This is a genomic window from Paenarthrobacter sp. UW852, from assembly GCF_024608385.1.
Taxonomy (GTDB): Bacteria; Actinomycetota; Actinomycetes; order Actinomycetales; family Micrococcaceae; genus Arthrobacter.
The window spans coordinates 111511-167450 of sequence record NZ_JAMSGY010000009.1; the positions used below are offsets into that span (position 1 = coordinate 111511).

A 55940-nucleotide genomic window follows, 5' to 3' on the forward strand; every position below is an offset into this window, starting at 1 on the left:
CAAGGTGTGGGCCAGGTTCATCACGCCGCGCTGGCTGAACAGGAAGTCGTACTCCAGCTCTTCCGGAAGGATCTCCCACAGCTTGAGCGCGTGCTCATAAATGGCGGCGCTCTCGTCCCAGAGGTAGTTGGAACGGATGATCGTGGTGTTGCGGGCCATGTTGCCACCGGCCAGCCAGCCCTTTTCCAGGATGGCGATGTTGGTCATGCCGTGATTCTTGGCCAGGTAATACGCCGTGGCCAGGCCGTGGCCGCCGCCGCCGACAATGACGGCGTCGTAGCTCTTCTTAGGGTCCGGGTTGCGCCAGAGGAAGTCCGGGTGTTCGGGGAGGTGGTCTGCACTCACTGGGCTGCTCCAATCAGTTCTGCTTCGAGGTTGGCCTTGGCGCCATTGCCGAGGTGTGGGTAAAGGGGAAACTTGTCGGCCAGCGCGGTGACGCGGTTGCGGAGTTCGACGGCGGTGGCATCGTCCAGGGCGACGTCACCTTCGGTGCCTGCTTCGGTTCCTGCGGATGTGCCGCTCTTTGCCGCGGCGATCAACGCCGTCGCAATGATGTCCGAGACTTCAGTGAAGTCTTCGGCGCCGAATCCGCGTGCGGCGAGGGCCGGGGTGCCGATGCGCAGGCCGGAGGAAACCATGGGCGGGCGGGGGTCGAACGGGACGGCGTTACGGTTGACCGTGATGCCGATCCGGTGCAGCGTGTCTTCGGCCTGCTGGCCGTTCAGTACTGAGTGGCGGAGGTCTGCGAGCACCAGGTGGACGTCAGTTCCGCCGCTGACAACGGAGATGCCGGCTGCTGCAACGTCGTCCTGGAGGAGGCGCTGGGCAAGGATCTTGGAGCCTTCCAATACGCGGACCTGTCGCTCCTGGAACTCGGGCTCGGCGGCCATCTTGAAAGCGACGGCCTTGGCGGCGATGACGTGCTCCAGCGGGCCGCCCTGCTGACCGGGGAACACTGCCGAGTTAACCTTCTTGGCGATGTCTGCGTCGTTGGTCAGAATCACGCCACCGCGGGGTCCGCCCAGGGTCTTGTGGGTGGTGCTGGTGACAATGTGGGCGTGCGGAACGGGGCTGGGGTGCAGTCCCGCTGCCACCAGTCCGGCGAAGTGGGCCATATCAACCATGAGGTAAGCGCCCACCAGATCGGCAATGCGGCGGAATTCAGCGAAATCCAGCTGCCGGGCGTAGGCGGACCAGCCGGCGACGATCAGCTGCGGCTTGTTTTCAAGAGCCAGGCGTTCAACTTCGGCCATGTCCACGGTGTGGGTGTCCTCGCGGACGCCGTAGGGAACAACGTTGTACAACTTGCCGGAGAAGTTGATGCGCATGCCGTGCGTCAGGTGGCCACCGTGAGCCAGGTTCAGGCCCATGATGGTGTCGCCCGGGGTAATGAGTGCGTGCATGGCGGAGGCATTGGCCTGGGCACCGGAGTGCGGCTGGACGTTCGCGTACTCGGCGCCGAACAAGGACTTCAAGCGGTCAATGGCCAGCTGCTCGATCACATCAACGTGCTCGCAGCCGCCGTAGTAGCGCTTGCCCGGGTAGCCCTCGGCGTACTTGTTGGTCAGCACCGATCCCTGCGCCTGCATGACGGCGGTGGGAGCGAAGTTCTCGGAAGCAATCATTTCCAGCGTGGACTGCTGGCGGATGAGTTCCTGGGCGATCGCCTGATCGACCTCCGGGTCCGCCTGGGACAGCGGGCGGATCAAGGGTTCAACCATGGTGTTCTCCTTCAAAGCTTGTCTGGGTGCCGACTGTTAGGCAACTGATATATTAGAACTGTTGCCATAGTATGTTGGAGATCACATAGTCGTCAACAGGTCAGTGGTAATCCATCCGGCAGACTGGGAATGCGACTAACGGGAGAGAGCAATGAGCGCAGCACTGGAAGCACTGGAGTCCGTTCCGCAGGGCACATCCCTCGCGGAGAACGCCTACCTGCTGCTGCGTGATCGACTCATCATGCTGGACATCAAGCCCGGTGACCCCATCAACGACGGGCAAGTCGCCGCCGAACTCGGCATCGGGCGCACCCCCGTCCGCGAAGCCATCAAGCGACTGGAAAGCGATCACCTGGTGGTGTCCTACCCCCGGCGTGGCACCTTTGCCACCGGAGTGGACATCACCCAGCTCGCCGAGGTTTCCGAGATCCGCGAGCTCCTGGAGCCCCTGGCCTCCCGGAAAGCCGCACGCATGGCTGGTCCTGCGATGCGGGAAGAGCTGCGCGCGGTTGCCGCTGCAATCAGCGCGCTGGACGGTCAGGACAATTCCTCGCAGGAGCTCATGCGCTACGACATCCAAGTGCACCGGCTGATCTACAAAGCCTCGGCCAACGCGCACCTGGAAGACGTCCTGATCCGCTACGACAACCTCGCCACCCGCATCTGGTGCCACATGCTGGAAAAAATGCCGTCCGTTTCGGGGCACATCTCCGAGCACGCCGAGCTCCTCACGGCCATTGCCGACGGCGATGAAGAACGCGCCGCCGAGCTCGCCCTGCACCACGTCGTCAGCTTCGAAGAGACCATCCGCAAGGTCCTCTAAGGCCTTGAGCCGCTGAGTCGCCGCCCGCCGGCGGGCTCATCCTCTGCGCGCTCGGTCGTTCCTCCCTTAGACGCGCGCTGCCGGATACCCCCCTCCCGACGCTCTCTCACATCCCTCCCGCTTGGGGCGGACCCTCTCTCACGTCCCTCCCGTTTGGGGCGGACCCTCTCTCACATCCCTCCCGTTTGGGGCGGACCCTCTCTCACATCCCTCCCGTTTGGGGCGGACCCTCTCTCACGTTCCGGCGTTCTCCGCTGCTGCGCGCAGCCCTCTGAAGAGCAGGTGCCGACGGCGGGGAGACGGTAGGCGCCGTCATCGCGCCGTTGGGCCTCGGCGGTGAGTGAGGGTTGGGCTGAAGGGGGTGGGTTGTGAGTGAGGGTTGGGCTTGGAATTCCGTTGAATGCAACCCGACATCGCTGAGAGCAACTCTAATAACAACTCAACCGCGGACCTTCAAAAGCTCACCCTGCTCCGAAAGTGCCAAAAATCCGTTCAACAACCACCCTTGACCGTGACCGCCAACACACTTAGTCTGATGCAACAGTGTTGCGTTGAATGCAACCCCAAAGATTTTGGTGGACCATGAGCAATGAATCCTCAGTGGCAGCCGACCAAGGCAGCCCTTCCCCCAGCCTCAACCGGACAACCAATTCCAACCATGGAGTCAGCAAAGACACTCGACGACGAGTAGTCACCGCAAGCTTCATCGGCAACTTCGTCGAATGGTTCGACTACGCGGTCTACGGTTACCTGGCCGGCATCATTTCTTCTGTTTTCTTCCCCGAGACGGACCGTCAGACGGCCCTGCTCGCAACCTTCGGCGTGTTTGCCATCAGCTTCTTTGTCCGGCCCCTGGGTGGTTTCATCTGGGGCCACATCGGGGACAAGCTGGGCCGCAAGCAAGCGCTGAGCCTGTCAATCGTCCTCATGTCCGTGGCGACTTTCTGCATAGCCCTGATTCCCGGGTACGCCACCATTGGCGTGATGGCGCCGATCCTGCTCCTCCTGGTGCGCGTCGTTCAGGGCTTCTCCGCAGCCGGGGAGTACGCCGGGGCGTCGGCTTTCCTGGTGGAGTACGCGCCGGCGAATCGACGCGGACTCTATGCCGCCGTCGTGCCTGCCAGTACCGCAGCGGGACTGCTGCTGGGCTCTTTGCTGGCCGCCCTGCTCAGTTCAGCGATGACCCCGGAGCAGCTCAGCGAGTGGGGATGGCGGCTGCCGTTCCTGTTGGCTGCGCCGATGGGTTTGATCGGCCGGTATATCCGGACCAAGCTCGAGGACACACCGGCGTTCCGGGAGCTCGCGGCCAAGGACAACGCAGTCAAGGCCCCCGCATTCGCCATGTTCAGGACCTACCGGAAGCAACTCATCATTGCCACCGGCGCAGTGTTGCTGAACGCGGTGGGCTTCTACGTGATCCTCAGCTACATGCCCACGTACCTGTCGGAGGAACTGGGCTTTGGCGCAACGGAGTCGTTCCTGGCCACGACCATCGCCCTGGCCAGCTACATCGGCTTCATCTTCCTGACCGGAATGGCGTCGGACAAGTTCGGCCGCAAGCGGATGCTCATCACGGCGTCGGTCCTGTTCGTGCTGCTGACGGTGCCGGCGTTCATGCTCCTGGATACGGGCAATTTCCTGGTGATCGTCCTGGTGCAGATACTGCTGGGCGGCATGCTCACCCTGAACGATGGAACGCTGCCGAGCTTCCTCGCCGAGCTCTTCCCCACGAAGGTCCGCTACACCGGATTCGCCGTCAGCTTCAACCTCTCCAACGCCTTGTTCGGCGGCACCGCGCCGTTCATGGCCACCCTTCTTATCGGCATGACCCACAACCAACTGGCTCCCGGTTGGTACCTCGTGGCTGCCGCCCTGGTTTCCCTCATCGCGGTCCTGTTTGCCGCGGAGTCTTCCAAGAAGCCTCTGCTGCAGGACTAGAACAACCAACCCATTGAAAGGAAAGATCATGACCATCACGCAGAACGAGGCCGTCAACGATGTCGCCAAGCTCGAGCGCACCAAAGTCCTCAACAACGGCGAAAAGGTCTCGCTGACCTTCTCCGACGCGGAATTCGAACGCCGCCTAGCCGGACTCCGGAGCATCATGGCGGAGAAGGAACTCGACGCCGTCATCCTCACCAGCTACCACTCCATCAAGTACTACTCCGATTTCCTCTTCACGTACTTCGGCCGGTCTTACGGGATGGTGGTCACCAAGGATGACGCCGTCACCGTTACGGCAAATATCGACGCCGGTATGCCTTGGCGCCGCAGCTACGGCGAGAACCTCGTGTACACGGACTGGCGCCGTGACAACTACATCCACGCAATCCAGGAGGTCCTTCGGACCCGGGGCATCAACCCGCGGCGCATCGGCGTCGAAGACGATTCCCTGCCGCTGGACAACCGCAACAAGATCCAGGCCGCTTTCTCCGGTGCAACTCTGGTGGACGTGGCGCAGGATGCGATGCGTCAGCGCATGATCAAGTCCGCCGAGGAGATCGCCGTCATTAAGCACGGCGCCCGCATTGGTGACCTCGGCGGCGAGGCCATCCGCAACGCCATCACGGCCGGGATCTCCGAGTACGAGGTTGCACTGATCGGTACCGAGGCCATGGTCCACGAAATCGCCCGGACGTTCCCGGATTCTGAAATCCGCGACACCTGGGTGTGGTTCCAGTCCGGCATCAACACCGATGGTGCGCATAACTGGGCAACCACCCGCAAGATCCAGGAACACGACATCCTGTCCCTGAACTGCTTCCCCATGACCAGCGGCTACTACACCGCCCTGGAGCGCACCCTTTTCTATGGCGAACCGGACGCCCGCTCGCTGGAACTGTGGAACATCAACGTGGAGGTCCACAAGCGCGGACTGGAACTCATCAAGCCGGGTGCCGTGTGCAAGGACATCGCGGCAGAGCTCAACGAGATCTATATCAGCCACGGACTGTTGGCCAACCGGACCTTTGGCTATGGCCACTCCTTCGGTGTGCTGAGCCACTACTACGGACGCGAGGCCGGTCTTGAACTCCGCGAGGACATTGACACCGTCCTGGAGCCCGGAATGGTGGTGTCCATGGAGCCGATGATCACGGTGATGGACGGCCAGCCAGGTGCCGGCGGCTACCGTGAGCACGACATCCTGGTGGTCGGCGAAGACGGCGCCGAGAACATCACCAAGTTCCCGTTCGGCCCCGAGTACAACATCATCGGAGCCTAGTGACCAACCGGTGGGCGCAGTGCACGGCGCCCACCGGCTTCCCAGTGGAAGACCGGACCGAGACCCGAAATATAGTGAACCCATGACTCCCACGGAAACCAGCGAGACTTTTGACACCGGCAACAGCAACGGCGACGGCAAGGGAACCTCTGTCATCGTCAACGCCATCGCTGTGCTGAAAAGCTTCAGCGCGGATGAACCCCTGCTTGGAGTCACCGAGATCGCGGGCCGTGTGGGCCTGCACAAGAGCACCGTCTCCCGCATCCTTGCGACGCTGGAACAGGAGAACCTGGTGGAGCGCGACGTCGATTCGCGCAGGTTCCGCTTGGGGCTGGGAATGATCGCCATGGCGGGCCCGCTCCTGGCCGAACTCGAAGAGCGCCGCGTCGCCTACCCAGTCCTGCGCGAACTGACCGAGCGCACGGGGGAGACCAGCGCGCTCATGGTTTGGAACGGCGTCGAATCCATGTGTGTGGAGCAGATTCCCAGCAGGCATCAGGTGAAGCACCTTGCCCCTTTGGGTGCACGTTACAACGAGGCCCTGAGCTCTTCCGTGCAGGTGTTCCTGGCGGCCGAAAACAGCGACAGGGTGCGGAACCTGCTGCACAGCAACGCGATCACCTTGCCCGGCCTGGACGACGACTCGGTGGAGGCCTACATGGCCCGGCTGGCGGAAGCGGCGGAACGTGGCTGGTCCGTGAACTTCGGGGAGACGTCCATCGAGGAAGTCGGCGTGGCCTCGCCGGTCTACGACCACCGCGGCGACATCGTGGCAGCCGTTCTGATCCCTGCGCCAAAGTTCCGGGTCTCGCAGGACACTTTGACGAGCCTGGGCGAAGCCTGTGCTGCAGCGGCGGCCAAAGTGACCACCCGGCTGGGTGGGCGCGCCCCGCGCTAGGTGGGTGTGAGTGAGCGTTGGGCGGAAGCCGGTGGGATGTGAGTGAGCGTTGGGCGGAAGCCGGTGGGATGTGAGTGAGCGTTGGGGGGTAGCACAACGGTACGGCGACCGCCCCCTCAAAGGGAGCGGTCGCCGTCGTGGTTCAGGACGTGTGCGGAGGGCTTACATGCTCCTTCGCGCTGTGGTCCTTTCGTCCATGACATCCCGGCCGAGCCAAACGCCCAAACCGATCATGGCAACGCCAAGGATCAGGTGCAGCCAGTTGTCAGCCGTGTTGAACGGGATGAAGTTGGCGCCCGTTTCCTGGTTGATGACCAGGCCGTAGATCCAAAGAACGATGTATACGGCGCCGCCGCCCAGGAGGAACAGGCGGGCCATACGATCGTTCCTTGCCATGGCCAAGCCGGCCGCGCCAAACAGCAGATGGACGATGTTGTGGAGTATGGACACTTGGAAGACTCCAAGCAGCATGGCGCCGGAATCATGTCCCGCAAAGGTCATGGCGCCGTAATTGGTGGTGATTCCCGGGATGAAGCCCAGGACGCCAACCAGCAGAAATACAATGCCAACGCCCATGGCGGTGTTGCGAAGTGTCAACCCCATCATGTGGTGGTGTTCGGCGGGGTGCGAAGCGGTGGTCATCAGTCCTCCCTTTCACGCGGTTACCCGGCTCTTCTCATGGAGAGCCGACCTGCGGCAAGGGTGTGGCAAAACCTTGCCGACGCCGCCATAATACTCCTGAAATGCCTCCGATAGCAGGGGATGTGCCCAGTTCAGCGACGATTAGCATGGTCTTATGAGCCAAGCTCCCCACGGACGCGTGCACACGATCTTCCATGACACGCGGGATTTCACGCCTTTCCGCGGTGGCCATGTCCGCACCCCGGTCCGGGGGCTCACGGACGGTGTGGGCGGAGTGCTGTCCGGCGTGCTCACTGGCAGGGACCAGGCGAGGATTTCCGTCGTTGGCAGTGTGCCGCGGCTGAGGATGTTATCGTCCAAGCCCGCCAAGGCCATGCACGACGCTGTTTTCACCTCCACCGAGCCGGAGCGGCTCCTCGCGCTTGGCCGAATGTACCCGGGGTGGGCCGGGTTGTGCCTTGTGGTGTCGGGTCTGCTGACCTACAAGCATGGGGGCTACCTGCGGGCTTCGGAACTGCTGCAGCGCGGCTTAACAACAAGGATCGACGACGACGCCAGCCAGTTCTCGTCCATCTACCTTGGGCAGGTGGTCACCCGGGTGGAGGTTGCCGAGCGCATTGAAGTTCCGGTTCTGTTCAGCGAGGAGTCGGTGTTCCTGGCGTTGTCGCATTGCCTCCGGGAGATGGGGATGATGGAAGCCGCGCTGGAAGCGGTGGTGGGCCTGCCGCCGTCGTTGCCTTCTGCCTTGGCGCGTTGCACGGCTGCCTATTCGCTGGGCCGCCACCGGGATGTGGTGTTGTGGACCGAAGGCTTGCTCAACACAGACGACCTCTCGGCAGCGTTGCTCCTGATCCGCGCCCGGTCGCAGCGGGCTCGGGGTGACGTGGACTCCGCGCAGGCTGCACTGAAGGAAGTGCTTCGCCGCCGTAAGACCAGCCTGGTGTTGCGGAACGATGCCATGACCGACAGGGCTCTGTTGGCCTTGGACCAGGGGCGTAGGACATTGACGCCGTGGGTCAGGAAACCAGCCCCGGCTGAGGAACTCGAAACGCTGGAAGTCATCCGCAAGGACGCCGAGATGCGCCGGCTGTGGGAAAACGACTTCAGGCAGCTGGGCGGCGAGTAAAACCCATTGTGCACCTTCGGGTAGAGGCGTAATGTTGTAATCAACCTAGAGGTTGATAAAGCCATAGGTTGATTACGAAAGGTTGAGTGGGTATGGACCCGGCAGAACTGGGGCCCGACGCGTTGGACAGGGCCTTCATGGCCTTGGCCGATCCCGTGCGACGGGCAATCGTGGCCCGCCTTTCCCGCAATGACGCCACCGTCAATGAACTCGCAGAACCTTTCGCCATTACTAAACAAGCGGTTTCCAAGCACATCCAGGTCCTCGAGCATGCTGGGTTGGTGACGCGTTCACGCGACGCGCAGCGCCGCCCCGTTCACCTCGACGCCGCAGCCCTTGAGCGGTTGACGGCCTGGCTGGACCAGTACCGGCTGATCGCCGAGCGTCGCTACAGGCTGCTCGACGAACTCCTGGCCAGCGATGGTCCCGCGGGGCTGCGGAGAAATAGGGAAGAGGAACTGACATGAGCAATCCAACCACCATCACCGTTGACGACGGCGTCCCGTTCGTTGACACAGTCCGCGAATTTGATGCCCCGGTCAGCGCGGTCTTCAAGGCCCACGTGGACCCTGACCTCCTGGCGAAGTGGCTCGGCCCGCGAAGCACCACCATGAACGTCACGGAATACAACGCGGTGACAGGCGGCAGTTGGCGGTACGAGAGCGGCGACGGCAACAACCCGTTTTCCTTCCGGGGTGTCTTCCACAAGGTAGACCCTGACGCGCTGATCATCATGACCTTCGAATTCGACGGCGCCCCGGACCAGGTGGGCATCAGCACCACCACGTTCGAGGAAGTGGATGGGCGGACCCGGATAGTCGCCCACGAGGTCTACCCCTCAGTGGAAGCACGGGATATGGCGCTGGCGACCGGCATGAATTACGGCGTGATCGAGGGCTATGAGCGGCTCGACGAGTTGCTTTCTGCCTAGGCTGAAGCGCCGGCCAATGCCTGGACCAGCAGGGGAATGAGCTGCTCGGATAACAGCACTGCCCCCAGCCCGATCATGATGATCCCGCTGACCAGGGTGACCACCTTGGCTGCGCCAGGCCGTGATGCCAGCAGTTTCCGGGACGTCAAAGCAACCGCTGTGTAGACCACTGCTGCCAGGAACACGAAGGTCAGGCCGAGCAAGCCGGACTGGACGGGGACGGGAAGTGCTGCTTCGGGGCTCACGAACTGCGGCACCAGTGCCACGAAGAACAGCAGGCCTTTGGGGTTGATGCCGCTGGTGCCCATTCCCTGCAGGAACGTCCGGAGCGGGTTGGCGGAATGCACGACGCCGGCTTCCGCACTGAAGCTGGCACCTCGCCACGACCGGATGGTTGCGACGCCAAGCCACAGCAGGTAGGCGGCTCCGGCGACGGTGAGCCAGCCCAGCAGCCCCGGTACACCTGCCAGGAGTGCGGCCAACCCTGCCGCCATCAGCACGGTGTGGATGACGTACCCGCTGCACAACCCCGCGACTGCCGGGACAAAGCTGCGCTGGCGCAGGCCGGCGGAAATGGAGTATGCCCAGTCGACGCCCGGGGTGCAGGCCAGGGTGACCGCAACGAGGATGAAGGCGAGGAACAGCTGCGGATTCACGGTTTTCTCCAGAGGTTGTTGAGCTAGGAAAACTCTAGGCAAATTCGGGCCATAAGTGTTCGCCTATTTAGCTCAGATGGCCGCCTGATGAGTAAGATATTTGCGTGATTGACGGAATCGATAGAAGTATTTTGCGACACCTTCGTGAAGACGGAAGAATGACTGCGACGGCTCTCGCCTCGAAGGTGGGTTTGACCGTGGCACCATGCCACCGACGTCTCCGGGACCTGGAGTCCTCGGGGGTAATTCGTGGGTATCGTGCGGACATCGATCCCGCGGCGCTGGGGCTGGGGTTTGAGGCCATTGTCTTCGTCACCCTGCGCCAGGTTGAGCGCACCATCATGGCGGAGTTCGAAGAGCGCGTTGCGGCGAGCCCCAACATCGTTGAGGCCCAGCGCCTGTTCGGCTCGCCGGACTATCTGCTGAAAGTCATCGCCGCCGACCTGCCCGCCTACCAGCGCTTTTACGACGACGAACTTGCGGCACTGCCAGCGGTGGAACGGCTGACGTCAACGCTGGTCATGAAGAACCTGAAGACCAACATCGGGCCTCCCGTTTAGAACTATTCCGACAACAAGCCAGTTGTCCTGTACGGAATCACTTCCCTGAGGAACATGCTGGTGGAGGTGCGCACAATCCCTGGGCACAGCCGGATTTCCTCGGAAACGCGGTACAGATCGTCGGGGCTTTTGGCGACGACCCTGATGATGAGGTCGGTGTCGCCTGCGGGCGCATGGCATTCCAGGACTTCGGGGATCTTCCGGAGCGCGGCGATGGCTTCGTTCAGGTGGCTTTGGTCGAGTTCGGCACTGACCGCGGCGGCAACTCCGCGACCCAGCGCCGATGGAAGGACGCGGCTGCTGTTGGCTCGCAGGGCTCCGGACGCGCTCATCCTTTCCAGCCGGGATTGAACGGTCCCGCGGGCAAGGTGCAACTTTTGGGCAAGCACCATGATGGGGACCCTCGGGTCTTCGTCCAGGGCGGCGAGGATTCTGCGGTCCGTTGCATCCAGTTCCTGCAAAGTGACCACTTCCTGCCGTCTTGTTGTCCACCAACTGGTCAAATCGACCAGTTAAGTCACTGTCCGTTGCTCCAACTGTATGCCTTCTGCTGAAATGGTGGCAACGAAGCATGGAGAAGCTACCGCTGATCCCGGCACGGCACCAAGGCACCCGGAACACCACCCGGAGCCCTGTATAGGTTTCCCGCAAGGAAGCAGCCGCTGATTGACTCTTGTTCACAGCATTGTCATTCACCACTCGCCCGTTCGTTTGGGCAGCAAGTAAGAGCCCCTGAGCCACCGGATCGTTGCGGTAGCTGAGGGGCTCTTGCGATGCCTGGCCCGGGCGCCCCCCGCATAGGCTTGGAGCATGACTTCCGCTGGACGCTTCGCCCCGAGCCCTTCGGGCGAACTGCACGTCGGCAACCTTCGTACTGCGGTCCTTGCCTGGCTCTTCGCGAAATCCACTGCCCGGAAGTTCCTGCTGCGCGTCGAGGACCTTGACCGCGCGCGGTCCGGTGCGGAGGCTGAGCAGCTCCGCGATCTGGAGGCTATCGGCGTAAGGTGGGACGCCGCCGTCGTACGCCAGACTGAGCGTACGGCTCTCTACGATGACGCGATCGCCCGGCTGACTGCCGAAGGCCTCACCTATGAGTGCTTCTGCACCCGCCGCGAAATCCAGGAAGCTCCCTCGGCCCCGCATGCTCCGCAGGGCGCTTATCCGGGGACGTGCCGGGAGCTGTCGCACGCTGAACGGGAGATCCGCAGGGCCTCGCGTCCGGCGTCCATACGTCTGCGGTCGGACGTTGCGGAGTGGGCTGTTGAGGACCAGTTGAGCGGGAGATTCGTGGGCATGGTGGACGACTTCGTCCTCCGCCGGAACGATGGCGTCACCGCCTATAACCTGGCCGTTGTGGTGGACGACGCCGAGCAGGGAATCGACCAAGTAGTCCGCGGCGACGACCTCCTCCCGTCCACCCCGCGTCAGGCGTACCTGGCCACGCTGCTTGGCGCGCCGGTACCCGAATATGCCCACGTTCCGTTGGTGGTAAACCACGACGGCGTGAGGTTGGCCAAGCGCGACGGCGCGGTGACGCTGGGAGACCTCGCCGCCGTCGGAATTCCTGCCGAACGTGTCCGGAACCTGATCCTCGAATCACTCGGTCTCCCGGCGGGCCCGTTGGAGGACGCGCTCCCGTTTTTCGACCCGGAGCGGCTGCCCCGGGAGCCGTGGGTGTGGAAAACTCCCACAGACTGAAACGACGTCCCAGTAGGCTGTCTGGATGCACTCACAAGTGATCGCCCCCGGTTTCGAACCAGTTGCCGAGCTCTTCGCTCGTTTCCTCGACCAGGATCCCGAGTATTCCGCGCAGGTGGCGGCCTACCATCGGGGCGTTAAGGTGCTGGACCTCAGCGGCGGTCCGCACATCCGTCGTGATTCTGTCACCGGAGTCTTCTCCTGTTCAAAAGGCATGGCAGGATTGGTGATCGCGTTGCTGGTGCAGGATGGCGTGCTTGATCTCGACGCGGAGGTGGTCAAGTACTGGCCCGAGTTTGGTGCGCAAGGCAAGGGGTCCATCACCGTCGCGCAGCTGCTGTCCCACCAGGCCGGGCTCCTGGGGGTGGAAGGCGGACTGACTCTGGAGGAGGTTAACAACTCTGAACTCGCCGCGGCCAAGCTGGCAGCGCTTGCTCCGTTATGGAAGCCAGGGGCGGCCTTCGGCTACCACGCTCTCACCATCGGAATCTTCATGGAAGAGCTGTGCCGTCGCATCACCGGTTCCACGCTGCAACAGGTCTTCGAGCAGCGAATCCGGTCTCTTGCGGGTGCGGACTTCTACTTGGGCCTGCCCGAAGCCGACGACGCCAGGTTTGCGCGTTTCCGATGGGCCGCGGATCCGTCGTGGCCCTGGGTGGATCCCGCCAGCCACTTCGGCCTGGCGGCGAATTCTGCAGTGGGCGACATTCTGGACCTGCCGAATATCCCGGAAGTGCGGGCCGCGGGGCTGAGCTCCGCGGCGGGTGTCGCCAGCGCCGATGGTATGGCCAGAATTTATGCTGCCGCGCTGACCGGTTTGGCTGTGGACGGTGACGCCACAGCGGGTGGCGGCCAGCCCGCCGTCGGACCCTTCCTGACAGAGGAAACCATCCGTACGGTGACAGCTGAGCAGGTGTTCGGCATCGACCGCGTGTTTGGGGAGACCGGCTGCTTTGCCACTGTTTTCATGAAGTCGCACACCCGGATGCCCTTCGGCAGTTACCGCGCTTTCGGGCACGACGGCGCCAGCGCATCTCTCGGGTTCGCGGACCCTGTGTATGAACTCGGATTTGGATACGTGCCGCAGCAGGCCGAGCCTGGGGGAGTGGGCTGCCGCAACTTCCTGTTGAGTTCAGCCGTGCGCCAGGCGATCGAGGGACGCGCCGCGTAAAGCTACGGAGTGAGCTTCGCTGCGTGCACGCCGGCTGCCATTCCGGCCCAGAGGGTGTCCGTGGTGGCATTGACGATGTCATCCACGGTAGTGCCGTCGAGGTGATTCCCCGCGGCAAGAACGGCCGCTCCGTGCAGGCTGACGAAGCACACCATTGCCAACGTCCCGGGGTCGCCTTCGGCCAACTCTCCGGCGTTCTGGCCTTCGACGATCATGGCTTGAGCGACATGGATTCCCTGTTCGGCCGTGCTTCGCAGTTCGGCGCTGGAATCCGGATGGTGCTTGCTGGAGTACATGACGGTCAGGAGGGCCGGGTGGGCAACAGCGAACTCCACGTACGCCTTCCCGACGCCGACGAAACGGCTCCGAAGCCCGGCGCCCGACTCAGAGGCGTTACGGATGAGGCTGTTCATCAATTCAAAGCCGGCCAGGGCCAGGGCATCGATCAGGGCCTGTTTATCGCGGAAATGCTTGGCTGGCGCGCCGTGGCTGACGTTCATCTCCCGCGCCAACTGGCGCAGGGATAGGCCATCCACACCAACGTCCTCGATGGATTCCATGGCGCGCTCCAGCAGGGCCTCGCGGAGCTTTCCGTGATGATAGGGCTGCTGGGTCATGCTTCAAGTCTAAATGAAAGTAGTCATTGACAACAAAGTAGGCACTGCCTACCATGTAGACACCGACTACTTCAGTTGCCCATCCAATCGATCGGAACCCACCATGACCATGACCTACTCCGGCACCACGGCGCTCATCACGGGCGCAAGCTCAGGACTCGGCGCCGAGTTCGCCCGACAGTTTGCTGCCCGGGGTGCTGGCCTCGTCCTGGTCGCGCGACGTGCGGACCGGATGGAGGAGCTGGCAAAGGAGCTCCGCTCCCAGCACGGCGTCACCGTCACGGTGCTGCCCATGGACCTGGGCCGCCCCGGCGTTGGCAAAGAACTTTTCGAGGAAGTCAGCAGCCGTGGGATCACCGTGGACACGCTCATCAACAACGCAGGCTTCGGAACCCACTCGCCATTCGTCGAGGAAGAGCCGGATGTCATTGCCTCCGAAATAGCCCTCAACGTGGCTGCGCTTGTTGATATCACCCGGTCCTTCCTTCCCGGCTTGCTCACCTCCGGAACCGGGGCCTTGGTCAACGTGGCCAGCACGGCCGCGTTCCAGCCCATCCCCGGCATGGCAGTGTACGGAGCCACCAAAGCGTTCGTGCTCAGTTTCACGGAAGCCGTTGCCCATGAAACCAAGGATTCCGGGCTCAACGTGCTTGCCCTGTGCCCCGGGGCGACCAGCACGGAGTTCTTCGACGTCGTGGGAAGCCAGTCCGCAGCAGCAGGCCGCATGCAGTCCTCCGAACAGGTCGTTGGAACCGCCCTCAAGGCACTTGACCGCAAGGGCACACCCGGAAGCGTGGTTTCCGGCTGGGCCAACCGCATCGCGGCCGGTTTCGCGCAGCGCTTGCCCAGGGCCGTCACCGTTGCCATCGCGGCGCGGGCCGTGCAGGACTGACGCGGGCCCTCCGGTGTTGTCACTGCGGGGAAGCAGATAGCCTGAAGACAGGGCCGAGCCTCATCGGCGCCGCACCCATCCGAAGGCCAACATGACCGAATCACGCTTCACTGTAGAGACCGCCCAAGTCCTGGCAGAGGTGGCCCACAACCGGCAGAAGGACAAGCTCAAGCGCCCGTATCGCGAGCATGTCCTGGCCGTTGGCGACGCGCTCGCGGATTTTGACGAGGACATCCAGATCGCCGGCTACCTTCACGACATCGCCGAGGACACCCCCATCACCAGGCAAGCCCTGCTGGACATGGGGGTGTCCGAGCGTGCCGTGGACATCATCGAACGGGTCACGCGCCGTTTCCACGACGATCCGGACGATTACGACGCCGGCATACGCTTCGTAGCGGAGGACCACGACGCCACGTTGGTGAAAATCGCCGACAACGCACACAACTCGTTGCCTGAAAGGGTCAGGGCGCTCGCGGAAAAGTGGCCTGACAAACCGCCTACAACGCGGTACGCCGATGCCCGTCCGGTCCTGTACACGGCCGTTCCCCGGGAAGAAGTGGAGTTGATCCTGCAGCGGATCAACCCGCACCTGCTCCAGGAACTGGACGACATCGTTCCGGAATAGGCTTACTTGCCGTTGCGGGGCCCGCTCTGCACGCTATGAAGGCGATTTGGGGTGCAGAGCAGGCCCCGCAACGCGTCAGCCCGCGGCCGCTTCAAGCCGCCGAAGTGCAGCGGCCCGGCCCTTGTGCCCGCGTCGTTCGTCGAACGCGATGGACAGGCCCAGCACCGCCATCATTTCCAGCATGCACAGAGGCACGGAAGCCCCAGCTGCGGCCATGGCAATGCTTCCCGCCAAGGCAAGGACTACCACGGCCGTGCTCACAAGGAGGTCGCGGTCACGGCCAAGCATGATGCTGTAAAGCGTGGTGAGTGAAACCTTGAAAAGGATGATCGGGATGGCGATCGAGGCCACGGCTCCGGCCGCCGGGACCTGGGCTTCGTGGTCGATGAAGTAGGCCGCAATATGGAGCCCTGCGCCGGTGGCCGCGATGGCCGCGAAAATGATCATGTGCCCGTAGCCGAAGACCCAGGAGCGGTGCCGCTGCAGATGAAGGGCAGGGCCTGCGGGGAGGATGAAGTAAATCCACCACATGGCAAATGCCAACCCGGTGCCGCTGAAACCAACCAGTGCAGCATCCACCGACCAGCCGTGGGTGGCGACGATGGCGCGTAGGGTTTCGATGGCCCCGATCAAGCACTCTCCCAAGGCAATGATGGCCAGGAGCCCGTACCTTTCCGCGATGTGGTGTGCGTGCCAGGGCGTACGGATCCTGCGTTCGGCGAAGTAGGGCGTCGCCATCTCCAGAACAAAGAGGGGGGCAGCCATCAGGAACGTGGTGAGGACATCGGTCTCGATCACCAGGGCAAGGACCCAGCCGACCTGGACAACCGCCAAGTACTTCGCGTAACGGAGGCATGTCTCGCGGCGTTCCGGGTCTTGGCGGGCAGCTCGCAGCCATTGGAAGATCAAGGCCACGCGCATGATGATGTAGCCGATAAGGATGGCCACGTTGTCGACGTGATCCCCGTCGACAATCGAGTGGAACATCGGTTCGATACCCATGGCCAGGATCAAGACGCCCACCATTTGCACCATGGTGACCACGCGGAACACCCAGTCATCCGTGTCGTAGGCGCTGGCGAACCAGGTGAAGTTGATCCAGGCCCAAATCACGGCGAACATCGCGAAGCTGAAACCCAGCAGGCCAGCGCCGAAATGCGCCTCGGCGACGGCATGCGCGAACTGGTTGCCGGCAACACCGAAGGCGATCACAAAGGTCAGGTCGAAAAACAGCTCCAGCGGGGTGGCTGTGCGGTGTTTTTCGTGGGGATCGCGCCCGCCCATGGTGGACAGGGCATGGCGAAGTGGGTTTGTGGACATGGCTCAAAGATTACCGTTGCCGCGACCTCAGCGGGTGGCTCGGCCTAGACGCGGCCCAGGGCGTCGATGTCTTCGAGGAAGTCCTGGTGGACCTCGGCGCTGACGGTAGTGCGGGTGTCGGCGATTGCGTCGAGGTAGTCCTGCGTGACAGGTCCTTTCCGTCCGTTCGCCCCACCCGAAGCCGCACCGTCGTCGTACACGGCTTTTTCCAACGCGCGCTGGGAGGCGCTGCGGGCAGCGAACTCGATGTCCGCGGGCGAGAACCCCTCCGTCCTCGACACCAACAAAGAAATGTCCACCGAATCCACCACCGTGGCTGGGATGAAGCGCTGCCACATGGCTTCCCGGGCGTGCACGTCCGGCAGGCCGATAGGGATGACGTAGTCGAACCGGCCGTGGCGCAGGAACGCGGTGTCCAGGGCACGGATGAAGTTGGTGGCGCACACCAGGAGCCGGCCGGGTTGTTCGCGGAAGGCCGGGATGATTTTGAGGAGCTCGTTGGTGACGCCCTGCAGCGGCGACGGCGGATCGCCGGCACGCTGCGAGGCGATCTCTTCGACCTCGTCGATGAACACGACGGCGTGCTCGAGCTCGGCGATTTCCAGGAACGTTTCGCGCAGTGCCCCGGCCAGGCCTTTGGGGTCGGAGGCCAAACGGGAGGGGAAGACTTCAACGAACGGCCACTCCAGCCGGGAGGCGATGGCCTTGGCGAAGGTGGTCTTGCCGGTGCCTGGCGGACCGAACAGCACCACTGCGCGCGGCGGCACGACGCCGTATTCGTCGGCGAGGTCCGCTTCGGCCAACGGCAGCACCAGCCGACGTTCCAGCAGTTCCTTCTCGCGCCGCATGCCTGCGACGTTCTCCCAGAGATCACGGGCCAGGATGCGGCCGCCCAGCAGCCCGAGCGCGCCAAGTTCCTGGCGTTGCACCGGGATGGTCCGCTCGAAGTAGCGCAGGTTCTTCTTGACGACGAAGCCGCGGCCCAGGAACGCCTCGACCCGCGTTTCCGTCTCCGGCATCAGGGCGGATAGCTTGTTGAGCCCGTGCGGGGCCATGCGGTTTTCGACGGCGGACAGCAGCGAGGTGCCGATGCCACGGCCGCGGAATTCGGTGAGGGTGGCGAGGAATACGATCCAGCCTTGGTCGTGGGCGGCGCGTCCGACGGCGGCACCCACCACCTGCTCCCCCTGCACCGCAACCACTGCGTGGTCCTTCTCGCAGGAGGCGAGGACCTCCGACAGTGCGTACACGGGTTCAACACCGTCAGCTTTGAGCGACTCCCAGAGGTGCAGGATGCCGTCCAGATCGGACGAGTGGAAGTCCCTGATTCGCCAGTTCGTCATGCTCATAACTCCTCGGTGGATCGCCGTTGATTCCTTGGAGTTGAGCATAGGCGAATCACTGCTGCCGAAGGTTGCGCCCCCGTTGCGTTACGAAACGGGATGCAACCGCACTCCTGGGGTGCTGCCTGCGGTGGCCCGGAAGTACTCCTGGCGCTGGCGTCCCAGGCCCTCAATTTCCACCTCCACCACGTCACCGGGCTGGATGAAGGGGAACCGACCGGACATGGCTACTCCTTCGGGCGTTCCCGTGATGATGACGTCGCCGGGTTCAAGGACCATGTACTGGCTGAGGTGGTGGACGATCGTGGCGGGGTCGAAGATCATGTCCGAGGTGCTGGAGTCCTGGCGGGATTCGCCGTTGACCAGGGTCCGGAGGCGCAGGTTGTCCGGGTCGATGTCGGTGGCGGGTACCAGCCACGGGCCCAGGGGAGTGGAAGCAGGCAGGGATTTGCCCTTGGTCCATTGTCCGGCTGCGCCCGGGATTTGGTAGTCGCGCTCGGAGAGATCATTGGCTACGGCGTAGCCTGCGATGCAGTTGTCCGCCTCCTCAAGGGAGGAAAGGTATGACGCTTCCCGGCCGATCACGATTGCCAGTTCCACTTCGTAGTCGTACTTTTCCGACGACGGCGGGATGGGGGCGGCGTCGAAAGGGCCAACTATGGTGTTGCTCGGCTTGAGGAACACCACGGGAACCTCGGGCGGAGTTGCACCGGATTCGGCTGCGTGGGCGGTGTAGTTCAGGCCGATGGCCACCACGGCACCGGGCCGGGCCACGGGTGCGCCGACGCGAAGGCCCACCGCAGAGATTTCGGGGAGTTCGCCTTTGTTCAGGGCCTTACGGGTGCGTGCGATGCCGTCCGAGGCGAGGAAACCGCCGTCGATGTCCTTGGTCAGGGGCGTGAGGCTGAAGTATTTCTCGGTTCCGTCGGCGTCCTGGACGATGACTGCCGGTTGTTCGTTTCCGGCCGTACCCAGCCTGGCGAATTTCAAGGTCATGGCTTCCTCCGTGCGTTCGGGACTAACATCCGAACTCTAGTGTGGTGGGGTCGTCCCTGCTTCGGAAATGTGACCCGTTGACAAGTAATACATCAGATGTTTAGTGTCGATGGGAATCTGGACTTCAAGATCCAAATGAGCACCGTGATACTCAGCTTTCCGAACAGCCCTGCATGGAAGGAAACCCGTTGATCCAGCACGCACCATGGTTTGAAGAGGCCCGTTTGGGGATGTTCGTGCACTGGGGACTCTATGCGCTCCCTGCCCGGCATGAGTGGGTGATGAACCGGGAGGAAATCAGTGTTGAAGTCTATGAACAGTACTTCCGGCGCTTTGATCCGGATCTTTACGATCCCCGTGAGTGGGCCCGTGCCGCCCGTTCCGCGGGTATGAAGTACGTGGTCCTCACCACCAAGCACCATGACGGCTTTTGCTTATGGGACTCGGCTCTGACCGAGTACAAGGCCACCAAAACGCCCGCCGGTCGGGACCTGATCCACCCGTATGTCGAAGCGCTCAGGGCCGAGGGGTTGAAGGTCGGTTTCTACCACTCGCTTATCGACTGGCACCACCCGGACTTCACCATCGACGGGGTACACCCGCAACGCAACGCGCCCGACGTCGAGAGTTTGAACAGCGGACGGGACATGGCCCGCTACCGGGAGTACCTGCACGGCCAGGTTCGAGAACTCCTGAGCAACTACGGCACTATCGACTACCTGTTTTTCGACTTTTCCTACGCAGGGCTAGGGCAGGAGGAGTTCTGGGGCGGCAAAGGCCGGAAGGACTGGGATTCCGAGGCCCTGCTGGCCATGGTGCGGGAGTTGCAGCCCGGAATCATCGTCAATGACCGGCTGGATATCCCGGGAGACTTCATCACGCCGGAACAGTACCAGCCCGCCGGCCCCATGATGCTCGACGGCGTCCCGGTCACCTGGGAGGCGTGCCAGACCCTCAACGGCAGCTGGGGCTACGACCGCGACAACCTCGACTACAAGTCCGTGGATATGCTCATCCGGATGCTCGTTGACGGGGTGTCCAAGGGCGGCAACCTGCTCCTGAACGTCGGCCCGACAGGGAGGGGCGCCATCGATCCCCGGGCATTGGCCTCGCTGGAAGGAATTGGCGAGTGGATGACGTTGCACTCCCGCTCCATCTACGGCGCCGGGGCCTCGGCATTCACAGCCCCGCAGGATGCCCGCTACACGCAGCGCGGTGACCGGCTCTACGTGCACCTGTTCGCGTGGCCGTTCGAGTACGTCCATCTCCCGGGCCTGGCCGGCAAGGTCGAGTATGCGCAGTTGCTGAACGACGCCTCCGAGGTGTTCCTCCGTGAAGTCGATCCCCAGCAGCAGGCAATGAACTTGACCCCTGGCGGCCAGCCTCCCGGAACGTTGACCGTGAAACTCCCGGTCCAGCGGCCCGACGTCGCGGTTCCGGTGATTGAACTGTTCCTGAAGCCCGGTGAGCGGGTGGATCGCGCTTAGCGGTTTGCCCGGGGGAGGATTGGGGTATCCACAAAGTATGGGAGTTGCCTTGACACCACTGAACCTCGGCAAGCTCGGTTTCGGCGGGGCGGGCATCGGTAACCTGTACCGGGCCATCCCGGAGGGGGAAGCCCTTGCCACCGTTCTCGCTGCCTGGGACGCGGGCATCCGGTACTTCGATACGGCTCCGCACTACGGCTTGGGCCTCTCGGAGCAACGGTTGGGCGCGGTCCTGCGGGACAAGCCGAGGGACGACTTCGTGATCTCCACCAAGGTGGGCCGGCTGCTCGAGCCGAACGCTGCCGGTGGCCAGGATCCGGAGGGCTTCGACGTTCCAGCTACCGCCAAGCGCGTGTGGGACTTCTCCGAGGCGGGCATTCGCCGCAGCATCGAGGATTCGCTGGACCGGCTTGGCCTTACTCACGTGGACATCGCCTATCTTCACGATGCCGACGTCCACGATCTCCGGGAAGGAATCACGCAAGGGCTGCCGGCTTTGGAAAAGCTACGGTCCGAAGGCGTCGTCAAAGCCATCGGCGTTGGCCTCAACTCGGCCGAGGCGGCATTGGAATGCGTCGAGGCCGCCGACCTGGACCTCGTCATGCTCGCTGGCCGATACACGCTTCTGGAGCAGCCCACGGTTCCGCTCCTGGAGCGCTGTGTGGAGCGCCGCACCGGCGTCGTCAATGTTGGCGTCTACAACTCGGGCCTCCTGGCCCGCGCAGACGTCCCGGACGATGCGCACTACAACTACGATCAGGCGCCGCCACACCTATTGGAGCGGGCGCGACGCCTGGCGGAAGTTTGCCGCGACTTCGGGGTGGAACTTCCGACGGCGGCGCTCCAGTTCCCGCTGCGCCATCCGGCCGTGGTGAACGTGACGGCCGGGGCGACCTCTCCCGAACAGGTAGCCTCGAACGCCGCGCGGATGGAGGAGTCTGTTCCCGAAGAGCTGTGGGACGCCCTGGCGGCCGTTGGCGGTGACACCCAGTCCGGCGGTTAGAGCGCCTGGCGCAACCAGTTCTCCACGCCGCTGATGTGCACGGTGGCCAATGCCCGCACCAATTCCGCATCACCGCGCTCCAAAGCGTCCGTGATGGCCCGATGCTCGGACAGGGTGTGGGCGACAGCCTTCTCCTGGGTCAGCCCCCGCCAGATCCTGGCCCGCACCGTGCTGCTCGACAGGGCTTCGAGGAGGCTGCCGAGGTAGTCGTTTCCCGCGGCTTCGGTGATGATGCCGTGGAATTCGAGGTCGTGGGCCACGAGCTCCTCGACGTCCGTGTTCTCGTCGATGCCATCCATGGTGCCGCGAAGCCTCTTGAGATCTTCGGCGGTGATTTTCCCGGCTGCCAAGTGTGCGGTGGCCGGTTCAAGGATTCGTCGGACCTCGAAGAGCTCAAGGATGGACCGGTCCTGGTGCAGGTCGACCACGAATGCGACCGCTTCATTAAGGAGTTTGGCGTCGAGGCTGGTCACGTAGGTTCCATCGCCGCGGCGGACGTCCAGCACGCGGATCAGCTCCAGGGCTTTGACCGCTTCGCGCAGTGAACTCCTTGAAAGTCCGAGCCTTTCGCTCAGTTCCTTTTCCGGCGGAAGTCGATCGCCGGCTTTGAGTTCCCCACGGATCAGCATGTCTTTGATCTTGCCGATCGCCTCATCTGTGACAGCCATGGACCAATAGTAGCCACCAATGATCGGATGTCTGCTTACGCCGCGAAGGGCGTTAAGCTACGACGGCGGCACCTGGGTTCCGCAGGTACGGAACCCGGGTGCCGCCGTCGTGAGTTGGCGTTTGTTACCTGTCGCCGCCCGGGAGGGGGCGGTTGGCGATAACCGGGGCGCTGCCGGTGTAACCATCGCGGGTGGCGGCAAGCTCATGGATCTGCTTGCGGCACAGGAACCAGCCCCAGACCATGAGGCCACAGGCGATTGCGGTGACCAGCATGGTGAGCGGCGACTCGATGAACACCATGACCAGCACGCCGGCAAGGAAGATCAATGACAGCCAACCCGTGTACGGAGCTCCGAAAAGCCGGAAGGACGGGCGCTTCACCCAGCCCTTGTCGGACCAGCGTTTCAGTTGCATCTGGCACAGGACGATGGTGGCCCAGGTGACGATGATGCCTACGGAGGCGACGTTAAGGACGATTTCGAAGGCGTCGGACGGGACGAGGTAGTTCAGCGGAACACCGAGGAGCGAGACACCGGCGGTGATGGCGATGCCGCCGTAAGGAACGCCTGCCTTGTTCATGCGCTGTGCGAACTTAGGGGCCGAACCGGCCACCGACATGGAGCGAAGGATGCGGCCCGTGGAGTAGAGCCCGGCGTTCAGTGACGATAGGGCAGCGGTGAGGACCACGAGGTTCATGATGACATCCACGCCCTGGACGCCGATGGAACCGAAGAACGTCACGAACGGGCTGACGCCCTTCTGGTACGAGGTGTACGGGAGAAGCAGGGCGAGCAGGATGACCGAGCCAACGTAGAACACTGCGATACGGAAGACCACGGAGTTGATGGCCTTGGGCATGATCTTCTCAGGGTTGGGCGTTTCACCGGCAGCGGTACCCACGAGCTCGATGGAAGCGTAAGCGAACAGCACACCCTGCATGAGGATGATCATTGGCAGGATGCCATTCGGGAAGATGCCGCCGTTATCGGAAATGAGGCTGAAACCGACCGTCTGGCCATCAACAGGGGTACCGAAGATGACGAAGTAGGTGCCAACCAGGAGGAAGGCCACCAGTGCGGCCACCTTGATCAGCGCGAACCAGAACTCCATTTCGCCGAAGACCTTCACCGATACCAGGTTGAGGCTAAGGACGACGACCAACGCGATCAGGGCCCAGGCCCACTGCGGAACGGCGCCCATCCACGGGACGTACTTTCCGAAGAAGTTCATGTACAGCGCGGCCGCCGTGATGTCCACAATCGTGGTGGTGGCCCAGTTGATCCAGTAGAACCAGCCCGAGACGAAGGCTGCCTTCTCACCATAGAACTCACGGGCGTAGGAGACGAAGGATCCCGACGACGGGCGGTGCAGAACGAGTTCACCGAGTGCGCGAAGGATCAGGAAGGCGAAAAAGCCGCAGACTGCGTAGGCGATGACGAGGGACGGGCCAGCTGCGTTGAGCCGGCCGCCGGCGCCCAGGAACAGGCCGGTGCCGATGGCGCCACCGATCGCGATCATTTGGATCTGGCGCGGCTTCAGGTCCTTGTGGTAGCCGGAGTCCTCCTTGTGGAGGGATTTCTCCGTGGCATGCGCTTGGGCCGGGACCGTGTGGTCCGTGATGGGGTTGGTCATTGGAATCCTTAGGGGTGTCCTGTTGGGGTGTCCATGGAAGTGCCCGGTTCGGGATCCGGGCTCGCTGGACAGTGCCGCGTGGGGGTATGCCTCATGGGGCGTAACGGCTGGCGGAAGCCGCTGGGTTTATTGGCCAGTTTGAGCCTATTTGCTCAGATTCGCCAGACGTTCAGGGCTGAGCAGTTCTTCGAGCTGGGACGCGGTCAGCAGACCATGTTCCAGAACGAGCTCTGCAACGCCTTTGCCCGTTGCCAGTGCCTCCTGTGCAATAGCAGTGGCGGAGGCGTAACCGATATGGGGGTTCAATGCCGTGACAAGGCCGATCGACTGCTCCACGGTAAGCCGTAGCCGTTCGGTGTTTGCGGTGATGCCCCGGACACAGCGGGCCGTAAGGGTGCGGCACGCTGCTTCCAGGTGGGAAATGCTTTTGTGCAGGCTGTGCACAATGATCGGCTCGAAGGCGTTCAGCTGAAGCTGGCCCGCCTCCGCGGCCATGGTGACGGTTACATCGTTGCCGATGACCTCGTAAGCCACCTGGCTGACCACTTCCGGGATCACCGGATTGATCTTGCCGGGCATGATCGACGAACCGGACTGCACAGCCGGAAGGTTGATCTCGCCCAAACCCGCACGCGGTCCCGAGGACAGCAAGCGGAGGTCGTTGCAAATCTTGGAAAGCTTCACAGCCACGCGCTTGAGCACACCGGAGAGGTGCACGAAAGCGCCAACATCCTGGGTGGCCTCGATCAGGTCCGCGGCCGTGAGCAAAGGAAGGCCGGTGATCTCTGCCAGGTGGCGGCATGCAGCGTCCGCGTAGCCGGCCGGGGCGTTCAAGCCCGTTCCGATGGCGGTTGCCCCCAGGTTGATCTCGTGGATGAGCATGTGCGACTCGTCCAGGCGGGCCCGGTCCTCGCCGATGGTGACGGCGTAGCCGCCGAACTCCTGGCCCAACGTCATGGGGACTGCATCCTGAAGCTGGGTGCGGCCCATCTTCACCACGGTTCGGAACTCACGGCCCTTTTCGGCGAAGGCCACCTCGAGCTCCTCGAGGGCCTCCAGCAGTTCCTTGACCGAGAAGATCGTGGCCAGGTTCACCGCTGTTGGGTAGACGTCGTTGGTGGACTGGCTCAGGTTGACGTGGTCGTTCGGGTGCAGCTTGGAGTAGTCGCCCTTGGGGTGGCCCAGGATTTCCAGCGCACGGTTGGCGATGACCTCGTTGGCATTCATGTTGGAGCTGGTGCCGGCGCCGCCCTGGATCACGTCCACCATAAACTGGTCCTGCAACATGCCGTCCATGATGTCCTGGCAGGCTTGCTCAATGGCCCCTGCGCGCTCGGCGTCCAGGAGTCCGAGCTCGTGGTTGGTGCGGGCTGCGGCTTGCTTCACAGCGGCCAGGCCCCTGACAAGGTGCTTGTTGGTGGAGAGCGGCTGCCCCGTGATGGGGAAGTTCTCGATGGCGCGGAGGGTATGGACGCCCCAGTAGGCGTCCGCGGGTACATTGCGGTCGCCCAGAAGGTCGTGTTCGGAGCGGAGGGGGATCGCCTGATCGACGGTGGTCATAGCTGTCCTTGGTTTAGTTGCTGAAAATTTGGGCTGCACGGAGCTCGCCGACCGGAAGGCCGCCGCCCAGTACAGGTGGGCTTTGAAGCGTGTCCAAGCTGCCGCCGTCGACACCCAAGTGGCGGAGGACCTCAACGGTGACGGGCATGCGGGCGCGATCACCGCCGTCGGAAATCTTCACGGCGACGCCCGTGCCGTCGGGGATTCCCACCAGCTGGAGGCCTTCAAAGCCGTCCTTCGCAAGCAGTCCCGGGACGGCGCGCATCAAAGCCGTGACATCGCGGCCTTCACCGGCGACCATCTCCGGGAAACGGCGCATGGCGTGCGCCACCTTGCCCTCGTTGGTGTCCGCGTCCGCGGCGGCCAGACGACCGTAAGCCCGGGCCATTCCGTGCAGCGAGTGGGCAAAAAGCGGGGTTCCGCAGCCGTCAGTGCTGACCGCTGCGGCTTCCTCGCCGGTGAGTTCGGTAATGGTGTCGCGGACCAGGACCTGCAGGGGGTGCTCCGGGTGCAAGTACCCCTTCACAGGCCAGCCATTGATGACGCAAACGGCGGTCATGGACGCGTGCTTACCTGAACAGTTCTGCGCGATCTGGGTGGGACCGTTGCCGGCGCGAAGCCATTCCTCGCGCTCCTTTACTCCATAAGGGAGGTCAGTGCTGTTGGCGAGGTCCTTTTCGGTAAGGCCATGCAGCTTCAGGATTTCCTGGGCGCCGCTGCGGTGCATTTCTGCCCCCGAGTGGCTTGCTGCCGTGAGTGCCAGAAGGTTCTCCGAAATGTCCAAGCCGGCTTTAAGGAGTGCAACCGCCTGGAGCGGCTTCAAGCTTGAACGCGGGTACATCGGCGCATCCGGCTCACCTGCTGATGCTGCTGTGCTGCCGTCTTCGTTCAAGGCGACCAGCGAGCCGTAATGGATGCTCTCCACCAACCCGTCGCGGGTTACCTCGACGAGCGGGACGTGGTTGGGCGCATTCCGCGCCTCGGCCTGATGGGCCGGTGCTGCTGGGACGGTCATGGTGTCCTTTGGGTGGGTCATTTGCTGAGGATCGTGTCCAGGGCGACGCTGACGGCCTGAAGGTGGTCGGCCATTGCCTTGCTGGCGGCTTCGGAGTCGCCGGCTTCGATGGCGTTGAGCACTGCGAGGTGTTCCTCGTCGGAGCGGTGCTGCCGGTCCGCCACAAGGTTGAGGGTTTCGGACTGGTGGGCCAAAGCCTCGCGGATGTCTGAGACAACGCTGGCGAACACCCGGTTTCCGCTGGCGCGGGCGACGGCGGAGTGGAACGTGGCGTCCAGGTTCACCCAGGCTTCGGGGTCGGTCTCGTTGAGCATTTCCTGGACGATGTCCTTAAGGTGCTCGAGTTCCTCGTCGGTCCTCCGTTGAGCCGCGAGCCCGGCGGCCGGGATCTCGATGTGGGGACGTGCTTCGTTAAGATCGCGTGCGCTGTACTGTCCCAAGGTAAGGTCGTTAGCGACCTTGTTGGCCACAATGAACGTGCCCTTGCCGGTTTTGGTCATGGTCAGGCCCAAGGTGTTGCAGGACCTCAAGGCCTCCCGGATGACTGAGCGGCTCACACCGTACTGGGCGGCGAGCGTCGCCTCGGAGCTCAACTTGGTGCCGACGTCGAACTGGCCGCCCTCGATGGCACGCCTTAGGGCCGCGAAGACCGCTTCAGCTGCGGAAATGCGGGAGATCGGGGTGTGCGCAGCGGCATTGCCCGGGAACTCGGGTTGTCCAGCTGTCCGGCTGTCTGACAGGTTCACGCTTTGAATATGGCACGGGTCACAAGGCACTGTCAACGCTGAAAGAACCGCTTCACGGTTTGGCGATAATCCGTGGTCAAGCACAATGGACCATGCTCTTCACCAAAAAGTCCCTCACCGCCGATGGCTTCACCGGGTTCAGGCCGCTCGACGAACTCGATCCCATGCGGATTCCCCAGGGACCCGGCATCTTTGTGGTGCTCCGCCCAGCGGATTTTGAGCCCGCATTCCTTAGCAAGAGCACTGCAGGGACATTCAAGAAGAAGGACCCCTCCCTCAAACGGGAAGCGCTGGAAGCCGAGTGGCTCCCGGAAGCTTCCGTGCTCTACGTGGGCAAAGCCAGCGCCGGCAGCCAGGGCAACCGAGGGCTTCGCAAACAGATCCAGGAGTTCATGGACTACGGCCGTGGGCGTCCGACCGTCGTGTGGGATGCGCGGCTCATCTGGCAGCTGCGGGACGCCCTCGACCTGGTGATCGCCTGGAAGGAACTCCCCGCGTCCGAGGTCAACCCGGCCGAAGCCGCCTATCACGCTGACTTTGTGGCCAGCTTTGGCCGGCTTCCGTTTGCCAACCTTGTCCAGGCGCGAGCCCGGAAATAGGGGTTAGCGTTCGACGGCGGACGGTCGGCTGACGCTGCCGACCTCCCGCCCGCTTCGGATCCGGCGCATAATGTGATCCATGACGGCCAGTGACCCCGCTCGTGGCAAACCGGAAGGGCTTCGCATCACCGTCGAGGTGCCGGTTCTCAGCGTCGGCGCCGGCCTTTCCGACTATGAGGGACTCGGACGTTACGTCGATTCGCTCCGCAAACCGTCGGGACTCCACATGACACTCCTGCACGTCGGGATCCTGGACCACCTCCTGGCGGACATCGAGTCGTGGACCAAAGGGCGCTCGACGCCGGAGAAGGTGCTGCCCGAAATCGTGAGCTGGCTGACCGAGCTGCCGGTTCTGGAAGGGTTCCTGGGAAAGTCCAATCGATTGATTCCACTGGGCGGTGGACGGTTGATGGGCCTTGAGGTGGACGTTCCCCAAGAGGTCCACGACTATCAGGCCCTCCTGGTTCAGGGGCTCCACGTTCTTCTGGACGATCTTGGGCTCGACAATATCGACGACTTCATCCTGGGCTCACGGGCCCTTGGTTACAGGTCCCCGCGGTGGCTGCCCCATATCGCCATCGGTAAAGCAAAATCCAGACACGAAATCCCTATTGAAATCGCGCCCGTGGCCATCGGGTTTGGTGATTCCCGGATCCGGAACGCGAAGGCACTGCCCTCGGCACAATGAATTGTCGTTGGGAGTTGACGCACGGGAAGTTCTACAGCCCGTAGAATATGATGCGTCTCCCGTTTTCTACCTGAGGACTCCCATGCAGCCGCGCACCCTGTTCCGTACCATCGCTTTTGCCGAGGCCGTGACGTGGACGCTGTTGCTGATTGGGCTCTTCCTTAAGTACGTCACCCGCACCACTGACGTAGGCGTGAGCATCGCTGGCGGCATCCATGGATTCGTGTTCCTTTGCTATGCCGCCACGGCTGCCTTCACCTGGATCAACCAAAAATGGTCCACACGCACTGGCCTGCTCGCGATCATCTCGGCAGTCATTCCCTATGCCACTGTCCCCATGGAGAAGTCGCTGGATCGTCGCGGTCTCCTTGCCGGAGGCTGGCGTTTGGCCGCTGGGGGAGAGAACCCGCGCGGCGGTTTGGAAAAGACCCAGGCGTGGGTCTTGAGGAATCCGATCCTCGCTGTGCTGGTGACGCTCGTGGCTGTGGGAGTGGTCTTTAGTTTCCTGCTCTTCATGGGCCCTCCAGGTACCTGGTTCTCCTGAGCTTTATCGACCAAAACGATGAAATCCCGTGTCTTCCCTGGAGGGCCGGACACAAACGTTGGTTGAGGCCCCGTCGGCAGACACCGACACCGACGGCGGGACACAGTCCCGGCATGCGCTCAAAAGAACCACACTTGCCAGTGCCACTATGGCCGATTTCACGCGGGCAGAGGCTGAAAACCGGGCAACGAATTGTCGTTTCATCGCAGGTACTTCTCCCTAGGGATTAATTGGCATGGGCGGTCTATGGGCTGATCGGGAGTTGAAGATTTTGGGCGTGACGGCATCAGGTGCCCGCCCAGTCCGTAGTGCTGTCCTGCTACTTGGCCGTTTGGGGGCAGCCCCATGATGTGGGGTTTTGGTCGCAGGTGTCGGCGACGAGGGCTTTTTCTGTTTTCCAGACGTGGATGGTTTTGGGTGGTGTGGTTAGGTCGAGGGTTCCGTTGATGGGTAGTGGCGGGCCGTTGTTGACGGAGTAGGTTCCGGTGAAGCTGGTGGTGAGGGTGGTTGGGTAGTTGCCGGTTTGGGTGTAGGTGTGGCTGTTGCGGGTCTGGGTGGTGAGCCATTGGGTTTGGGGGATGGGGTAGCCGGCGGTTGGTGTGGGGCCGAGTTTGGTGCCGTCGCCGTAGGTGTAGGTGTAGTTTGCGGGGGTGGCGGTGAGGTGGACTTGTTGGCCGAGGATGGTGAGGTCGAAGGTTTGTTGTTTGGGTGTGGTGTAGAAGTTGGTGGGTCCGCCTTTGAGGGTGTTGGGGAAGGGTTGGGCTTGGAGGGTTCCTGGGTTGATGGGTAGTTGGCGGAAGTCGTTGAGGATCCGGGCTGCGATGTTGGCCAGGACGTTTTCGGGTTTGGTGTCGTAGAGGCAGGTGGGTCCGCTGACTGTGGGGTAGTCGGTCCAGACAGGGTTGGTGATTGATTTCGGGGCTTGTCGCCAGATCACTGGCGTGCCTGGCTCGCTGTCGGGTGTTTTCGGTGGGCAGTCCAGGGTGAGGCAGCCCTTGTCCGGGGTGTCCGAACCACCCGAGCGGCAGTGGACATCGGCCATGTACTGGTTCGGGTCCTCGACGATAGGCGTAGTTCCTGCTTTGGGTTCCGATTTGCCTGTTTCTGGGTTGAATACGAATGTGGCTCCGACAGCAATGGCTTTTTCGCCACGGCCAACGGTGATTTGCCCACCGTCATCAACCGCTGCCACTGCGTGGGCCGTAGTTCCCGTGGAGCAAGCAAGGGCAAATGCCAAGCCGCACAGCGTGGCGTGGATTGACCTCATTTCTGGCCAACAATCATTCCGTTGTCGACCACTCGCCAGTTGTGTCCTTGAAATTCGAGGAAGACAGCTTCTGCGATGTTGGAGGCGGGAGTCGACTTCAAACCTGCTGACCCATCCGCGTTGAAGTAGTGCGCTTCAGTTTGGACAACTTGGACTCTTGCTTGTTGCCTAACTGCAGCATCAATCCATTGAACCTCTATGGTTGGGGCGGTTACCGTTCCTCCGACTATCCATCTGCCCTGGCTGTAGTTACGTTCGATGGCCTTCACATATGAGGCTGCTAAGGGATTTGTCGTGTCGGTTACCTCGGACCAGCTCGATAGGTCCCCTGTCTCGATCGCATATGAGTAGGTCGCGTACCAATACCCAATAAACGCCTCCAATCCCGCCTTCGAGTTCTCCTTCGCCAACTCCGGCATCACCGGTACAGGCACATTCTGGGCCTTGCCATTCGCATCAGCCGGCTTGTAGGCAGCGGAAGAACTCGAAGTAGCCGAAGCAGCCGGCATGGTCGCGCTCGAGGCGGGTGGCGCCGTCGTCGTGGTAATGGCGGAGGGCGGTTCGCTGGGAGTCGAGCCGCCCTGGCAGCCACCCAGCAGCAACACAAGGACGCTGCCCACGACGAAAGTCCGGGCATCCGAAGACGAAAAAGTAGCACGTGAAACGCGAGACATGACAGGCTCCCCAGCAGCTGTTCGGCGGTGTGCCGGTCAGTCTAGGCCGGGGCAGGTGAAGGTTTCATGTCAGAAAACGCGGCCTGTGGAAAACCGCCACAAGAGCTATCCCCGCAGCTTCTCCATGTCCCGGCGGTCCTTCTTCGTGGGCCGGCCAGCGCCGCGATCGCGCTGGGGCAGTCCGAGCTTGGGGGCCACCGGCCGAGGAGGTGTGTGGTCTGTGAAGCAGTGCGAGGCAGCTTCGGCTCCGACACGCTTGGCGATGAGCCGCCGCACCTCAAGGATCCGTTCCCATCCGGATTCACGCACGCGGATGGTGTCGCCAATGATCACGCTTTGCGAAGCTTTTACCGGGTTTCCGTTGATCCGGATGTGCCCGGCGCGGCAGGCGGCAGTAGCGGCAGACCGGGTCTTATAGGCGCGGATCGCCCATAGCCAGGCGTCGACGCGGACGTTCGCTGGGGATGACGACGGGATGCTCATCCATGAATTGTCCCCGATGACAGGGATCTGTGCACGGCGGACACGAGCCTCCTGGGCGCCCCGCAAGGGTCCACGGTCAATATGACTTGCAGCAATTCAATAATTCATATAGCTGGACAATAAATCCTGGATGGAAGGGCTCGGCGTCCAATTCCAATGCAAGGAGCTATTGCCGCGACGCCCAATAATGCAATCCAGGGGACCTCCGGTTTCGGGCTCAACCCATGTGTTAGCGTGTTTCCCGTACTGACCAGTACATATAGCTGGAGTTCAATTAGTCTTTGATCGAATGGAATAAGTAATTGACAAGAGCTATGAGAATTTCCTTACTTCCGTCAGTGCGGCAGCAGCTGGCAGCAAGCTGAGCTGATGTCGAAACAGGTCAGTTCAACGGAGGATACGGCGGCGCCGGGGGCTGCCTCCCATACCGTCCTTTCGCCGCGGACGTTCACTTCCTTGGCTGGGACCATGTTCGCAGTCGATCTCCTGAGCGCGGGAAACGGGGCCATTGACCTCGCCTTCGTGGCACCGTTTGGGGTGCTCATGGTGGCCGGCATAGGTCTGGGCGATCTGGTGACCGCACTGTTTATGGCCTTCTTTGCGGGCATCGTCGACGTTTTTGCTGTGAAATTGGCCCGTGCCGAGGGACGCGACGACGCCGGCAAGCTATTGCCCACATTGTTTGCTGGCCTGCTTTTGGTCGCCGCCGTTTGGACTGCTGCCGGTCTGCTGGTCAGCCGGATTGTTCCGCTGATATTCGATGTTGTGGGCTCTGAGCCGACTGTGGCTGCTATTGCGACCGACTACTTGACGGTGCGAATGATTGGCATTCCGTTTACGTTGGCCTTGGCCGCTGTTTCGATCACCCTGCGCATTGTGGGACGACAACGCGCTTCAATACTTCTCATCGCCACAGTGTTTGTGCTGAACGCGGCCTTCAACGCCGCTCTGGTTTATGGCCCGCTGAAAGTAATGGCAGCTAATCCGGTGATGGCGGTGGCCATTGCGACGGTGATCGCCCAGGTTCTGACTGCAGCTTGCGGTTTTGTCATTCTAGTTCGGCATTTCTCACGATCCCGCGCGGAACGCGTTGCCGGCATGGACCAACAGCGGATCCTTCCATTGACCCGGGAGATGTTCACGACGAGCCTTGGCGTCGGACTAAGGCAGATGAATAACTACGCCGCAGCCGTGGTGCCCTTCATGCTGATCAGCCGTTTGGACGTAGGCACTGTCGCCGCTGCAGCGGTGGCGACGAGAATCTGGACCCTCTACTGCCGGGTACCGCAAGCGACCCTTGGCGCCGTCGGCGTCTTTGTCGGATACTCCCGGGGCCGCAGCCAGCAGGATGCCCACGCCGTAGTGCAACGTTCGCGCAAGTACGTTGTCTGGCCGAGTTTCATCGCCGCTGCAGTCGTGGCAGTGGCCGTCCCGGTGCTTGCCAAGTTTCTGGGCGGTGGCCAGGTTGACGTCGGTCTCGTCTGGACATTGACTGCCGCGTATCTCATCGCGGTTCCCGCCTACGTCGTGGAAAATCTGTGCGGCGAGATCCTGACGGTGGAACAACGGGCTGCATGGCTGTCCTTGCCATCAACGGTCGTCACGTTTCTGGTAACCATTCCGATCGCCGTCGTCGGGATCCTGGTCTGGGAATCGGCGCTGGTGGCCGTTGCGTCCGCAGCTGCCGCATCGCTTCTGCTGGCCCTGAGGTACAGCATGCGGACCCGGCAGCTCGGGTACCGGCTCATCGGAGGGTCCTGAACTACCGCACCGTCACCTCTACGCGCTGCGCCATATTGTTCCCGATGCCCTGGTAATTCCACACCTGTTCCGTGGGTTGCAGCGCACCCGACGTATCCATCGCCCGGCACCGCAGTACGTGCTCTCCCGGGCTCGCGACCCACACCATGGACCACGAACGCCACGCAAAATCACCCAGCGCCGGTTCCAAGTGCGCGGGCATCCATTCGCCGTCGATCCCCACTTCGACCCGCTCCACTTCGCCGTGACCGGACCATGCTCGCCCATGCAGCATCACTGGACCGGCGTCCACTACGCGGCGACGCGTGAAGAAATCGGGAATGCCGGGAGGAATCATCAGGGAGCGCACACGGATATGCGTCACAGGCAGGCCCGGCCCGTCGGGTCCCTGCAGGTAGTGATACGCGACCGCCTGCTGAAATCCCATGAACCGCGATGTCACAGCTTCGATCGACGTCAACCACTTCACGCTCGCCATTCCATACCAGCCGGGCACCAGCAATCTCAAGGGGAATCCGTGCTGTAGCGGCAAGGGATTTCCGTTCATGGCATATACCAGCATGACTTCGGGATGCATCGCCTCAGCGATCGAAAGGCTGCGCGCGTATGGCTCTTCGACCCCGCTTTGGATGCCGCTGTCGGCACCGGTAAAGACAAGTTCGACGGCGTCACTCGCCAAACCCGCTTCCTCCAACAGGGGTGCCAAGGGAGTTCCCGTCCACTCCGCGGTACCCACTGCTCCCAGACCCCAGGGCTGGCTTAGTGGACGCGGCTGCAGGAGCGAGCGCCCATTTCCGGCGCACTCCAAGGTGACAGGCATGGTGACGGAGGGCCTGGCTTTGATGTCATCCAGGCTCAACTCAAGGCCGCGTTGGAAAGAACCGTCCAATCGCAGGCGCCAGTTCTCTGCGGACACGTGGGGGATGTCGAAGTGGATGAGCAGGTAATGAAGGCCGGCGGGTGTGATGTCGTCGTGCAGGGCCTCCAACGGCATGGAATGGTTCCGTCCGGAGAGCTGCAGCTCTTCGTGGGTCAGCGGACCGTCGGTGGGCTGCCCGGAAGTGGGCTGCCCGGAAGTGGGGGCTTTTTGCTTGACGTGGTGATCGGACATGGGACGGCGGCGTTCTACTGGGAGCTAAACGCTGCGGAGTGCCGCAGCACCTAGGACAAGGATCACGCCGCGGGCAGAACTCCGTCAATAGCTCGTTGTGGGGCCCGCTGATCAGGGAAAATCACCCCAACACCCTGCAGAGCGGGCCCCACAACGGAAAGTGACTACCGGCGTCGTAGTTCCGGGTATTCAAGGTGCGGCGCGACGGTGCCGGCATCGCGTTCCAGGAAGTTGACGGCGGGCGCCACGATGTCGTCGATTTCATCCAAAACAGACTCGCTCAGGACCACGTCCGCTGCCTTGAGGTAGTCGGTCAGGTGGTCCTCGGTGCGTGGCCCGATAATCACACTGGTCACGGCAGGGTGGTTCAGTGCAAAGGCAACAGCGAGTTGGATCAGGGTCAATCCGTGCCTGGCTGCCAGCTGGGCCAAGGCATCGGCGGCGTGCAGCTTGCCCTGGTTGAACGGAGCGTTAACGTCGAACCGGCCGGGAAGAGCGGAGAATCGCGAACTTTCCGGCTGTCCGGAGCCGACGCGGTAGCCTCCGGCCAGCCACCCGCCGTCGAGCGGTCCGTAACTCAAAACGCCGACGCCGTATTGCTGGGTGATGGGGAAGACGTCGCGTTCGTTGGCACGCACCAACAGAGAGTACGGAACCTGGTCGACCACGGGCGGCGTCAGGTGGTTGGTGTTGGCGATCCACTGGGCCTCAACAAGCTGTGCCGGGCTGAACACAGAGGTGCCGTAGTACAGGATCTTGCCCTGTCGGATGAGGTCGTTGAGCGCGGTGATTGTCTCAAGGAGGTCGGTGTTGTAGTCCGGCCGATGCGCCTGGTAAAGGTCGATGCGGTCGGTATTCAGGCGCCGCAAGCTGTCCTCCACAGCCCGGACTATCCACCTCCGGGAATTGCCGGCGTGCGCAGGGTTGGATCCCATCTGGCCATGGAACTTCGTGGCAAGGAAAACGTCGTCGCGCCGGCTGTGGATAGCTTGGCCCACAACTGTCTCGGCTTCTCCCTGCGAGTAGATGTCGGCTGTGTCGACGCTGGTGATGCCGGCGTCAAGGGCGGCCTTGATGATGCGGATGCTCTCGGCCGGACCCGTAGGTGCGGCGCCGGTGCCGAAGTTCAGGGTGCCCAAGGTGAGGGGGCTGATCAGGGCGCCAGTGCGCCCAAGCGTACGTAGCTCGTTGAGGCTCATGGTGGCTTCCTGTGGAGGGGTAGTGCTGGGATGTTCAATCGAGGCTACACACGGCCGTCGATGGCATAAACGCAAGCGGTAGAACTTCTTCGTTTTTCGTCTTGCGGAGTAATGGAAGGGGCCATATTCCGCGACATTTCTTGACACACGGCAACACAAATGTCTTCCGGATCAACAAATATTGCCGTTCTCCTGCACAGGTGAATTATGGGAAGGGAACTCAAGCAACGCACGAAGGGGACAGCGGAATGACACAGACCACAGTGGAAGAAACGGCGGCCATCAAGGCTGCCTTTGCGCAGTTCCCGTCAGGAGTCGCAGCGTTCAGTGCGATGGTGGACTTCACGCCGGAAGCCCTGGTGGCATCGTCCTTTACGGTGGGTGTTTCGCTCGAACCACCATTGGTGATGTTCGCGGTGCAGAACTCCTCCACAACCTGGCCGAAGCTCAGGCAGGCCCAGCGTCTGGGTGTCTCGGTCCTCGCCGAAGGGCAGGAAGGGGCCGCACTCCAGCTGGCCTCGAAGACCCGTGATCGCTTCGCCGGACTCGACACGAGCGTGAGTGACTCAGGCGCAGTCCTGATCGACGGTGCGGTGCTGGGATTCGAATGCGAAGTTGTGTCTGAGACGCCGGCCGGAGACCACGCAATCGTGGTGCTGGAGGTCAAAGCAACCACCATCAACCATGAAACCAAGCCGCTGATCTACCACGGCGCAGCGTTCCGGCAGTTGGCCGCCTAAGCGCTGCTAGGAGTTGCGGCTGGCGCTGCTCAGCGAACCCTTACGGATCGGGCTCGAAGACTTTCCATTCTTGGAAGTGTTCGGGCCCGATTTTTTGGTCCCTTTTCCCGAGCCCGGTTTGCTGGGTGCATCAGACTTGGATGTGCTGCCTGGCGTCTCCGGGGTCTTCGGGGCAGGCGTCTTTCCATTGGGCGAGGGGGCGGGATCATCCAGATCGCGGACCGTGACCTTAATGGCCGGCGGTTGAGTGGCTTTAGCGCGTTCAGCGGCCCGTCGGTCAGCTTCGGCCACGGCGTCTGCCCAGTCCTTGGCGAGAACAGGTGGTTCCTTGGCGGCGGCCACAACGATCGGATGGTGCGCAGCCTGGTGTTCCACTACGGACTTCACTTCCGCGGGTTTGGGCAGCTTGCGGGGGTCCACTTTAGCCTTCCACGCGCCGTCCTTGACGGCTGCGGACGCACCTGAGAGTCGCCGTCGGACGCTTCCAAGGAGGTCCCGCGAAGGCGCCGCGGGAGAGCCAGGTGCAGTGGCAGGCGCGGGAGCCGGGGCCTCGGAAGACGAAACATTGGCAAGGGCCGATTCCAGGACGTCGGCCTCTTCGGGAGCCGGTACGCGAGCGGGGTGCGGGGGCAAATGAACGATGGGGGTTGTGGCCTTCTTCGGGAAAATTCCCACCAGCGCAAGAAGAATGATCGACAGTAGCCGCCCGACTCCGGCAACAACCAGAGTGATGATAACGATCAACCCGAGACCAAAGAACATCAGGACAGCGAGTCCCAGCGTTCCCAAGTACGTCAGGTTGATGGCGAGTGTTGTCGGATCCTCCACGTAGCCCCCCTGGCTGTCGTTTTGTGATGCGCGCATTGCCCACCTCGCTTGCTTACCTAGCCTAAGGTCCAGCACCGACGGAATCACGCCCCGCCCCACACTCTGGCCGGGTTGTTTCAAAGCTGTTATCTCGCATGGGAAAATATGTTGCCCAGCTCTCATTTAAAGCCTCAGATTGGGACTCCGTGACCCCTGACTTGACCCGCCTCCGCAGCGGAATATGCCCATGTCTCTCCGGGGACCAGTACGACGATTGCTGCGGCCGTTTTCATCGCGGCGAATCCGACGCGCCGACAGCCGTTCAACTCATGCGTTCCCGGTATTCGGCTTTCGTTGTCCTTGATCCGGAATACCTGCTCAGGACCTGGCACGCCTCCACCCGTCCGGGTTCCATGGACCTGGACCCGGACATCCAATGGCGGCGCCTGGACATCCTGGACACATCGAGCGGCGGGCCCTTGGACTCGAAGGGCACCGTGGAGTTCGCTGCCCATTACAGGCTCGACGGCGAACGGGGGCTCCAGCGGGAACTCAGCCGTTTTGTGCGGGAGGGCAAGCGCTGGTTCTACGTGGACGGCGACGTGCGCTGAGCGCGCTCCTTCCCAGTTGCCTCCACATTGCCGGCGGCTATTGAGGAAACTCCGCGGCCTCGCGTGTGGTGCTCACGTTGTTCTGCGCACTAACTGGGAGGGAACGCAGCGGGAAGCCCTCACCGATACTTTCGGTGCAGGTTCTCCTTGCTGGAAGCGCCCGGCGCCGCATCCCCAATCCACGGACCGGTGCCCTCCGACTGGTCCAGCACGCCTTCCTCCATCCAGACGTAGTCACCGGCAAGGACTTTGCGGGAAAGATCGTGGTCCCCGTCGTCGGTGTTCCGCCACAACTGATCGAAGTACTCGTCCACGCGGACGCGGGCCTGTTCGCAGAAAGCATCAGCGAGTTCGAACGCGCCGGCACCCTGCGCCGGGTTGGTTCGGAGGATCATCTCAGCCCGTGAACAGCACGCAGCCATCGCAAACAGCTCCGCACCAATATCAACGATCCTGCCCAGGAACGCCTGCTTGAACTCGAGTTTTGCCTGCCACCTGCCCATCCCGTAGAACGTTTGCCGGGCAAGCCGCCGGGAGGACCGCTCCACGAACCGCAAGTGCTTGCCGAGCCGCCCGAACTCCGCGAAGGATCGCGGGTCCATGCCGGCGCCGGCAACCAGCTTGGGCAACCAGCGCGCATAGAAACCGGAGGCTCCGACGGCGGCCCTCGCCTTGTCCTGCAGGCTTGCGTCCGCTGCGGCAAGGTCGCCCGCCGCGGCAAGGTGGGCATCCACGGCTTCGCGGGCGATCAGGAGTTTCATGATCTCGCTGGAACCTTCAAAGATGCGGTTGATGCGGAGGTCTCGGAGCAGTTGCTCGGCGGGTACTGCACGTTCTCCGCGGGCCTCCAGGGACTCAGCGGTTTCGAAGCCCCTGCCGCCCCGGATCTGTACCAGTTCGTCGGCGATCCGGCAGCTTAGTTCGGTGGACCACAGCTTGGCCAGCGCCGCTTCGATGCGGATGTCCTTCAACCCGGCGTCGGCCATCTCTGCGGACAGTTCAAAGACGGCTTCCAACGCAAAGGTGGTGGCCGCGATGAACGCGATCTTCTTGCCTACGGCTTCGTGCTGACCTACCGGGCGGCCCCACTGGGTCCGGGCGTTGGACCATTCACGCGAGATCTTCAGGCTCCACTTCCCTGCGGCGACACAGAGCCCCGGAATAGAAAGGCGGCCCGTGTTCAGGGTGGTCAGGGCGATCTTCAGTCCTTGGCCCTCCCTGCCCAGGCGGTTCGCCGCAGGCACGCGGACCTGATGGAACCGGGTCACACCGTTTTCAATACCGCGCAGGCCCATGAAGACGTTCCTGTTTTCCACCGTGATGCCGGGGGAGTCCATCTCAACAACGAAAGCGGAAATACCGCCCTTGTGCTCCGTCCCATCGGCATCCGTGTGCGCAGGGACCCTGGCCATCACCACCACCAGTTCGGCGATCACGCCGTTGGTGGTCCACAGTTTGACGCCGTCTAGAAGGTAAGAGTCGCCGTCGTCGGCCAGTACGGCAGTGGCGCCCATGCGCGCGGGGTCGCTGCCGACGTCGGGCTCTGTCAGGAGGAACGCCGTGATGGCGCCGGCGGCGCAGCGCGGCAAGTACGCCTTCTTCTGTTCGGGTGTGCCGAATTCCTTGACTGGTTCCGGAACGCCGATGGATTGGTGTGCCGAGATCAGCGCGCCGAGGCTCGGGTGCACGGAACCCAGCAAAGCCAGGGCGCGGCCGTAGTAGACCAGGGACAGTCCCAGGCCGCCGTATTCACGGGGAATCTTCATGCCAAAGACGCCCAAATCGGCGAGCCCGGCCAGGTATTCATCCGGGATCCGGGCGTCCCGCTCGATGACCCGGCCGGACATGGTTTTGGCGAACGCGACCAGACGTTCCATGAACTCCTCGCCCCGTTCCACATCTTCCGCCTTGGACTGCGGCCAGGGGTGGATGAGGCTGAGGTCGAAGCTGCCCAAGTAGAGGCCCTTTGCGAAGCTGGGCCTCTTCCACTCGGTTTCGCGCGCGGCTTCTGCAACGGCGCGCGCTTCTTCAGCGGTGGCGTTGACGCTTGCGGCAGTGAGGCTGTTGTCAGTGGCGGACGTCATGGTTTAACTCCTCTAGCCGGTTGTGCCGGATGGAGCCAGGGTCCGCCTCGGGTGGGAACCCTTCAGCTGTCCCTCAATGCTACCCGCGGGTAGCTCCCCGTGCCAGAGGAGATCTGCGGTTGGAATTCGGCCGGGATTTCCACCTGGCCGGCGTGGTGGACCAGGCTGTCCCACGCAAAGTTGATGCCATGGACAAGGCCTCCCAGCACGCCCTTAACGGTGTACCAGACCATGCCCATTGACCCAATGAGAACGATGGTCGCCATTGCTGCTGCCGCAATGAATGCGGCCAGAAGCACGGCGATCAATAGCGTTCCAAGAACTACGTACGTGCCAGTTTCAAGCGCAGTGACATCGAAATCCATGGTTCCCCCCGGGGCGACGGTGCGTGGGTCGGCGCGGCGTGGCTGCGTCGATGCTCTGACATTAGGGGCGGGCGAGCATTCCGGCCAGTGCAGACGCGCGCCGCGGACGCGTTGATACGGGATCGAAACCATACCAGACGGTAGGTTACGGAATGGTTGCGGCGGCGGTCCCCGCGGGAGCTCGGCGGGGGTCCCTGCTGGCGTCCGACGGCGGTACGTCGGTGCCGTCCGACGCCCCTGCGACGCTCTGCCGTAACCTTGTACGGGGCAGTTTCCGCTGCCAGCCAGGTTTCGCAGCAGCTGAAGGAGAGTAATTGTCCCGTTCAGCCATGTCCTCAGCGGACGCCATCAGTGCAAGGCTCCGCGACCTCGAACTGTTGACCAAGGGCCCGGCATGGGCTCTGACGCGGTCCGCGCCTTGGGTGATCGCAGTGCTTCAGGCGTCCTTCACCCGCACCCGGCCGCAGCTTCCGCTCGAAGAGTTCCATGCCGACGTCGATGCTTTCCTTGAGCAGCTCCGCCGCCAGGACCCGGCACTGGGCGGCCAGCAAAACGGCAAACTTTTCGGTGACGAATGGACGCGCAAACAGTTCCTGACGCGTCGTAACCAATCGGGCCAGATCGTCTACGAAGTCACAGAACCGGCTGCCCGCGTGCTGGCATTCCTCGACAGCCTGTCCAGCGAACGCTCCACGCTGAATGGTTCCCGGCTGGGCACCCTGCTGGGGGATGTGGAGAAGCTCGCCAACGAGACCAACCCGGACCAGAGTGCCCGTTTGGAAGCCCTGGAGGAAGAGATCCAGGAACGCCAGCAACTGGTGGAGGACATCAGCTCCGGCGAATTCGATGGCCTCCTTGACGACGAGGAAGCGGTGGAAGCGGCAGGCAACATCCTGGACCTCGCCGCGAGCCTGCCCGCCGACTATAAGAAGATGCGTGACCGCATCGAGGAACTGGTGGGTGAACTCCGCAACCAGATCATCGAAGAGTCCTTGAGCAAGGGCGCCACCATGGCCCAGGTCCTGGAGGCCGACAAACGGCTGCGCCAAAGTCCCGAGGGACGCACGTTCCGCTCCTTCACGGCGTTCCTGGAAGACCCGCAGCAGCAGTCGCGCTTCCGTTCCGCGATCGGCGAAGTGCTGAGCCGGCAGTTCGCGGACGACCTTTCCCCCGAGGATCGCGAAACCCTCAAGAACCTCGTGGCGGAGTTGCGGTATCAACACAGCCAGATCCAGCGGATCTACGGCAAGCTCTCGGAGAGCCTCAACACCTACATTCAAAGCGACGACGTGCGGCAGTCGGTCAGTCTGCGCAAGGTCCTTGCCGAGGCCGAGCAAGCGATCCGCTCGATGCCGTATGAGCGGGACCGGCCCGGACTGGTTCGTGGGCCCGTCCTGTTCAACGCCGGGTTTGAGTCGCTGTCCATGGTCAAGCTCTTCGATCCCGACGAGTTTGCTACCCCTCCACGCCTCGCCGATCCCATCGCTTTCAGCGACTCGGACCGGGTTCGCTCGGCCCGCACCGGCAAGGCCAAACCCGCCGTTGTCCGGGCCGCGATGGCAGGATCAGCCACCCTGGCCGAGGCCTGGGAAAACCTTCCCGCCGAGGAACGGCACATCAACACGGTCCGCACCCTTCTCTCCATGGCGCTCCAGGGCGGCGCGGGCTTCGACCGCACCGCCTATGAACACATTGACTTCGAACAAATCGACGGCAGCATCCGCACTGCATACTTGCCTGTCGTCACGCTGAATGAGGATTCTGATGACTGAGGAAATCACGACGACGGACATCACCGACGCCGGCGAGGTCACCTTGCCGGACGGGGCCAGTGCCGCCGGCGAGGTCACCGTGCCGGACGGGGCCACCGAGGAAGTCAGCCATCTCGATCCGTTCCGGGTCACTCCCCGCGACTCTTTCGTTGACGGCGCTGCCCTGTTCCCGGGCGACACCGGGGTGCTCCCGATGAAGGTCCGACAAGCACTGGTAAAGCTCCTCAAGGGCCCGTACATTGATGGCGGCCGGGAGGAGAAGTTGTGGACCACCCTGCTGGACAACCAGTTGATCCTCCGCAGCCGGCTCTCGGAACTCTTCCTCACCTTGCAGTTGGATCACGACCGCAAAATCGCCGTCCTCCGCCCTGTCGATCCCGAGCTCATCGGAGCCAGCTCCCGCTCCAGCATCCTCCGTCAACAGCGTGCCCTGAGCCGCGTCGAAACGATCGTGCTGTTGAGGCTCCGCCTCCTGCTGGACCGCCATGTCACGGCCCAGACGGACCCGACGATCACCCGCGAGGAGATCTCGGACCTCGTCGCCAACTACACCCCCGCCGGCCAACAGGATGCCCTGCGCGACTCCGACGTGGTCACCCGCACCATCACCAAACTCCTGGCCCGCCAACTGCTCCTGCCCACGCCCTTGGACGACAGCTACACGATCAGCAATGCACTCCCGCTGGCCCTGCCCTTCGAAAACATCGGCGACATCCCGGCCCAAATCGAAGCCCTCGTGGCCGTAGCAGCCGACGAATCAGGCACAGAACCCCTCCTGGACCTGGACCCTGACTCCGACTCGAATCAACCCGTGCCCGCAGATGAAGATCTGGACGACGAAGCGGAAGATGACGGGTCCACGAAGGCGAGCATCGCCGTCGAGCGTTCTTCGGCTGAAACCGGCGGTGACACAGAACTGAGCGGCGATGCCGGAGACATGCGGCAGCATGCGTCTAAGCGAGGCACGAGCGAGCATGCAGAGCATGTGTCCGGTACCGCCGCGGACGGTACCGCCGCGGACGCAACTAATGAAGGACAAGCCAAGTGACCATCGCAAGCATGCTCCCGCTCGGCGAACTCACGAACCCCGGCCAGATGCGCCTGGCCCTGGTCCAGGTGGTCAACTGGGGCACCTTCCATGGCGCCCACACCATGCACGTCGACCGCAAGGGCACCCTCCTGACCGGTAACTCGGGGGTTGGCAAGTCCACGCTGTTCGATGCCATGCTTCGCGTATTCGATGCCCGCCCGCGCTCCAATGAGGCCGCGGCCCAGCGTTCCGGCGGCGCTGTGGAGGATAAGAGGACCACATTCACGTACATGCGCGGCAAGGTTGGTGATAAGGCGGTGGGCGATAGCTCGGCCAGTGCCTTCCAGCGGCCGGGTGCCACGTGGTCCGCCGTCGCGCTGACGTTTGATAACGCTGCCGGCACGAAGGTGACGGTGTCCGCGCTGTTTGACCTGCCGAAAAACGGCACGGAATCCAGCGTGGGGCGTTTCTATGTCATCGACAGCAAGCCATTGGACCTTGAAGCCATCGAGGGGATAGCGCAGAAGCGCTTCACCAAGGGTGCGCTGGAGGGGATTTTCCCGGACGGCCAGGTGTTCGACGTCCATAAGGCGTTTGCGGAGCGTTTCCGTAGGCTCCTGGGCATCAATTCTGACCAGGCGTTGCCGCTGCTTCGGGTGATCCAGGCCGGAAAAGGCCTGGGCGGCAGCGTGAACACGTTCTTCCGCGAGCAGGTTCTTGACGCGCCGGCTACCTTGTCGGCCGCGGACGATGTGGTGGAAGAATTCAGCAACCTGATGTCCATTCGGCAGCGTCTGGAGGATGTCCGGCAGCAGCGCGACCAACTGGCTCCTGTTCCCGGGTTGAACAAGGAGTACGCACAGGCGTTGCTGGACGCGAACCGCCTCCGGGAGTTGGCCGGCGAGGAGTTCGAGGCCTACAAGCAGCAGCTCGCCGTCACAGTGCACGCCAAGACGCTGGCCCGGTTCAAGGAGCTCGCGCAGTCCAAAGCCCAGGAGTTGGCCGCCGAGCGCACGGTCCGGGATGCCCTTTCCAAGGAACTCCGCGACCTTGAGCTGGATTACAACAACCGCGGCGGCAACGCCATTTCGGCCATAGAGCAGTCGCTGGAGAACGCCAGGGTGGGCTTGAAACTGCGGGAGCAGGTGGAGGATTCGGCCAGGAAGGCGTTGGCTGATGCCGGCCTGAACCTTGAATGGTCGGCCGAAGGCTGGGATCAGGCGCATGAGCAGGCAGCTGCCCGGTCCGCTGAGTTGAAGGACGATTCGGAGGCCTTGAAGGAGCTCCGTTTCGAGGCTTTTGACGGCCATGCCACGAAGAAACGTGAGCTGGCGGCCGCCCAGCAGGAATTGTTGTCGTTGCGGTCGCGCAAGTCGTTGCTGCCGCCGTCGAGCATTGAAAACCGGGCCGCCATCGCAGCTGCCACCGGTGTCCCGGAAGAGCGCATGCCGTTCGGCGGCGAGCTGATCGACCTCGCCGAAGGGCAGGAGCAGTGGCGCCCCGCCGCCGAGCGCGCCCTGCGGAACCTGGCCACCACGTTGCTGGTTCCGGGCGAGCATTTTGCAGCTGTAACGCGGTATTTGAACGACAACACGGTCCGCGGGGCCCTGCGCGCAGTGGACGTGTCCAAGCCCTTGGCGGGCGGCGCCCTGGCTGTGGAGGACGTGTCCGACGGCGACCTCTTGACTAAGTTGAGCATCCTCACCTCTGGTGCCAATGCCGACGCCGGGGAATGGATCCGCGAGCGGATCGCCTTGGACTTCGCGTACCCGTGCGTGGAGGATCCGGACGAACTGGCCTCAATGGACAAGGGCCTGAGCTTGGGCGGCGTGGTCAAGCGCAACAGGCACACCGTGGAGAAGGACGACCGGTTCACCAGCCGTCAGGATTACGTGCTCGGCTTCGACAACGCTTCGAAACTCGAACTTGTCGCAGCCCGCGTCGGAGAACTCGAAAACGAGTTGGCCAAGGCTGCGGAGTTGGCGCAGAGTCGCGAAGACTCACACCAGGGCATGGCCCGCCAGCTCGAAGCGCTCCGCCGGGTTGCTGAAGACGAGCGGCCGTGGGAACAGGTTTCCGCGGCAGTGGCAGCCGATGAGCTGGCCCGGATCGAACAGCGCCTTGCCGATGCGCTCGCAGCCCAGGCGGACCTTGAACCGCTGCGGGCCACCATCGAAGTCGTGCGCGAAAAGCATCAGTCATCGACGGGTGCGGCCGCTGTGCTGCAGAGCGAATACAAGGCGCTCGACCATCAGATGACCACCGCTGACGGCCTGCTCGACGCGGCGAGGCTGAAGCTTGAGCAGGCACCGCCGTCGGGGTCCACCGTGGCTGCCCTGGAGCCGTACTTCGCGGGCGCCGCGGAGGTATCCGAGCTGCACGAGCTGGACAACCTGGCTAACGCAGTCCGGAACACCTTGCTCGATGAGCTGCGCGCCGCGGAGTCGCGCGCCCAGGCGACGGCCGAGCGGCTGACCCGCATGTTCGAGGCGTTCGTCCGCGACTGGGGGAGTGCCATCAGCGCGGACCACGGCACGTCAATCGGGGCCGCCGGCGACTTCGAATCCCGGTATCATGCGATTGTTAGCGATGGCTTGCCCGCCCAGGAGGCCGAGTTCCGGCGGTTCTTCAACCAGCGCACGCACGAATCGTTCAGCACGCTCCTGCATTTGCTGGATGAGGAACGCCGCAGCATCACCAGCCGCATCCTCCCGCTCAACGGGATCCTCTCCCAGGTGAACTTCCATGAGGGAAGCTACCTGGAACTGGATATCAAGCAGACCCTGCCTCCGACGGCCAAGGTCTTCAAGGACGCCATTCAAAACGCTTTGAAGGCCAAGCACACCCGCCCATCCCGCGGCGCCTCCGCTTCAGCTACGGAGGTGGACGACGACGCCGAGCTCACCGCCCGCTACAAGTCGCTCGAAACCCTGGTTAAGCGGCTCGGTTCGCAAACGCCGGAGGATCGTCGGTGGCGTGCCGAGGTGTTGGATGTCCGCGGGCACTTGTTCATCCAATGCAAGGAACACCGTGAGGTGCCTGCGAAGTCGGGCAAGGCTGGGAAAAAGAAAACCGAAGTCTTCATGCATGCGGATACCGGCTCCATGTCAGGCGGTGAGCGCCAGCGCTTTACGGCGTTCATCATGGCTGCTGCGCTGAGCTACCAGTTGGGCATCGCAGAGCAGGGTTTCACGACCTACGGCACAGTGATGATGGACGAGGCTTTCGTGCTGGCCTCGGAGGAGTTCGCGGGTGCCGGCATCAAGGCCCTTCACGAGTTCGGCTTCCAATTGCTGTTGGCTGCCCCCGAAAACGTGATCGACCTGTCCCGGCACCTTGGCTCCGTCACTGAAATCCTGAGGGACAAGCGGACCAACCGTTCGGGTGTCCTCACGGCGCCCGTCATCGCCGGACCCGGTGAGCCCGGGGCGTGGCGCTCTGAGGCAAACCCTGTGGACATCGTCCTGCGCTGAACCGGCTGATGTCGGCCTTCGGAGAACGAGACAACGACATCGACGTGGAGGCGGATGGAATACGCATTTCCGCCTCCACACCGAATGAAGGCTATTTAGTGGTTAGGACGTTCCACAGGATCAGGTCGTGCGCGTGTCTTGCTTTGTCATCGCCGCGGAAGTCCGCCTCCTTGATGGTGCCACCTGTGTCGATGCCGATGCTGGAGGTCGACGCGAATCGTCCCATCATCGATTTGTTGGAGAGCATCGAGACCGAGCGGATGTTCTTATAGGGAATGGACACAACGGCGAGCTTGTTCCCGACAAAGCTCTTGTCCTGCAGAATGACGCGCATATTGGTAATGCCGACAAAACCGGTTCCGACACCGATGCAGTCGTACACGGCGTAGACGATTTCTCCCTGGAGCAGTCCTGCTCGGATTTGTTCAAGCTGCTCGGGCCTGTCGTGAATGATGTCAGTCAAGGTGCGCTCCCTTATTAGTCGCGAAGGGGAACGCCGTGGGCGTCCCGCTGAAAGTAGGAGGCGCCGGCGAGGATCATGATGCCCTCCACCAAGCCCCAAAGACCAACCAACCCGAACGTAAAGATGCCTACGACCACGGTGAGGACGAGCTGGATGATGCCTATAGTCGTGTAGCCCAGATAAAAGCGGTGAATGCCGAGGCCGCCAAGGAAAATTCCGAACAATCCTGCCGCGATCTTCGATTTCGGCTGCGGATAACCGTAGGCAGGATTCGGGAGCGGAGGCTGCGCCGAGTACTGCGGTTGCGAGGGTGTCGCTGGTTGCGCTGCGAACTGAGGCGGTTGAGGAGCTGGCGGCTGGGCGGAGTAATGCGGTGGCTGGAGTGTCTGCTCTTGTGGTCGGAACTGCAGAGGGCTCTGGGTTGTCGGGTACGGATCCGGCGGGGTGCTTTGGCCGCCTTGCGAAGTTGGGTCTTGGTCGGGGTAAGAGGAAGTCATGCTGATGCCTTTCGGAGAATGATCGATCAGTCCACGGGTGACTGGCGGCATTCCTCGACGGCATCCCCCAGAATCCATGTGCCGTCATCATTTTCACTGAAATGACATCGATTGTTTTGATATGGCCAATTATTTCGGCCTGCGTGTGTCGGGATGATCAATTCGAGGACGAACTGGAACTCCTCGCAGAAACCGACACCTACATTGCGGACCAGTCCCGGCTTTCCTGCCAATTGACCTACGAGAGTTCCTGCGGAGGCGCTACGGTGACCATCGCCCCGGAATAGTGTCCGGACCAGAAATCAGGCAGCAGCACAGCGCGTCCTCGTGACGCGCTGTGCTGCTGCTTGTTTTGTCGGCTAGCGCTTTGAGTCGCCGCGGACGCGGTCAAGGAACAGCGCCGTGCGGGATTCCAGCCCGGCGATCTGTCGGAGGACGACGGCGGCCGGGTCCGGGTTGATTTCGTTGGCCGGCGGTTCTTTGCGCACATTGGTGCTGCAACCGAACTCAGCGCAAATCAGGGTTCCCACGGTGTTCCCGTCTTTGCCGGATTGCCCGGCTTTCTTGGCGACCCACAGGTAAACGTCGTCTTTGGAGAACACGTCGCGGCACAGTTCGCAGAGGACTACCCGCCTCTTCCCGGAGCCGCCCTCGGGTGCCCGGAGCAGGACGCCTGTGAGCTTCCCCTGGTGCGGCACCACGAGGTAGCCGCGCTGGGGCATCTTCTCGTCACGCCAACCCAGGAACTCGAGGTTGTCCCAGTCGAGGCTGTCAAAGTCGGCGGGAAGGTTGAGTTTTGCAGCCTCGGAACGGCTGGCGTTAATAAAGGACGAACGGACCTGTTGGGCGGTGATTTTATGCATGACAGTGCTTCCTTGGAAATGGTCGACGTCCGCGCACCGTGAATCGGCCGCGGGGTGGCAAGGGACGTCGGTCATCAGCGCGAAGGGCACAGCAAGGGGGCGCCCGCTAGGATCCGGGGCGGTCCGTGATGCCTGAATTGCCTAAAAGGATGCCGACGTGTGGGGGAGTGCCAAGCAGGCCAAAATGGCCACCTCGCTGACTGTGGCAGCAGCAACTGATGCAGTGCGCATGCTCAACCCCTCGTCGTTCTTTGGAAGCGGTAGTCCGCTGCCGCTATCCTCCCAAATTCCCGGCGGCGCTGTCCACCCGATGTGAGAGAGGGTTGGTGGGAAGGGGTGGGGATGTGAGTGAGGGTTGGTGGGAAGGGGTGGGGATGTGAGTGAGGGTTGGTGTGATCTGCGCCTCAATCGGGAATAGGTGACGTAAATGTTTCTTAATTATCCTCAGGCTAGGCTAGCCTTACTTAGGTTCGCATCACTTACCTAAGGAGTCCCGTGGCTTCCCTTCTCCCACGCCGCGCCCTGCTGAAAACCGCAGGTACCGCGACAGCCGCTTTGGCCGCCGTCGCCCTCACCCTCACCGGCTGCTCCACTGGCCCCGCAACGTCCACGCCGGCGAGTGAGCAGGCTCAATCCGCAGCATTCCCCGTGACCATCAAGAACGTCTTCGGCGAGACCACCATCAAGGAACAGCCCAAGCGCGTTGTTACCGTCTCGTGGGTCAACGACGACGTCGCGATCGCTTTGGGCGTTGTCCCGGTCGGCGTTCCCAAGAACGAGTGGGGCAACAACGACAAGGGCTCCACCCCTTGGAAGGACGCGGCACTTGAGAAGCTCGGCGCCGGTTTCGGCACCGATAAGGCTCCCGTCCAGTTCTCCGAAGCTGACGGCATCAACTTCACCGAGATCGCGAAGCTCAACCCGGACGTTATCCTGGCTGCCTACTCCGGCTTGGAAGAGGCTGACTACAAGAAGCTCAGCGAAATCGCCCCGGTTGTGGCGCAGCCCGAGCTTGCCTACGGCACGCCGTGGCAGGAAAGCACCACCCTGATCGGCAAGGCGCTGGGCAAGGAAGCCGAAGCCAAGAAGCTGATCGAGGACACCCAGGCCACCGTTACGGACAAGGTTTCCAAGTTCCCGCAGATCAAGGACAAGACCTTCATCTACGGCAACCTCGAACCTGCCAAGGGTGACGGCGCCAATGTTTACACGGCCATCGACAACCGTCCCCGGTTCCTCTCGGAAATCGGCATGAAGCTCGCCCCCGTGGTGGAGCAGAACACCAAGAGCAAGACCGAATTCTTCATCCCGTGGTCCGCTGAAAAGGCGAATGAGCTGGCATCCGATGTCTTCGTCACCTGGGTCCCGGACTCCAGCACGGCAGACGCCATCAAGGCGGACCCGTTGCTCGGCCAGATTCCCGCCGTCAAGAAGGGCGCACTGGTTGCCGACTCGGACCAGACCCTGACGCTCGCCATCTCCGCTTCCTCGCCGCTGAGCCTGCCGTGGGCCCTGGACACGTTCCTGCCGCAGCTGGGCAGCGCAGCGGACGCAGCAGGCAAGTAACCGCGATGAAATCGAGTACGACGACGGCACTCCAGGTGCGTGGCAACGGCACTTTGGTGTCGGCTGGCCTGGGAGACACTACCCCTGAGGCCGTGGGATCCGGTGCTTCCACCGGTTCCCGCGGCACCACAGCGAAGCGCTCTGCGTGGCTGATGGTGGCCGTCGTCGTACTTGCCGCAGTATGTGCCGCATCCCTGGCGATCGGTGCCCGCGGACTTTCCCTCACCACTGTGTGGGAAGCCCTCACCCACTTCAATCCGGCGGACGGCAACCACGCGGTTGTTATTGCCCGCATTCCCCGGACAGTCCTTGGACTCCTGGCCGGTGCAGCCCTCGGCCTGGCCGGTGCAGCGATGCAGGGTGTGGCCCGCAACCCGTTGGCCGATCCCGGCATCCTGGGCCTGAACGCTGGCGCTGCCCTGGCAGTCGTCCTCGGCATCTACGTCTTTGGCATTGGATCACTCTCCGGCTACATCTGGTTCGCCTTCATCGGCGCCGCAGTGGCCGCCGTCGTGGTTTATGCCATTGCGTCCCGTGGCCGCGACGGCGCGACGCCGGTCAAGCTCGCCTTGGCGGGCGCGGCTTTGAGCGCCGGGCTCTTTTCCCTCATGAACGTGATCCTGGTTTCAAGCCAGGACACCTTCGACCGCTTCCGTTTCTGGCAAGTAGGCAGTATTGGTGGCCGTGACTGGTCCGTGCTCCTGCCCGCGCTGCCATTCCTGGCGATTGGTGCCGTCATAATCCTCGCCGGTGGCAGGGTCTTGAACAGCCTGGCGCTCGGTGACGACATCGCCCGGGGCTTGGGGCAAAATGTCGCACTGTCCCGTGGAATAACCGGACTGGGCATTGTCCTGCTGTGTGGATCCGCTACCGCGTTGGCCGGTCCCATTGGATTCCTGGGACTTGTCATTCCCCACGCCGTCCGCTCCCTGACCGGCCCGGACTACCGATGGATCCTTCCTTTCTCCGTGGTGACCGCCCCTATCCTGCTGATCACGGCCGACATCATTGGCCGCGTCATCCTGCTTCCGGGCGAAGTACCCGCCGGGATCATGACGGCCCTCATCGGCGCCCCCGTCTTCATCTGGCTCATCCGCCGCGGCAAGGGGGCAGGCCTGTGAGCACCCTCCATAAAGCCCCCGCCGAGGTGGCACCTAATGCCAACAAACACCCTCATCTTTTGCCACTTCGGCGCGTGCTGAGCCCTACGTTCTTCCTTGGCCTGGCCCTCGTGGTCATGTTTGCCGTGTACGTGCTCCTGGGCAGCTACACCGTCACCATCCCGGACTTCTTCACGATCGTCATCAACCACTTGACCGGTGGGGAGAAAATCCCCGGCGCCAGCTTCATCGTCATGGAGCACAAACTGCCACGCGCCGTAGTTGGAACCATGATCGGCATCGCGTTCGGCCTTGCCGGGGCGCTGTTCCAAACCATGCTCCGGAACCCGCTGGCAAGCCCGGACATCATCGGCATCAGCTACGGCGCCAGCGCGGCGGCCGTGACGGCGATCGTGATCTTCGGCGCGTCCGGCGCTGTTGTTTCCTGGGCTGCGCTGGGCGGAGCGCTCGGTGTCGCAGCCATCATCTACGCAATCTCCCGAGGCACTGGCTCAGGCGCGGGCGGTGGCAGCCGGGGCAACGCGGCAGGCAACCGCCTCATCCTCGCCGGAGTGGGCATCGCCGCAGCCCTCCACGCGGTGGTCAACTTCCTCATGACCCGCGCAGATATCCGCACGGCCGCCGACGCCCTCATCTGGCTCAACGGCTCCCTGAACTCCTCCACCTGGGACCGTGCCGGAGTTCTTGCAGTCTCGTTGCTGGTCCTGATCCCTGCTGTCATTGCACTGGCTGGCCCGTTGCGGATCCTCGAACTCGGTGATGACGCTGCAGCCGGACTTGGCATCAAGGTCAACGCAACCCGGCTGGGACTGGTGCTGACCGCCGTCGGATTTGCCGCCGTCGCAACCGCCGCGGCCGGCCCGGTAGCATTCGTCGCGTTCCTCGCCGGCCCGATCGCCCGCCGCGTCGTCCGCAAACCCAGCCTCCCGGCGTCGGCCCTCACTGGTGCGCTGATCGTGCTGCTCGCAGATTTCTTCGCTTCCAATATTGCCCCCGTCATCCTCGACGGAACCGTCCTCCCGGTCGGCGTCATCACCGGCGCCCTCGGTGCACCCTTCCTGCTGTGGCTCCTGGTCACGTCGAACCGAAAGGAGGCCTGAGATGGCCGTCCTTAATGCCAAGGACCTTACGCTCCAATACGAGGCACGCAAGGTGGTGGAGGGGCTCACCACTGAGATACCCGAAGGCAAAGTGACCATGATCGTGGGCGCCAACGCCTGCGGCAAATCCACGCTCCTTCGCGGACTCTCACGGCTCCTGAAGCCAGCCTGCGGCACCGTGACGCTCGACGGTAAGGACATCCACACCCGTCCCGCCCGCGAACTCGCCCGCACGCTCGGCCTGCTTCCGCAGCACCCCACGGCTCCTGACGGCATCACCGTGCGCGACCTGGTGGGCCGTGGGCGCTATCCGCACCAGGGCTTCTTCCGGAGCTGGAGCGCAGCGGACGACCTCGCGGTGCAGCGCGCGCTCGAGGCTACGGACACGCTGGAGCTTGCCGAGCGGAGCATCGACGAACTCTCCGGCGGGCAGCGGCAGCGCGTTTGGATCGCCATGGCCCTGGCGCAGGAAACCGACGTCCTTTTGCTGGATGAGCCCACTACCTACCTTGACCTTGCACATCAGGTGGAAGTCCTGGACCTGATCACCGATCTCAACCGACGCCGCGGAACCACCGTCGCAATCGTGCTCCATGACCTCAACCTCGCCGCGCGGTACGCAGACCACGTCATCGCCATGAAGGGCGGGTGCATCGTGGCCGAGGGTCCAGCCCCTGCAGTGGTGACCGAGGAACTCGTGTTCAACGTCTTCGGCCTGGAATCCCGAGTGGTTCCGGACCCCATTTCAGGCACACCGCTGATCGTCCCCATCGGACGCCACCACGCACGCCCCGCAGCAACCAAGGAACTGGAGATCGCCTCATGAGTGCACAACCGACACAGGCCGCGGCAAGTGCCGCAGTGGAGCCCATGACCCTCGCCTTCGACGTCACCGTGACGGCAGTGCAGGAATTGAGCCCCAACTTCCGACGCATCACGTTCGGTGGATACTCCCTGCGTGACTTCGGCGTTGCCGGGGACACCCTGGACCTGCGCGTGAAGCTGATGATTCCCTCCTTCGACGCCGCCGGGCAGCAGATTCCGCTGCCTCCCTTCAAGATGGAAGAAGCCGGCTGGTACCGGGAATGGCTGGCCATGGATCCCGCCGTCCGCGGTGACATGCGCACCTATACGGTCCGCTCCGAACGGCTCGACGCCGTGTACCCCGAAATCGACATCGACTTCGTTATGCATTTCGACGACGACGGCCACGGCGGCCCCGCGGCCAACTGGGCCGTTGCCGCGAAGCCCGGCGACGCGATCACCATCATCGGGCCCAACAACCGGGCAGCCCAGTGCACCACAGCCGGCGCCTACGGTGGGATCGAATGGCGTCCCGGCCTCGCCCAACGTGTCCTGCTGGCGGGCGACGAGACCGCGGTGCCGGCCATCAGCGCCATCCTCGAAAGCCTCCCCGCCGACATGACCGGCCATGCGTTCTTGGAAGTGCCCTCGGCAGCGGATTTCCAGGACATCTCCACCCCGGCCGACATCGAAATCACGTGGCTGGCCCGGGGCGCTGCCATTGGGCGATCCCGTCCGCACGGCGAGCTCCTCAAGGAAGCCGTGGCCAAAGCGGTTCCCGTGCCCGGCTGGGTAGGCCTCAAGGGCGCCGCGACGGCCGCGGGCCCCGAGCCCGAAGATGTCAATGTGGATCAGGACATCCTCTGGGAAACCCCACAACGCATGGACGCCGCAGCCATCGAGGCCACCAAGAACCCCACGCTGCCCGCCGGTGCGCTGCCGTTCTACGCCTGGATTGCCGGCGAGGCATTCGTTATCAAGGAAATGCGGCGGTACTTGGTGCGGGATGTGGGTATCGACCGCAAGCAGGTTGCGTTCATGGGGTACTGGCGTCGGGGCAAAGCGGAAGGCTGATGCTCCCGGCTGGATGGCCGCTTGGCGGCCATCCTCTGCGCGCTCGGTCGTTCCTCCCTAAGACGCGCGCTGCCGGATGCCCGCCAACCGCCTTCCCGACGCTCTCTCACATCCCTCCCGCTTCCGGCCGACGCTCTCTCACATCCCTTTTCCCGAGTTCACCTGGGGTTGGCTCGCACTTAACCGCGCGGCGGTAGCGTCGGGCAGGTGGTGGCTGGGGAGAACGTACGACGGCGGTTTGTCGCCCTGGGGGATTCCTTCACCGAAGGCGTGGGGGACCCAAGCAAGGTCCTGCCCAACGGGGTCCGTGGCTGGGCCGACAGGGTGGCCGAAAAGTTGGCCAAAGCCGAGCCGGGCTGGGAGTACGCCAACCTGGCTGTGCGAAGCAAGAGGCTCCGGCACGTCATCGACGAACAGCTTGAGCCGGCACTTTCCATGGAACCGACGCTGATCACGCTGTATGCCGGCGGTAACGACATCCTGGATTTTGGAACCGACATGGATGCGCTCCTGAATGACTACGAACTGCTCGTCGCGCGGTTGAGCGGAACCGGCGCTACGTTGGTGCTCTTCACTGGCTTCGATGTGAAGGTGTCCGCCGTCCTGGAGCCCTTCAAGAAGCGCAACACCCTTTATAACCAACGCGTCCGCGACATAGCAGCCAGATACGGAGCCGTCCTGGTGGACTATTGGTGCTTCGACGCCTACAAGGATTCACGGATGTGGGCCCCGGATCGGCTCCACATGTCCAAGGCAGGCCACAAGTACCTGGCCGCCCAGGTCCTGGACCACCTCAACGTGCCGCACAAGATCTCGCTCAAGGAGTGGGATCCACCTACCCGCATGTCTGTGCGCGAGTGGGAACGCCGGCAGCGCCGTTGGGTCAATGACTGGGTGGTGCCTTTGTTCGGACGCAAACTGCGGGGCATCACGCTGGGGGATACCTTGAACCCGCGTTGGCCGCAACCGGTCCAGGTTCCGCGCAAAGGCGGGCTGAAAAAGCTCATGCAGGACCGGGAGGCAAGGCAGTGAAGGAACAGATCAGGTTCGTGGCCCTCGGCGATTCCTTCACCGAGGGTGTTGGCGACATCGACCTTCGGCTGCCGAACAATTGCCGCGGCTGGGCCGACAGGGTGGCCGAGGAACTCGCCAGGGCCGATGACCGGACAAGATACGCCAACCTGGCCATCCGGGGGCGCCGGCTCCAGCGGATCATCGATGAACAGATCGAGCCCGCGCTGGCCATGCGTCCTACGTTGGTCAGCTTCTACGCGGGCGGGAACGATCTATTGATGGCAAGGCTGAACATGGCCCAGCTCATGCGGGACTATAAGCATGCAGTGCGCCGCCTGAAAGCCAGCGGAGCCACGTTGCTGTTGTTCACGGGCTACAACGTCCATTTGTCCCCGTTGCTTGAACCCCTCAAGGTCCGCACGGCCATCTATAACCGCAACATTCGGCGGATTGCCGCGAAGTATCAGACGCTCCTGGTCGACTACTGGTGCTTCGAAAAGTTTCAGGACCCCCGCATGTGGGCCCCAGATCGCCTGCACATGGACTCACCCGGACACAGCTACATGGCCAAAAAGGTCCTGGAGGTCCTGGGGGCGCCGCACTCGCTCCAGTCACCGGCGCTCGCCGCTCCCCTTCAGCGGTCCCTGGCCAAGAACATCGTCGACGACGTCACCTGGCTGAAGCGCGACGTCGGACCGTGGTTTTCGCGCCGGCTCCGGGGCGTCTCAAGCGGGGACCACCTGGGTGCCCGTTGGCCGGAACTGATGCCCGTGGTGCTCCCCGAACGGCTTAGTACCGCCAGCGCGCGGGAGGATCAGTTGTCGAGCAGGTTTTCGTAACCCTCCGCGACGCTGGTTGCGGTGAATTGGATGA

General features: G+C 62.9%; 56 protein-coding genes and 1 pseudogene (2 of these 57 only partly in view). 31 read left to right on the forward strand and 26 right to left on the reverse strand.

Annotation, left to right across the window (positions count from 1 at the left end; translation table 11 throughout):
* Together NEK97_RS16050 and glyA are read right to left on the reverse strand one after the other, a co-directional pair.
* Positions 1-345: the 5' end (the start) of a sarcosine oxidase subunit beta family protein gene (locus NEK97_RS16050; protein ID WP_235521032.1), read on the reverse strand. 876 nt of this gene lie to the left of the window's left edge; only the first 345 of its 1221 coding nucleotides appear in the window; the start codon lies at positions 343-345; its stop codon lies off the left edge, out of view.
* Positions 342-1721, reverse strand: coding sequence for a serine hydroxymethyltransferase (gene glyA, locus NEK97_RS16055; protein WP_257370798.1), 1380 nt, complete (start codon positions 1719-1721; stop codon positions 342-344). The genes NEK97_RS16050 and glyA overlap by 4 nt, the downstream gene beginning before the upstream one ends.
* Before the next feature lie 151 nt (positions 1722-1872).
* On the opposite strand from glyA, the gene NEK97_RS16060 reads away from it, so the two are divergent.
* The 4 genes from NEK97_RS16060 (at position 1873) to NEK97_RS16075 (ending at position 6665) form a co-directional block, all read left to right on the forward strand.
* Entirely contained in the window at positions 1873-2544 is a 672-nt protein-coding gene (locus tag NEK97_RS16060) for a GntR family transcriptional regulator (protein WP_235521027.1), read from the forward strand.
* Between the two features lie 582 nt (positions 2545-3126).
* A complete protein-coding gene (locus tag NEK97_RS16065; RefSeq protein WP_257370799.1) occupies positions 3127-4482 on the forward strand; it encodes an MFS transporter in 1356 nt (451 codons plus the stop codon).
* Between the two features lie 28 nt (positions 4483-4510).
* Positions 4511-5767 carry an aminopeptidase P family protein gene (locus NEK97_RS16070; RefSeq protein WP_257370800.1) on the forward strand — a complete coding sequence of 419 codons (1257 nt, stop codon included), beginning with the start codon at positions 4511-4513 and terminating at the stop codon, positions 5765-5767.
* A gap of 82 nt (positions 5768-5849) precedes the next feature.
* Positions 5850-6665, forward strand: coding sequence for an IclR family transcriptional regulator (locus NEK97_RS16075; protein ID WP_257370801.1), 816 nt, complete (start codon positions 5850-5852; stop codon positions 6663-6665).
* Between the two features lie 162 nt (positions 6666-6827).
* Here NEK97_RS16075 and NEK97_RS16080 read toward each other — a convergent pair whose 3' ends face one another.
* Positions 6828-7307, reverse strand: a complete 480-nt coding sequence (locus tag NEK97_RS16080) for a DUF4383 domain-containing protein (protein WP_235521020.1) — start codon at positions 7305-7307, stop codon at positions 6828-6830.
* A gap of 154 nt (positions 7308-7461) precedes the next feature.
* Here NEK97_RS16080 and NEK97_RS16085 point away from each other — a divergent pair, with 154 nt between their 5' ends.
* The 3 genes from NEK97_RS16085 to NEK97_RS16095 all read left to right on the forward strand — a co-directional run bounded on the left by NEK97_RS16085 (position 7462) and on the right by NEK97_RS16095 (position 9364).
* Positions 7462-8433 (forward strand): hypothetical protein, encoded by a 972-nt coding sequence (locus NEK97_RS16085; protein ID WP_257370802.1) that lies wholly within the window; start codon positions 7462-7464, stop codon positions 8431-8433.
* Between the two features lie 92 nt (positions 8434-8525).
* Positions 8526-8900, forward strand: a complete 375-nt coding sequence (locus tag NEK97_RS16090) for a helix-turn-helix transcriptional regulator (protein WP_257370803.1) — start codon at positions 8526-8528, stop codon at positions 8898-8900.
* Positions 8897-9364, forward strand: coding sequence for an SRPBCC family protein (locus tag NEK97_RS16095; protein WP_257370805.1), 468 nt, complete (start codon positions 8897-8899; stop codon positions 9362-9364). Before NEK97_RS16090 ends, NEK97_RS16095 begins: the two co-directional genes overlap by 4 nt.
* Here the strand turns inward: NEK97_RS16095 and NEK97_RS16100 are convergent.
* A complete protein-coding gene (locus NEK97_RS16100) occupies positions 9361-10020 on the reverse strand; it encodes a LysE family translocator (protein ID WP_257370806.1) in 660 nt (219 codons plus the stop codon). The two genes, NEK97_RS16095 and NEK97_RS16100, sit on opposite strands and share 4 nt — an antisense overlap.
* A gap of 104 nt (positions 10021-10124) precedes the next feature.
* On the opposite strand from NEK97_RS16100, the gene NEK97_RS16105 reads away from it, so the two are divergent.
* A complete protein-coding gene (locus NEK97_RS16105; RefSeq protein WP_235521013.1) occupies positions 10125-10580 on the forward strand; it encodes an Lrp/AsnC family transcriptional regulator in 456 nt (151 codons plus the stop codon).
* Positions 10581-10582: 2 nt separating this feature from the next.
* Here the strand turns inward: NEK97_RS16105 and NEK97_RS16110 are convergent, their stop codons facing one another.
* The gene (locus NEK97_RS16110) at positions 10583-11041 is read right to left on the reverse strand and encodes an Lrp/AsnC family transcriptional regulator (RefSeq protein WP_257370845.1); all 459 of its coding nucleotides are present in this window, start codon (positions 11039-11041) and stop codon (positions 10583-10585) included.
* Between the two features lie 349 nt (positions 11042-11390).
* On the opposite strand from NEK97_RS16110, the gene gluQRS reads away from it, so the two are divergent.
* Both gluQRS and NEK97_RS16120 read left to right on the forward strand, forming a co-directional pair.
* Positions 11391-12278, forward strand: a complete 888-nt coding sequence (gene gluQRS / locus NEK97_RS16115) for a tRNA glutamyl-Q(34) synthetase GluQRS (protein WP_257370807.1) — start codon at positions 11391-11393, stop codon at positions 12276-12278.
* 25 nt (positions 12279-12303) lie between these two features.
* The gene (locus tag NEK97_RS16120) at positions 12304-13449 is read left to right on the forward strand and encodes a serine hydrolase domain-containing protein (RefSeq protein ID WP_257370808.1); all 1146 of its coding nucleotides are present in this window, start codon (positions 12304-12306) and stop codon (positions 13447-13449) included.
* 2 nt (positions 13450-13451) lie between these two features.
* Here NEK97_RS16120 and NEK97_RS16125 read toward each other — a convergent pair whose 3' ends face one another.
* Positions 13452-14066, reverse strand: a complete 615-nt coding sequence (locus NEK97_RS16125; protein WP_235521007.1) for a TetR/AcrR family transcriptional regulator — start codon at positions 14064-14066, stop codon at positions 13452-13454.
* A 13-nt stretch (positions 14067-14079) separates the two neighbouring features.
* Between NEK97_RS16125 and NEK97_RS16130 the strand changes: the two genes are divergently transcribed.
* Together NEK97_RS16130 and NEK97_RS16135 are read left to right on the forward strand one after the other, a co-directional pair.
* Positions 14080-14958, forward strand: coding sequence for an SDR family oxidoreductase (locus NEK97_RS16130; RefSeq protein ID WP_257370809.1), 879 nt, complete (start codon positions 14080-14082; stop codon positions 14956-14958).
* Between the two features lie 91 nt (positions 14959-15049).
* Positions 15050-15586, forward strand: a complete 537-nt coding sequence (locus tag NEK97_RS16135; protein WP_235521004.1) for a phosphohydrolase — start codon at positions 15050-15052, stop codon at positions 15584-15586.
* Positions 15587-15661: 75 nt separating this feature from the next.
* On the opposite strand, the gene NEK97_RS16140 is transcribed toward NEK97_RS16135, so the two are convergent.
* The 3 genes from NEK97_RS16140 to NEK97_RS16150 all read right to left on the reverse strand — a co-directional run bounded on the left by NEK97_RS16140 (position 15662) and on the right by NEK97_RS16150 (position 19245).
* Entirely contained in the window at positions 15662-16906 is a 1245-nt protein-coding gene (locus NEK97_RS16140) for a low temperature requirement protein A (protein WP_257370810.1), read from the reverse strand.
* 44 nt (positions 16907-16950) lie between these two features.
* Positions 16951-18249, reverse strand: coding sequence for an ATP-binding protein (locus NEK97_RS16145; protein WP_257370811.1), 1299 nt, complete (start codon positions 18247-18249; stop codon positions 16951-16953).
* Between the two features lie 87 nt (positions 18250-18336).
* Positions 18337-19245: a fumarylacetoacetate hydrolase family protein gene (locus NEK97_RS16150; RefSeq protein ID WP_257370812.1), complete on the reverse strand. Its 909-nt coding sequence runs from the start codon at positions 19243-19245 to the stop codon at positions 18337-18339.
* A 188-nt stretch (positions 19246-19433) separates the two neighbouring features.
* On the opposite strand from NEK97_RS16150, the gene NEK97_RS16155 reads away from it, so the two are divergent.
* Positions 19434-20732, forward strand: coding sequence for an alpha-L-fucosidase (locus tag NEK97_RS16155; protein ID WP_257370813.1), 1299 nt, complete (start codon positions 19434-19436; stop codon positions 20730-20732).
* A gap of 37 nt (positions 20733-20769) precedes the next feature.
* A complete protein-coding gene (locus NEK97_RS16160; protein ID WP_257370814.1) occupies positions 20770-21735 on the forward strand; it encodes an aldo/keto reductase in 966 nt (321 codons plus the stop codon).
* On the opposite strand, the gene NEK97_RS16165 is transcribed toward NEK97_RS16160, so the two are convergent.
* From NEK97_RS16165 to NEK97_RS16185, 5 genes are all read right to left on the reverse strand, one after another.
* A complete protein-coding gene (locus NEK97_RS16165; RefSeq protein WP_235520993.1) occupies positions 21732-22403 on the reverse strand; it encodes a FadR/GntR family transcriptional regulator in 672 nt (223 codons plus the stop codon). The two genes, NEK97_RS16160 and NEK97_RS16165, sit on opposite strands and share 4 nt — an antisense overlap.
* 124 nt (positions 22404-22527) lie before the next feature.
* The gene (locus NEK97_RS16170; RefSeq protein ID WP_257370815.1) at positions 22528-24036 is read right to left on the reverse strand and encodes an amino acid permease; all 1509 of its coding nucleotides are present in this window, start codon (positions 24034-24036) and stop codon (positions 22528-22530) included.
* Positions 24037-24180: 144 nt separating this feature from the next.
* Positions 24181-25596 (reverse strand): aspartate ammonia-lyase, encoded by a 1416-nt coding sequence (locus tag NEK97_RS16175; protein WP_257370816.1) that lies wholly within the window; start codon positions 25594-25596, stop codon positions 24181-24183.
* A gap of 13 nt (positions 25597-25609) precedes the next feature.
* Positions 25610-26632 (reverse strand): asparaginase, encoded by a 1023-nt coding sequence (locus NEK97_RS16180; protein ID WP_257370817.1) that lies wholly within the window; start codon positions 26630-26632, stop codon positions 25610-25612.
* Positions 26629-27357, reverse strand: coding sequence for a FadR/GntR family transcriptional regulator (locus tag NEK97_RS16185; protein ID WP_257370818.1), 729 nt, complete (start codon positions 27355-27357; stop codon positions 26629-26631). Before NEK97_RS16185 ends, NEK97_RS16180 begins: the two co-directional genes overlap by 4 nt.
* Before the next feature lie 92 nt (positions 27358-27449).
* Between NEK97_RS16185 and NEK97_RS16190 the strand changes: the two genes are divergently transcribed.
* The 3 genes from NEK97_RS16190 (at position 27450) to NEK97_RS16200 (ending at position 29188) form a co-directional block, all read left to right on the forward strand.
* The gene (locus NEK97_RS16190; protein ID WP_257370819.1) at positions 27450-27956 is read left to right on the forward strand and encodes a hypothetical protein; all 507 of its coding nucleotides are present in this window, start codon (positions 27450-27452) and stop codon (positions 27954-27956) included.
* 79 nt (positions 27957-28035) lie between these two features.
* Positions 28036-28644 carry a hypothetical protein gene (locus NEK97_RS16195; RefSeq protein WP_257370820.1) on the forward strand — a complete coding sequence of 203 codons (609 nt, stop codon included), beginning with the start codon at positions 28036-28038 and terminating at the stop codon, positions 28642-28644.
* Between the two features lie 82 nt (positions 28645-28726).
* A complete protein-coding gene (locus tag NEK97_RS16200; RefSeq protein WP_257370821.1) occupies positions 28727-29188 on the forward strand; it encodes a DUF3817 domain-containing protein in 462 nt (153 codons plus the stop codon).
* A gap of 319 nt (positions 29189-29507) precedes the next feature.
* On the opposite strand, the gene NEK97_RS16205 is transcribed toward NEK97_RS16200, so the two are convergent.
* The 3 genes from NEK97_RS16205 to NEK97_RS16215 all read right to left on the reverse strand — a co-directional run bounded on the left by NEK97_RS16205 (position 29508) and on the right by NEK97_RS16215 (position 31612).
* Positions 29508-30425 (reverse strand): hypothetical protein, encoded by a 918-nt coding sequence (locus NEK97_RS16205; RefSeq protein WP_257370822.1) that lies wholly within the window; start codon positions 30423-30425, stop codon positions 29508-29510.
* Positions 30426-30451: 26 nt separating this feature from the next.
* A complete protein-coding gene (locus NEK97_RS16210) occupies positions 30452-31129 on the reverse strand; it encodes a DUF6318 family protein (RefSeq protein ID WP_257370823.1) in 678 nt (225 codons plus the stop codon).
* Between the two features lie 105 nt (positions 31130-31234).
* Positions 31235-31612: an RNA-binding S4 domain-containing protein gene (locus NEK97_RS16215; RefSeq protein WP_018779945.1), complete on the reverse strand. Its 378-nt coding sequence runs from the start codon at positions 31610-31612 to the stop codon at positions 31235-31237.
* Between the two features lie 369 nt (positions 31613-31981).
* On the opposite strand from NEK97_RS16215, the gene NEK97_RS16220 reads away from it, so the two are divergent.
* Positions 31982-33373, forward strand: a complete 1392-nt coding sequence (locus NEK97_RS16220) for an MATE family efflux transporter (RefSeq protein WP_257370824.1) — start codon at positions 31982-31984, stop codon at positions 33371-33373.
* Between the two features lies 1 nt (position 33374).
* Here the strand turns inward: NEK97_RS16220 and NEK97_RS16225 are convergent, their stop codons facing one another.
* A complete protein-coding gene (locus tag NEK97_RS16225) occupies positions 33375-34484 on the reverse strand; it encodes a sulfite oxidase (RefSeq protein ID WP_257370825.1) in 1110 nt (369 codons plus the stop codon).
* A gap of 164 nt (positions 34485-34648) precedes the next feature.
* A complete protein-coding gene (locus NEK97_RS16230; RefSeq protein WP_235520962.1) occupies positions 34649-35683 on the reverse strand; it encodes an aldo/keto reductase in 1035 nt (344 codons plus the stop codon).
* Between the two features lie 248 nt (positions 35684-35931).
* Here NEK97_RS16230 and NEK97_RS16235 point away from each other — a divergent pair, with 248 nt between their 5' ends.
* Positions 35932-36423 carry a flavin reductase family protein gene (locus NEK97_RS16235; protein ID WP_235520960.1) on the forward strand — a complete coding sequence of 164 codons (492 nt, stop codon included), beginning with the start codon at positions 35932-35934 and terminating at the stop codon, positions 36421-36423.
* 6 nt (positions 36424-36429) lie between these two features.
* On the opposite strand, the gene NEK97_RS16240 is transcribed toward NEK97_RS16235, so the two are convergent.
* Entirely contained in the window at positions 36430-37287 is an 858-nt protein-coding gene (locus NEK97_RS16240; protein ID WP_257370826.1) for a hypothetical protein, read from the reverse strand.
* 98 nt (positions 37288-37385) lie between these two features.
* On the opposite strand from NEK97_RS16240, the gene NEK97_RS16245 reads away from it, so the two are divergent.
* Positions 37386-37841 carry a YchJ family protein gene (locus tag NEK97_RS16245; protein WP_257370827.1) on the forward strand — a complete coding sequence of 152 codons (456 nt, stop codon included), beginning with the start codon at positions 37386-37388 and terminating at the stop codon, positions 37839-37841.
* A gap of 119 nt (positions 37842-37960) precedes the next feature.
* On the opposite strand, the gene NEK97_RS16250 is transcribed toward NEK97_RS16245, so the two are convergent.
* Positions 37961-39925: an acyl-CoA dehydrogenase family protein gene (locus NEK97_RS16250; protein WP_257370828.1), complete on the reverse strand. Its 1965-nt coding sequence runs from the start codon at positions 39923-39925 to the stop codon at positions 37961-37963.
* Between the two features lie 62 nt (positions 39926-39987).
* Positions 39988-40290 carry a hypothetical protein gene (locus tag NEK97_RS16255; RefSeq protein ID WP_235520955.1) on the reverse strand — a complete coding sequence of 101 codons (303 nt, stop codon included), beginning with the start codon at positions 40288-40290 and terminating at the stop codon, positions 39988-39990.
* A gap of 314 nt (positions 40291-40604) precedes the next feature.
* On the opposite strand from NEK97_RS16255, the gene NEK97_RS16260 reads away from it, so the two are divergent.
* From NEK97_RS16260 to NEK97_RS16270, 3 genes and pseudogenes are all read left to right on the forward strand, one after another.
* Positions 40605-42062: a DUF3375 family protein gene (locus tag NEK97_RS16260; RefSeq protein WP_235520954.1), complete on the forward strand. Its 1458-nt coding sequence runs from the start codon at positions 40605-40607 to the stop codon at positions 42060-42062.
* A pseudogene (locus NEK97_RS16265) lies at positions 42055-42927 on the forward strand (DUF4194 domain-containing protein); the annotation flags it as partial. The gene NEK97_RS16260 and the pseudogene NEK97_RS16265, both read left to right, overlap by 8 nt.
* 179 nt (positions 42928-43106) lie before the next feature.
* A complete protein-coding gene (locus NEK97_RS16270) occupies positions 43107-46565 on the forward strand; it encodes an ATP-binding protein (RefSeq protein WP_257370829.1) in 3459 nt (1152 codons plus the stop codon).
* 91 nt (positions 46566-46656) lie between these two features.
* Here the strand turns inward: NEK97_RS16270 and NEK97_RS16275 are convergent, their stop codons facing one another.
* Together NEK97_RS16275 and NEK97_RS16280 are read right to left on the reverse strand one after the other, a co-directional pair.
* The gene (locus NEK97_RS16275; protein WP_235520952.1) at positions 46657-47028 is read right to left on the reverse strand and encodes a PH domain-containing protein; all 372 of its coding nucleotides are present in this window, start codon (positions 47026-47028) and stop codon (positions 46657-46659) included.
* A 14-nt stretch (positions 47029-47042) separates the two neighbouring features.
* Positions 47043-47525 carry a TM2 domain-containing protein gene (locus tag NEK97_RS16280; protein ID WP_257370830.1) on the reverse strand — a complete coding sequence of 161 codons (483 nt, stop codon included), beginning with the start codon at positions 47523-47525 and terminating at the stop codon, positions 47043-47045.
* Between the two features lie 143 nt (positions 47526-47668).
* Here NEK97_RS16280 and NEK97_RS16285 point away from each other — a divergent pair, with 143 nt between their 5' ends.
* Positions 47669-47812 (forward strand): hypothetical protein, encoded by a 144-nt coding sequence (locus tag NEK97_RS16285; protein WP_257370831.1) that lies wholly within the window; start codon positions 47669-47671, stop codon positions 47810-47812.
* A 72-nt stretch (positions 47813-47884) separates the two neighbouring features.
* On the opposite strand, the gene NEK97_RS16290 is transcribed toward NEK97_RS16285, so the two are convergent.
* The gene (locus tag NEK97_RS16290) at positions 47885-48388 is read right to left on the reverse strand and encodes an FBP domain-containing protein (RefSeq protein WP_235520949.1); all 504 of its coding nucleotides are present in this window, start codon (positions 48386-48388) and stop codon (positions 47885-47887) included.
* A gap of 495 nt (positions 48389-48883) precedes the next feature.
* Between NEK97_RS16290 and NEK97_RS16295 the strand changes: the two genes are divergently transcribed.
* The 7 genes from NEK97_RS16295 (at position 48884) to NEK97_RS16325 (ending at position 55906) form a co-directional block, all read left to right on the forward strand.
* Entirely contained in the window at positions 48884-49954 is a 1071-nt protein-coding gene (locus tag NEK97_RS16295) for an iron-siderophore ABC transporter substrate-binding protein (protein WP_257370832.1), read from the forward strand.
* A gap of 5 nt (positions 49955-49959) precedes the next feature.
* A complete protein-coding gene (locus NEK97_RS16300) occupies positions 49960-51075 on the forward strand; it encodes an iron ABC transporter permease (RefSeq protein ID WP_257370833.1) in 1116 nt (371 codons plus the stop codon).
* Entirely contained in the window at positions 51072-52175 is a 1104-nt protein-coding gene (locus tag NEK97_RS16305) for an iron chelate uptake ABC transporter family permease subunit (protein ID WP_257370834.1), read from the forward strand. The genes NEK97_RS16300 and NEK97_RS16305 overlap by 4 nt, the downstream gene beginning before the upstream one ends.
* A gap of 1 nt (position 52176) precedes the next feature.
* Positions 52177-53001, forward strand: a complete 825-nt coding sequence (locus tag NEK97_RS16310) for an ABC transporter ATP-binding protein (protein WP_257370835.1) — start codon at positions 52177-52179, stop codon at positions 52999-53001.
* Complete coding sequence (locus tag NEK97_RS16315; protein WP_235520939.1) at positions 52998-54053, forward strand: siderophore-interacting protein; 1056 nt, start codon at positions 52998-53000, stop codon at positions 54051-54053. Before NEK97_RS16310 ends, NEK97_RS16315 begins: the two co-directional genes overlap by 4 nt.
* A 207-nt stretch (positions 54054-54260) precedes the next feature.
* Complete coding sequence (locus tag NEK97_RS16320; RefSeq protein WP_257370836.1) at positions 54261-55085, forward strand: SGNH/GDSL hydrolase family protein; 825 nt, start codon at positions 54261-54263, stop codon at positions 55083-55085.
* Positions 55082-55906: an SGNH/GDSL hydrolase family protein gene (locus tag NEK97_RS16325; RefSeq protein WP_257370837.1), complete on the forward strand. Its 825-nt coding sequence runs from the start codon at positions 55082-55084 to the stop codon at positions 55904-55906. The genes NEK97_RS16320 and NEK97_RS16325 overlap by 4 nt, the downstream gene beginning before the upstream one ends.
* Here NEK97_RS16325 and NEK97_RS16330 read toward each other — a convergent pair.
* On the reverse strand, positions 55882-55940 hold the end of the coding sequence (locus tag NEK97_RS16330) for a YciI family protein (protein ID WP_257370838.1). Its footprint extends 229 nt past the window's final position; only the last 59 of its 288 coding nucleotides appear in the window; its start codon lies beyond the right edge, outside the window — the gene reads right to left on this strand; its stop codon occupies positions 55882-55884. The two genes, NEK97_RS16325 and NEK97_RS16330, sit on opposite strands and share 25 nt — an antisense overlap.

Excerpts from the sequence above, each read along its gene's own strand:
- NEK97_RS16215 (WP_018779945.1), bottom strand. The coding sequence starts at position 31,612 with ATGAGCATCCCGTCGTCATCCCCAGCGAACGTCCGCGTCGACGCCTGG.
- NEK97_RS16210 (WP_257370823.1), bottom strand. The coding sequence starts at position 31,129 with ATGTCTCGCGTTTCACGTGCTACTTTTTCGTCTTCGGATGCCCGGACT.
- NEK97_RS16190 (WP_257370819.1), top strand. The coding sequence starts at position 27,450 with ATGCTCTTCACCAAAAAGTCCCTCACCGCCGATGGCTTCACCGGGTTC.
- NEK97_RS16165 (WP_235520993.1), bottom strand. The coding sequence starts at position 22,403 with ATGGCTGTCACAGATGAGGCGATCGGCAAGATCAAAGACATGCTGATC.
- NEK97_RS16290 (WP_235520949.1), bottom strand. The coding sequence starts at position 48,388 with ATGCATAAAATCACCGCCCAACAGGTCCGTTCGTCCTTTATTAACGCC.
- NEK97_RS16060 (WP_235521027.1), top strand. The coding sequence starts at position 1,873 with ATGAGCGCAGCACTGGAAGCACTGGAGTCCGTTCCGCAGGGCACATCC.
- NEK97_RS16250 (WP_257370828.1), bottom strand. The coding sequence starts at position 39,925 with ATGACGTCCGCCACTGACAACAGCCTCACTGCCGCAAGCGTCAACGCC.
- gluQRS (WP_257370807.1), top strand. The coding sequence starts at position 11,391 with ATGACTTCCGCTGGACGCTTCGCCCCGAGCCCTTCGGGCGAACTGCAC.
- NEK97_RS16200 (WP_257370821.1), top strand. The coding sequence starts at position 28,727 with ATGCAGCCGCGCACCCTGTTCCGTACCATCGCTTTTGCCGAGGCCGTG.
- NEK97_RS16120 (WP_257370808.1), top strand. The coding sequence starts at position 12,304 with ATGCACTCACAAGTGATCGCCCCCGGTTTCGAACCAGTTGCCGAGCTC.
- NEK97_RS16245 (WP_257370827.1), top strand. The coding sequence starts at position 37,386 with ATGGGAAAATATGTTGCCCAGCTCTCATTTAAAGCCTCAGATTGGGAC.
- NEK97_RS16230 (WP_235520962.1), bottom strand. The coding sequence starts at position 35,683 with ATGAGCCTCAACGAGCTACGTACGCTTGGGCGCACTGGCGCCCTGATC.
- NEK97_RS16095 (WP_257370805.1), top strand. The coding sequence starts at position 8,897 with ATGAGCAATCCAACCACCATCACCGTTGACGACGGCGTCCCGTTCGTT.
- NEK97_RS16080 (WP_235521020.1), bottom strand. The coding sequence starts at position 7,307 with ATGACCACCGCTTCGCACCCCGCCGAACACCACCACATGATGGGGTTG.
- NEK97_RS16315 (WP_235520939.1), top strand. The coding sequence starts at position 52,998 with ATGAGTGCACAACCGACACAGGCCGCGGCAAGTGCCGCAGTGGAGCCC.
- NEK97_RS16280 (WP_257370830.1), bottom strand. The coding sequence starts at position 47,525 with ATGACTTCCTCTTACCCCGACCAAGACCCAACTTCGCAAGGCGGCCAA.
- NEK97_RS16140 (WP_257370810.1), bottom strand. The coding sequence starts at position 16,906 with ATGTCCACAAACCCACTTCGCCATGCCCTGTCCACCATGGGCGGGCGC.
- NEK97_RS16125 (WP_235521007.1), bottom strand. The coding sequence starts at position 14,066 with ATGACCCAGCAGCCCTATCATCACGGAAAGCTCCGCGAGGCCCTGCTG.
- NEK97_RS16065 (WP_257370799.1), top strand. The coding sequence starts at position 3,127 with ATGAGCAATGAATCCTCAGTGGCAGCCGACCAAGGCAGCCCTTCCCCC.
- NEK97_RS16130 (WP_257370809.1), top strand. The coding sequence starts at position 14,080 with ATGAAAGTAGTCATTGACAACAAAGTAGGCACTGCCTACCATGTAGAC.
- NEK97_RS16135 (WP_235521004.1), top strand. The coding sequence starts at position 15,050 with ATGACCGAATCACGCTTCACTGTAGAGACCGCCCAAGTCCTGGCAGAG.
- glyA (WP_257370798.1), bottom strand. The coding sequence starts at position 1,721 with ATGGTTGAACCCTTGATCCGCCCGCTGTCCCAGGCGGACCCGGAGGTC.
- NEK97_RS16195 (WP_257370820.1), top strand. The coding sequence starts at position 28,036 with ATGACGGCCAGTGACCCCGCTCGTGGCAAACCGGAAGGGCTTCGCATC.
- NEK97_RS16075 (WP_257370801.1), top strand. The coding sequence starts at position 5,850 with ATGACTCCCACGGAAACCAGCGAGACTTTTGACACCGGCAACAGCAAC.
- NEK97_RS16085 (WP_257370802.1), top strand. The coding sequence starts at position 7,462 with ATGAGCCAAGCTCCCCACGGACGCGTGCACACGATCTTCCATGACACG.
- NEK97_RS16240 (WP_257370826.1), bottom strand. The coding sequence starts at position 37,287 with ATGCGCGCATCACAAAACGACAGCCAGGGGGGCTACGTGGAGGATCCG.
- NEK97_RS16150 (WP_257370812.1), bottom strand. The coding sequence starts at position 19,245 with ATGACCTTGAAATTCGCCAGGCTGGGTACGGCCGGAAACGAACAACCG.
- NEK97_RS16090 (WP_257370803.1), top strand. The coding sequence starts at position 8,526 with ATGGACCCGGCAGAACTGGGGCCCGACGCGTTGGACAGGGCCTTCATG.
- NEK97_RS16235 (WP_235520960.1), top strand. The coding sequence starts at position 35,932 with ATGACACAGACCACAGTGGAAGAAACGGCGGCCATCAAGGCTGCCTTT.
- NEK97_RS16160 (WP_257370814.1), top strand. The coding sequence starts at position 20,770 with ATGGGAGTTGCCTTGACACCACTGAACCTCGGCAAGCTCGGTTTCGGC.
- NEK97_RS16255 (WP_235520955.1), bottom strand. The coding sequence starts at position 40,290 with ATGGATTTCGATGTCACTGCGCTTGAAACTGGCACGTACGTAGTTCTT.
- NEK97_RS16070 (WP_257370800.1), top strand. The coding sequence starts at position 4,511 with ATGACCATCACGCAGAACGAGGCCGTCAACGATGTCGCCAAGCTCGAG.
- NEK97_RS16180 (WP_257370817.1), bottom strand. The coding sequence starts at position 26,632 with ATGACCCACCCAAAGGACACCATGACCGTCCCAGCAGCACCGGCCCAT.
- NEK97_RS16175 (WP_257370816.1), bottom strand. The coding sequence starts at position 25,596 with ATGACCACCGTCGATCAGGCGATCCCCCTCCGCTCCGAACACGACCTT.
- NEK97_RS16170 (WP_257370815.1), bottom strand. The coding sequence starts at position 24,036 with ATGACCAACCCCATCACGGACCACACGGTCCCGGCCCAAGCGCATGCC.
- NEK97_RS16220 (WP_257370824.1), top strand. The coding sequence starts at position 31,982 with ATGTCGAAACAGGTCAGTTCAACGGAGGATACGGCGGCGCCGGGGGCT.
- NEK97_RS16310 (WP_257370835.1), top strand. The coding sequence starts at position 52,177 with ATGGCCGTCCTTAATGCCAAGGACCTTACGCTCCAATACGAGGCACGC.
- NEK97_RS16300 (WP_257370833.1), top strand. The coding sequence starts at position 49,960 with ATGAAATCGAGTACGACGACGGCACTCCAGGTGCGTGGCAACGGCACT.
- NEK97_RS16225 (WP_257370825.1), bottom strand. The coding sequence starts at position 34,484 with ATGTCCGATCACCACGTCAAGCAAAAAGCCCCCACTTCCGGGCAGCCC.
- NEK97_RS16145 (WP_257370811.1), bottom strand. The coding sequence starts at position 18,249 with ATGACGAACTGGCGAATCAGGGACTTCCACTCGTCCGATCTGGACGGC.